Consider the following 57671-nt stretch of genomic DNA (forward strand, 5'->3'; position numbering starts at 1 on the left):
GATCCGAATTATTTTAACGAATATAACTAAAAATCTATTCCAAATCATTTATTTTTCTTACATTTTAAATGGGGCAAAAAAAACGAAACACTACTAAATGTCGAGCTCATTGCTACTTTAAAAGTATTATTTCTTCAATCCAAATCCCTTTGGCACAAATAAATACCCTTTACTGTAAATATTGAAATACAGTTTTAAAGGTTTTTTTAATCCCGGATAATTGATTTCATAAAGGTCTAAAAATCCTGCACCAGATTCGCCTCTTTTTGTTGGAAACGGGCAACAGCTTTCTACTTTTTTATAGGTAATTGTTTCGCCTTTTGGTCCGGTCAAAGCGTCTAAAAATCGTTTTGGGTTGCTGTCTTCGTCTTTTACATTTTTATAAAAAACATTAATCGGATAATCTTTGTTATAGCCGTATTTTTTGTCTTTGGCATATTCAGTGATTAAAAACCAGCCATCTTTGGTCAGCGTTGGTTCGGGCGCATTTTCATCCACATTTTTTAAGGTAGATTTCGCGCTGATGCAAGAAACCAGTGCCATTCCAGCAAATACAAGCAGTAACAATGATTTTATTTTCATGATTTTATTTCTTTTTAGTCTGAATGAAATACGAAACTACAGCTGCAATTACCATTCCAATGGATAACGTAAAAAAGACAGTTTGCATTATGTAGCTTTTCAAATTAAAATAACTCGCTGCAGCCACTTTGTCATTTGAAAGTGCAATCATATTTTCAAAAAATTCAGGTGCAATTACTTCGTGAATCGAGGCTTGCGACAACGGCATCAGCAATGCAATTATAATGGTCATGTAAAGTCCGGTGGCGGTTCCTTGTTTCCAATCCATATTTCCGTTGAAAAAACGGAATTTTTTCTCTTTTAAGGCAGCTATGTAAATTATGGAAGCAAGGACGTAAAAAAGTAGCGAAGAAAGCATGTAATAACTTATATTTTCTCCAAAAACGCCCAACACTTTCTCAAAAATAGCCCAAGCCAAATAACAAAAAGTATAACGGATTCCCCATTTAAATTCAATCGCAAATTTTTTCATTGTAGGTTTTTTTTATTCTGAAGCCAAAATTAAAGGTTTAATTTTAACTTAGAATCTATTTTGGAACGAAATTGTACGATAGAGTGGAAGTGAATTCTTATTTTTGCCGAAAATAATTTCATTATGTATAGTTTTTACGGCACTTGGCCTTGGTATATTTCAGGATTTTTGCTTGGAGCAGTTATGCTGACACTTGTTTATTTCGGAAAAACATTCGGAATGTCGTCGAATTTAAGAACGCTTTGCACGATTTCGGGCGCGGGGAAATTTTCGGATTTCTTTCGTTTCGATTGGAAATCACAGCGCTGGAATCTTGTTGTCGTATTAGGAGCGATGATTGGCGGTTTTATTGCCGTAAATTATTTGAGCGACGGTTCTGGCGTGCAGCTCAATCCACAGACGATTACGCAATTGCAAGAAATGAAAATTGATGCTCCGGTAAACGGAAACCTAATTCCTGAGAAGTTTACTTCGGCAGAAAGTATTTTTACCCCAAAGATTTTTGTATTTATGCTTTTGGGCGGATTATTGGTCGGTTTTGGAGCAAGATACGCCGGAGGCTGTACTTCGGGACACGCAATTAGTGGATTGAGTAATCTGCAATTGCCTTCTTTAATTGCCGTTATCGGATTTTTTATCGGAGGCTTGGTTGCTGCACACTTTCTTTTACCTCTAATTTTTTAAGCTATGAAATTTATAAAATATCTATTAGTCGGAATTGTTTTCGGAATCGTTTTGACAAAAGCAGAAGCCGTTTCGTGGTACAGAATTTATGAAATGTTCCAGTTCCAGTCGTTTCACATGTTTGGAATTATGATGACCGCCATGTTTGTAGGCGTTCTAGGAGTTCAAATTTATAAAAGAAAAAATATTAAAAATATTGAGGGAACACCGATTTCTATTCAAGACAAGGAAAAAGGATTTTTGAGCTATGCTATTGGAGGAATTCTTTTTGGACTTGGTTGGGGAATGATTGGAACGTGTCCCGGGCCTATTTTTATCTTGATTGGAGCTGGTTTTTACGGCATCGGAATTGTGCTGATCGGAGCTTTGATCGGTACTTTTTTATATGGAATTTTAAAAGAAAAATTGCCCTATTAAAGTTTGGCTAAAAGCTATAAAAAACAATCGCAGGAAAAACGAATTTCCTGCGAATGCCTACTAACTCAAACCTTAAAACAAAAACTTAGTTCGAATAAACCCGAACATAATCGATAATAAATTCCTGTGGAAAGATGCTGTCATCCACTTCTGGACCGCCAAAATTGCCACCAATTGCCATATTTAAGATGAAATAAAACGGCTGGTCAAAGGGCCAAACGTCTTCATTTTTATCTTTTGGATTAAAAGTATACACTAAAATAGCATCTACATAAAAATCCATTTTGTCTTTTTTCCAATCCACGCCAAAAGTGTGAAAACCTTCTTCGATATTTTCAAATTTCATTTTGCTTGAACTTGCATTGTCGCCGTGATTGGCTTGCGTGTGAAGCGTTGTGTACACCATTTGAGGATCTCTTCCAACATATTCTAAAATGTCAATTTCACCGCTTTTTGGCCAACCTACATGTTTGATATTAGCACCCAACATCCAGAAAGCAGGCCAGATTCCTTGACCAACAGGCAATTTTGCACGCGTTTCCATATAGCCATATTTGAACTCTTTTTTACCCGCGGTCGTGATTCTCGTGGAAGTGTATTTGTCACCGTCTTTTTTAGCGGTGATTACTAAATTTCCATCCACCAACTTGTGGTTTTCTTTGGTATAAATTTGGCGTTCGTTATTTCCCCATCCGCAGATATTTGGGCAACCGTCGCCTAATTCAAAGTTCCAAACGTTCTCGTTTAAACTTTTCCCGTTAAAATTTTCTTCCCAGATCAACTTTCCTTTTTTGGCTTGACCAAAAGAAAAACTCGCTGAAAGCATTAAAACGGCTATTAAAGTAGTTTTCATTTTTTATTAATTAGAATATTTAAAATCAGATTGTAATGTAGCCATAGAGCTTCCGCCAACAAACACTTGGAAATCGCCTGCTTCCACTTCCCATTTTTTATTTGCAGTATAAAATTCAATTGTTTTTTCATTAATTTCAAAAGAAACTGTTTTGGTTTCTCCCGCTTTTATTTCAGTCATTTCAAAGCCTTTCAGCTCCCGAACCGGACGAGTTACGCTGGCAACCAAATCTCTGATGTACATTTGAACGACTTCTTTTCCATCGACTTTGCTGTTGTTTTTGACGTCTACAGTTACCGTAATTGTTCCGTTTTTAGCAAATGATTTTTTGTCTAGTTTTAAATTAGAATATTCAAATTTAGAATAGCTCAATCCAAATCCAAACGGATATTGGGGCGTATTTTCAACATCGTTGTAATGCGACCAAAAAACGCTTTCCGGATTATCTGTCGAAGGCCTTCCGGTATTTTTATAGTTGTAATAAATTGGCAATTGTCCCACATTTCTAGGGAAAGTCATTGGCAGTTTTCCACTCGGATTGTAATCTCCGTACAAAACTTGCGCAATGGCATGGCCGCTTTGCGTTCCTAAATGCCAAGCTTCAACGATGGCAGGAATGTTTTTTGCCGCCCAAGGAATAGTCAACGGACGGCCGTTTTGCAACACCAAAACAATATTTTTATTGGCTTTAAAAACGGTTTCTAACAGCTCTTGTTGCACGCCCGGAAGTCCGATTTCAGCACGGCTTCTTCCTTCGCCAGATTGCAAACCGTGTTCGCCAAGTACCATAATCACGACATCAGCATTTTTTGCTGCAGCAAATGCTTTGTCGAAACCACTTTTGTCTGTCATGTTGATTTTGGTTTGTTCTACGAATTTTGGTAATCCTACAGCCACGTCAGCCCCGTTTTCGTAGGTAATTTGATTTCCCTTGTACATATTCATTCCTTCCAAAAAAGAAACCGCGGTGTTATCATCAGCACCGATCCTCCAGCTTCCAAGCGGACTTGTTTTGTCGTTGGCCAACGCTCCGATGATGGCAATTCTCTGCCCTGATTTTTTTAGCGGAAGCAAATCATTTTCATTCTTTAAAAGAACGATTGATTTTTTTGCCATATCTAAAACGCCGTCTTGAAATTCTTGTTTTCCGGTGGTTTCTTTTTCACGAGCTTCGTCGCAATATTTGTAGGGATCATCAAACAATCCCAATAAAAATTTCACTCTCAAAATGCGACTTACGGAATCATCGATTTTGTCTTCAGAAACTTTTCCTTCTTTGACTAAATCCACCAAATGGTTTAAATATCCGTAGGATTCCATATCCATATCAGAACCCGCATTTGCGGCAAGCATCGAAGCTTCTTTTAGATCTTTTGCATAGCCGTGCGGGATCATTTCTGCCACAGAACCCCAGTCAGAAACCACGAATCCGTTAAAATTCCATTCGCCTTTCAGCAAATCTCTTTGCAAATATTTGTTTCCCGTTGCCGGAATGCCTTCCAACTCATTGAAGGAATTCATAAAGGTCAAGACGCCAGCATCAACTGTCGCCTTGAAAGGAGGAAGGATGATGTTGTGCAAGGTATTTTCGCTCACATCAACGGTGTTGTAATCGCGGCCCGATTCTGAAAAACCATAACCGGCAAAATGTTTTGTACAGGCGGCAAGGTGAAATTCATCAAATTTGTCACCTTGAAAACCACGTACTCTGGCGATCGCAATTTGGCTTCCCAAGTAAGGATCTTCGCCAGCGCCTTCCATAACTCTTCCCCACCGCGCGTCACGCGTGATGTCAACCATCGGTGCGAAAGTCCAGTTTAAACCTGCGGCGGCAGCTTCGGCAGCGGCAATTTCGGCTGATTTTTTCATAGCTTCTAGATCCCAAGAAGCGGCTTCAGCCAACGGAATCGGGCTTACCGTCTTGTATCCGTGAACGACATCAAAACCAAATAGCATCGGAATTCCCAAACGGGTTTCTTCGACTGCAATTTTTTGCATTGCCCTGACTTCTTTTGCACCCCGAATATTCAGCATGGAACCTACCAGTCCTTTTTTAATATTTTCATATTTTTTTGAAGCTTCTCCTTCCGATGGAGCAGGGCCGGTTACATCATAGAATCCGTTGTATTGGTTCATCTGCCCGACTTTTTCTTCCAAAGTCATTAGTTTTAGTACCGAATCTACTCGTTGGGCAATGGGGTCTTTTTGACTTGCGGTCAAATTTGCTTTTGGAGTGCCACAACTTATGGCAAAAGCCAAAGAAAAGGTGAACAATCCATATTTTAATAGGTTGTTTTTCATTATATAAATTTGAAATTAAATAAATAAGAAGGCTTTTTGATGGCCTTCTTATCTATTAAACTTGGAAAAATTATTGGTAAACTCTTACATAGTCCACTTCCATTGAAGATTGCGAGAATCCCGGTGCGATTGTTCCTCCAAAAGTACCGCCCATCGCCACGTTCATTATCAGGAAGAAATCTAAGTTAAAAGGTGTTCCTGGATTGTTGGCCACTGTGTGGAAAGCAGGTTGGTCATCTACAGAAAATGTAATGGAAGTTGGGCTCCAAACCACTCTGTAGGTATGAAACTCGCCTCCAACATTTGAAGCAGTTGTTGTGGCAGTTGGTCCGTTTCCTCCAAAATTTCCAGGGAAATGAAGCGTTGAATGGATGGTGTTCGGCTGGTTTCCTTTGTGTTCCATCACATCAATTTCGCCACAAGCCGGCCAAGGATTTGTTTGGTAATTTTGCCCCAGCATCCAAAGTGCAGGCCAGGTACCGCCACCAACAGGTAATTTTGCCCTGAATTCTACTTTTCCGTAGGTGAATTCAAATTTGTTTTCAGAAACCAATCGGGCAGAAGTGTAGCTGGATCCCATGTAGCTTTCCGCTTTAGCGATAATTTTCAAAAATCCACCTTGAACGATTACGTTTTCTGGTCTGCTGGTGTAATATTGCGACTCGCTATTTCCCCAACCGTTATCTCCGGTTCCAATATTGTAACCCCAATTTGCTGAATTTGGAGCGCCGTCAACATCAAATTCATCAGCAAAAACCAAGTTGGTATAATCTGGTTCTGGCTCATTTCCACCACCTTGAACAGGAGGTTGTGAGCTGTAAATAAAGTACCAAGCTAAAGCAGGATCATTTCCGGGAACGGCTCTAATCACCATTCTGTCAGGAGTTATTGATAAAATATCATAAGAAGTTGCATTGATGTAATATCCCATAAAACCTCCGTCAGTGAATATCATTTCAGTGCCCGTTTTAAATTCGCTACCAACTAATGAAGATGACGGTCCAAGCGTTACAATTTTTTCACCACCAGTATTATAATTTAAGCAATGATCGCTTCCTGGAGCACCACCAAATTCCACTGCATAAGAAGCATTGAAGAATGTTTTTCCGAAGTTGTTTAAGGTATATTTTAAAACATCTCCGTCAGCCGTGAAAGTCAATTCGTTGTCATAAAGACAATTTGAATCTGCGGAAGCTTCTTTTTCAAAAGGTGTTGCGGCATAATAACCAGGCACGCGATTGGCATCAAGATCACCATTATTTGGACCTACGCCAAGATGCCCTGGAACGGCAGCTGCCCAATACCAAGTTTTAGAAGATCCGTTTGTTAATAATCCGAAAGTTACTAAATCAGAAAAATTACTGAATACGTCTTCAACAATAAAAGAAGCGCTACTTGCGACACCGCCTTTACCAATTGCGACAACCGTCACTTGATAAGAATTGATACCGTTTTTCGTGAATTTTTTTGTGAATTGACCTCCAGAAACGGTAGTGTTTGATAAATCTTCGAAAATAAATTTATAGCTCATCGCATTGTCTGCTTTTGCTTTTAAGATCACATCTCCTGTTCCGTTTCCGTTTGGATTATCAGCGTCAACGCCAACTATTTCGTAGGTTAAAGAAAGATTTGTTGGTGCGTCTAAGCTTCCGAATGACTTGTCATCGTCTTGACAGGCAGATACCAATACTATAAGCATCAGTAAAATTCCTAATTTGTTTAATATCTTTTTCATAGCGATTAATTTGAAAGTTTAACATCGTCAAAATAGTAGGTCGCTCCAGTTCCATTCGTTCCAAAGTCAAAGAAAAGCACTACGTTTTGATAGTTATTATTGTTGTTAATTCCGGTTAAATCATAAGTCAGTTCTTGCCAAGCATTTGCTACAGTTGTTGTAGCAGAAAGTTCGGTGTTGATTCCTGTATTTGAACTATTTTCTAGTTTTAATAAAACCGGAATTCCTGCTGCTGGCGACCAAACTTTAATTTTTATTTTTTGGAAAGAAGAAAAATCAATTGGTTCAGTTAATGTAATTGCTGTTCCGGCCCACACTTCTGCACCTGCATTTTTAACCACTTGTGCAACAAATGCACTCGTATTCATTCCGTTTGATTGTGGATTGGCAATTCTTGTAGCAAAAGCATTTCCGAAATCTCCAAAACCATAATTTAAAGTTGTGGATTCAAAAGTAAGAGGAAGCGTTTTTGGTTCAGCACCATCGGTTTGGCGGATGTCATCAAAATAGTATGTATCGCCGGAACCATTTGTTCCGAAATTAAAGAAGAAAATAACTTTTGAATATGAATTTGCAGTATTTACAGTTCCAAAATCATAAGTTAAGTATTGCCAAGCGTTTGCCACTGTTGTTACTTGATCTACTTCGTGGTTGATATCGCCATTATTTAGGTTCTCAATTTTCATTTTTACCGTAACACCAACTGCAGGAGACCACACTTTTACTCTGAATTTAGTTAGAGTAGAAAAGTCAATTGGACTGTCTAAAACGATGGTTGTTCCTGCCCAAACTTCAGCGCCAGCCGTTTTGATTGATTTTCCAACATTGGCACTTAAATTGATTCCAGAAATATCAGGGTTTGCAACTTTACTTGTGGCTGCATTTCCAAAATCTGAAAATTGATAGTTTAAAGTAGCATTTTCAAAAGTGATGGGCAAAGTAACCGGATTGCTGATGGTAACATTTTGAATCACTTCAGTTGTAGCAACACCTCCGCTGTAAGCGACAACTCTAACGGCATACGTTCCGATTGCAGCATAGGTGTGGTTTACAGTTTGCCCTTCATTAAATTGTACTGGAGTTTGGCTTGGATCTTCGCCATACCATACTTCAAAATACGTTTCAAAATCAGCAGTTGCAGTAACACCAATTGTAAAAGTATCTCCGGTGGCAGGAATGATCGTCACAGCCACATTTTCTGGAGCCACAAATGCAACTGTCAATGGGAGTATTGCTTCTGTTGTTTTTCCGTTGATTCCTGTTGCTATGATTTTTACGTTATATTGACCTTCGGCATACGTGTGAGTCGTTTTTTGACCCACGGCTAAAGTCACTGATTCCACAGTCGCATCGCCATAAAAGACTTCATAACTTACAATACCTTCTCCGTGTGGAGCGATGGTAACCAATCCAGAATTATTTTGAGTAATCGTAAATAATGCTGAAATATTTGCTGGAGCATCGGCATTATCAAAAAAGCCGGTATCAGAATCATCTTGTGAACAAGCCAACAATAATGAAACGAAAAAAATGCTCGCTATTAGTTTAATATTCTTCATAGTTTATATGTTTTAATATCCAGTATTTTGAGACCAGTTTCCGTTAGAAAATTGGATTTCCTCGATTGGAATAGGGAATACCTCGTTTTTGTTTGATGAAAAACCTTCAATTTCAATGGCAGCTCTTCCGGTTCTAACCAAGTCAAAGAAACGGTGGCCTTCGCCCATTAATTCTCTTCTTCTTTCTTCCCAAATGAAGGTAGTTAAAGTAGCTCCAGATCCGTTGATGTCGTGATTGGTATCTCCAAAAGCTCTTCTTCTCACAAGATTTAAGTAAGTTCTTGCTTTTGTTTCATCAATGCCGCCTCTATTAAAAGCTTCGGCAGCCATCAATAAAACATCTGCATAGCGAATTGCTCTGTAATTGTTAGGGTTTGTCAAGTTTAAATCTCCTTGAGAACCCGCTGATCTTGTTCTTGGAATGTATTTTTTATTGAAATAACCGGTGTGTTTGTAACCTTCTCCATAAGTTGCGCCCGTTTGTGCCGCCCAAGCAACGATATCTAAAATAGCTACATTTTTTCTTAAATCATCATCATCAAAGCTATCATATGCTTCTTGTGTGGGAACATTGAAACTGTAACCTGAGGAAAATAAAGGACCAGAATAATTTCTGACGCCGCTAAAACCTACAGCAACATTTCCTTCAGAACATTGCAAACATCCAAATCCAGCACCTTCAATATCAGTATATTGTACTTCAAAAATAGATTCAGGACCATTTTCTCCAGCATGCTCAAAAATAGTATTGTAATCAGTTACTAAAGAATATCCTCCAGTTACATTAATCAAGTTTTCAAAAACAGCAGCTGATTCAGCGAATTTGTCTTGAAATAAATACGCTTTTCCAAGTAATGCTTGAGCAGCACCTTTAGTTACTCTACCTTGTTGTGCAGGAATAGTACTCAAATTGTCAATTGCAAAAAGCAAATCAGCTTCGATGGAAGCATACACTTCTTCTTTTGTTGAACGTGGAATAGTACTTTCGTCACCTAATCTAAAACGAGCATCACCTTTCAAAGGAATTCCTCCAAACCATTTTACCAATTCAAAGTGGTAATACGCTCTTAAAAAACGGGCTTGTGCAATAACTTGCTCTTTTCCTTCAAAATCAGTTTTGTCTTTAAATTCTAAGATGTAGTTGCATCTGTTCACACCAGCAAACATCCAATCCCAAACATTTTTTAAATTTGAGTTCACAGGTGTGTGAATCATTTCGTCAATTTGTTGGAAACCCGGAGTGTCATTGGCACTTTCGCCACCACTTAATGTATTGTCAGAAGCAATTTCACCTAACAATACATTGACATAAGTTGATTGCAAAAGGTCATAAGCAGCTACTAAAGCCAAATCATATTCTTCTTTTGAGTTGAAATAGTTTTCAGAGTCAATAGAATAAGTTGGTTTTCTGTCCACGAATTCATCGCTGCAAGAAACTGTTAGAGAAGCTATAAGTCCAAAAGCGACAATAGCTTTGAATATATTATTTTTCATTTTCATAGAATTAAAAATTAATGTTTGCACCTAATAAGAAAGTTCTTGGTACTGGATAAAATCCATAATCAACTCCGCCGCCGATTGGCGCACCTGATGAAGCTCCTGGATCATAACCCATATATTTTGTAAAAGTGTATAAATTGTTTACACCCACATAAATTCTGGCTTTTGAAATACCTGAGTCTCCAAATAAATCTTGAGCCATATTGTATCCAATTTGTACATTTTGAATTCTGATGTACGAAGCATCTTCTACATAAAAGCTTGAGAAATTTTTATTTCCTGTGGCTCCAATTGTTGCTCTTGGAACAGAATTGCTTGTTCCTTCGCCAGTCCATCTGTCAAGAACATAATTCAATTTGTTTCCGTATTGAATATCTCTTTCATAGTTTCTTACCATATCATTTCCGATGGAAGCAAAAGTGTAAGCAGAGAAGTCAAAGTTTTTATATTTCAATGTAAGATTGAAACCCATGGTTGCCGCAGGAATCGGATCACCAATGTTAGTTCTGTCGTTTGCATCAATTTTTCCGTCACCATTTACGTCAACAAAACGAAGATCTCCCGGTTTTGCTTCAGCGCCAAGTGCCACTTGTGACGGATGTGCATCCACTTCAGCCTGGTTTTGGAAAATTCCAGCAGTTTGGTAACCAAAGAAGTAACCCATTGGTTTTCCTACTTGCATTCTTGAAGTTGGAGTGCTTAATCCAAAGTTTCCACCTTCATAAAAACCTGTTCCGTTATCAACTCTTGTCACTTTATTTTTTAAGAAAGTAACGTTATAATTGATATCAAAACTGAAATTATCAGAAATCTGATCTTTATAACCAATTGCAAATTCAACTCCATAATTTTTCACATCCCCCGCATTTAAAGTCGGCGCGCTAGCTCCAGGAGCCCCAATTCCGATAATTCCTGAAACCGGAATCGCTGGAATTAACAAATCTGTTCGTGTGTCGATAAAGTAATCTGCAACGATAGAAACCTTGTCATTGAAAAGATTTAAATCAATACCCACGTCAAATTTCTTAGCTTCTTCCCATTTAACATTGGCATTTTGAATCGCTCCACCAGCAGTTCCGTTGGTTAATTCTCCGTCAAAAACATACGTTCCTTCACCATTTAAAATTCCAAGATACCTGTTGTTTCCAATCTGGTCATTTCCTAAAGTTCCATAACTGGCTCTAATTTTAAAGAAGTTTACCAGAGGAGAATCGCCATAAAAACCTTCATCAGAAACTACCCATCCCGCAGTAAAGGAAGGGAAGTAAGCTACTGAGTTTGCAGGTCCAAATTTTGTTGAAGAGTCGCGTCTGATGATGGCAGAGAAAAGATATTTTCCTTTGTAGTCATATTGAAGTCTTCCAAAGTAAGAAAGTCTTCTTTCGTCATATACATACGATGAATTTTGTTTTGCATTTACAGCTCCGGTAGTTAGAGAAATATCTGCAAATTCCCATGAATTGTTCGGAACATCATAACCCGTTGCACCAAGTCCATTTCCCCATTCTTTATAAATAGTGGTACCAACAGTTAATCCAAAATTGTGTGCTTCACCAATTGATTTTTTGTAATCAGCATACAAGTCAAAAGAGTAGTTATTATCATTTACCGTATTTTGAGTTACGCTACTTCTTGGATTGTCATAAATTTTTCCGCCATAATCAAGTAGCTTGGCAAAAGATTTACCTTCAGAATTTGAAGTATTAAAACCCATTCTTCCGTTAAGTTTTAATCCGTCAAGGATTTCGTACTCAACACCAAAAGTTCCGTTTAATTTTTTGTAATTATAAGAATTATAAGTGTTTTCAATTTGCGCTAACGGATTGATGATTTCTGAACCATAAACCGCTTGATTCGGAACCAAGGAATAGTTTCCGTTGTCATCAAAAGCATTAATTGTAGGAGCGATGTTCAAAGCATTGAACAAAACTGAACCAAGCACATTTTCATTTAACGTTTTTCTGTCAAAATAGGTGTAAATCGCATTTGCGTTCAACTTTAATTTGTCAGTTACATCAGCATTGATACTTATTCTTGCCGTATTTCTTAAGAAACCTGATTTGTTTCCACCAACTAGACCTTCTTGATCAAGGTGCGAACCGCTGACAGAATACGTGATTTTATCAGAACCTCCAGAAATGTTGATATCGTGGTTCACAATTGGCACCGATTTTCCAAAAACTTGATCTTGCCAATCCGTTCCTTTTCCTAAACCAGTCGCATTTGGAAACGGAAGTGGATTTCCGTTGTTAGCATAACTTTCATTCACATACAATGCAAATTCAGTAGCGTTTAAAGTTGGTAATTTTCTGCTAGTTTCTTGAAAACCAGTATATACATTATAGTTAATAACCGCTTTTGAGTTTCTTTTTCCTTTTTTAGTAGTAATCAAGATGACACCATTAGCCCCAATAGTACCATAAATGGCGGCTTGTGCATCTTTTAAAATCGTAATCGATTCAATGTCATTTGGATTCAAAAGACTTAAATCTCCAATATATCCATCAATGATCGCAGTAGGTCTGTTTTCTCCATTAGTAGCAATACCTCTAATTCTAATATCCAAGCCAGCACCAGGAGCACCAGATTGTGAAGTCACATTTACACCCGAAACGGTTCCTTGTAAAGCTTGTTCCACTTTAATAGGTTTAAGGACTTCAAGGGTTTGGCTTGAAATGGTACTTACGGCTCCGGTGACTTCTTTCTTTTTTTGCGAACCATAACCGATAACAACAACTTCATCTAATGATTGCTGATCAGAATCAAGTCTAACATTAATTGGCTGATTTGAAGTAACTGAAATTTCTTTCGTAGTAAATCCAATGTAACTAATAACTAATGTAGATCCAGAAGGAACTTTTACCAATGTAAAGTTACCGTCTAAATCTGCGGTTGTTTGCTGTGTTCCATTTTTAACGGATACATTGGCTCCAGGTAACCCTAAACCTGTTTGAGCCTCGATTACTGTTCCACTAATATCATAATTCTGCGCAAAACAAAATGATGATAGTAAGAGGAAGGTAAAGAGGTAAAAGTTTGACTTCATATTTATTTGTTTTTTGTGATAGTTAAAATTAGTTTAGATATATGATACTTTAATAAATAGAACCACAACAAAAAATATACAATTCAAAAAAAAAGCCTTTTTATTATGGTTTTGATAATACAAGTCTAGTGTTAACAGTAAATTAAGACTTTCTTAATGATATACTAATGATCTCACAAAAGGTCTTAAAAATAACATTACAACGTTATTGTTGTGGTGATGTATAGGTGAAATTATGAAGTGTTGTAGTTGTTTAAATGGAAAGTATGTGCTCAACAAGGCCTTCTTCATGGGCCAATTCCATTTTTTTACGCAAACGATATCGTTTTATCTCCACACTTCGCACCGAGATATTCAACAACGGAGCAATTTCTTTTGAGGAAAGATTTAATCGAAGATAGGCACAAAGTCGAAGATCGTTGGGAGTTAATGTTGGGTGCAGTGCTTTTACTTTTTTCAAGAAATCCTTGTCGGCGTTGTTGAACGCATCTTTAAAGATATTCCATGTATCTTCTTCACTGATATTTTTGTTGATGGTGGTGATAACCGATTTGATGTTTCGGCTTCCTTCTTCAGAATCTTTCTTCAGATCATCTTTAATCCGACTCAAAAACTCATTCTTTTTAATCAAGCTCATCGTTGACGCCGCCAATTCACGATTTTTACTTTCGAAATCGTCTTCTAATTGCTGGTTTTTGATTTTCATCAATTGCTGTTCTGTTTCTAACTCTTTAATTTCAAGAAGGCGGTTGTTTTCTTCAATCAATTTCTCTTTTTGCCTGTGGTAATAATTTTTATAAGCGCGGTTGATAAAATAAGCCATAATGCAAAGTATGATCATATAAATAAAAACCGCAAGATTGGTTCTGTACCAAGGTTTTAGAATTGTAAAAGAATAAGAGGCGACATTTTCTGAAGAATCATTTCCGATTTTTCCCCTGACTTTAAAAGTATAATCGCCAGCCGGAAGATTTTTAAAATTGATGGTTGGTTTCGTACTCCATTCGCTCCAAGTTTCTTGTGAACCTTCTAAAATGTACTGAAATTCCGCATTGATGTACTTATTAAACTCCGGAACGGTATATGAAAAAGTAATATTATTCTCTGCAAATTTAAAATCAGATGGCCCTTTTATGGACGCAAACTGCAAGTTCTCATTGGTTTTATTCACCGTAATGCTTGACATTGAAATTTTATATTTATTGAATTTCAATTCGTCAATGTTTAAAGTATAATAGCCATCGGTGGTCCCGATCAAATAAATCGAATTTGAAATTTGCGTTATATTTTCATAACCAAGCATCGAATTGGTCAGTGATGAAGGAATCGGAACAATGTTGTGCTTTAACTGCGAACTCAATTTACCGAAGGAGAAATAATTGATATAATTTTTGGTAAAAAACCAAAGGCGGTTCGAATTGTCAACCATTAATTTCCCAGAAGTATAATCGTCTTTCTTGAAAACCTGGCTTAAATCTTCTTGTTTTTCAAACTGTTTTGTTTTTTTATTCAGTTTAAAAATTCCTTCTTTATAGGAATAATAAATGTTGCCATTGAACTGTGTCAAACTTGCATTTTTTCCTTTTGATGGATTTTTGTAGGTATCAAATTGAGCCGTTTTGGTCAAATTTTTATCCAATTGAAATCTAAAAACGCCTTTGTATTCATGGCTTACATAAACTTCAAGCGATTTTGTGATTTCAAAATATTTTGAAGAATAATCAAAACCATCAATTTTATTTTTGAAATTCCATTGGCCGTTTTTATTTTCTAAAATTGAAAGTCCATAATAATTTCCTTGTAAAAGCAGATCCTCTTGCCCCGGAACCGTTTCAAATTTCCAAGTTCCAGAATGGGCAAAAATATGGCGCGAATTATTTTCTGATATGATAAATGTTCCCGAATCGTGACCGCAAAAAAGCGTTCCTTTATGTGAGAAAAGCGACCAAACCTGTCCTTTTGTTCCGCTTATAAATTTAAAATCTTCGTTTGAATTGTATTTTTTGTAAAACAGACCTTGATTGGTTCCTACGTATAAATTTTCATTGTGCAAAATCGAAGTATACACGGTTCCTAAAATTCCGGTATCGTCAGAAAACGAACGAACGGGTGAATTTAAATTGATGCAGTTGATGCCGTTATCCAGTCCGATCCAAAGGTTTTTGTCAAAATCTTCAAATATGGAAAGCGCCGTATTGTTGCTCAAACCTTTGTTTTGTGTAATGTGATACAGCAGTTTTCCTTCCTTTGAAATAATAAAAATTCCGTTTGAAACACTTCCCAAAGCAAAAGCGCCGTCGTTCAGTTGCTGACTGCTGTAAATACTGCTGTTCAATAAGTCGGTATCGGCTTCGGTATTCCATTTGGAAATTATTCCGTCAGAAAAATTAAAAAAGCCGTTAAATTGTGTCTGGATTAAAAGCCCGCCATCCTTTGAAAATAGATTGACGATTTTATTTTTCAGTATCGTTTGGTTATTGGAAATCAGCTTTCCGGTTCCGTTTTCAATTTCAAAAAGACCTTCGCCATAGGTTTGGTAATAAATACCGTCGTTGGTTTTAAAAGCTCTTGAAATGGCACTTTTTGGATGAATTATTTTAAATCTTGAAGTTTTTGTATCGTATAAAAAAATCTGGTTTAGCGATTGAAAAACGACCCATTGGTCAAAATCGATGATATTCCAAATCTGTTCATCGTCTAAGATTTTATCTTTCAGGTTTTTACTTAAAGAAAAGTATTTTAAAAGTCCGTTGGATTGTCTTTTCCAATACCCAAATTCCATATAACAGCCCGTGTAAATGCGGTCTCCGATAGATTTTGCCGAACGAATAATTGTTTCATTTGGCGAAGGGTAAAGCGACCAGTTTGAACCGTTGAATTCCAGAAGGCCTTCGTTATTTGCAAAATAGACAAACTGATTGTCGTCTTGCGTAATCATCCAGTTTTGGTTTCCAGCATTATAAGTGTTGGAAGCGTATTTTAAAATAGGGGGAAGCTCTTGAGAAAATCCCAAAAACGAACAAAGCAGTAGCAAGAGAATTATTTTCTTAGGCAAAACGATACTATTGATTAAGTTGGTAAGGTGATACGAATATACGATTTGAAATCAAAACTATGCTAAGTGATCTTTGATGTAATTGTTGCAAATCACAATTTTTATACTTTTTTTCAGTTTATAGTTCAAACTAATAAAAACAATATGAAAAAGAAACTTTTTTTGATTTGTGCGTTTGCTATGGCGGGCTTATCGATGATTTCTTGTAATTCAGACGATGAAGATTTTGAGAGAAGTATCGTCGGGAAGTGGAATTACAACAAAACGATTGTCAGCACTAATGGCGGAACTCCAGTTGACAGCCCTTATAACGAGCACGAAGAAGGCTGTAATAAAGATTATGTAGAATTTGTGCAAGGTGGCGTTTTTAGAGACGTTATTTTGTTTAAAAACCAGCAAGGAGTTTGTACCGAAGATACGGCGCCAAATTCCACTTGGACAAAAGATAATTCAACATTAACGATTGGAAACGACGTTTATACGATTGTAACGCTCAACGGTTCAGAGTTGCGTTATGAAAATACAACTGATGTCAGTGGCGTTCCGGTGAAGGTGGTAAAAGTTTATACCAAAAATTAAGAAATAAAAAAGGCTGTCGTAATTGACAGCCTTTTCTTTTTAAACTATTTCAGCACTTAATCCGGCATCTAAAAGCCCAGTGCATTGTGGTTTTAATTCGTCTAAACCTCCTGTTTTAACTGTGCATTTTCCTTTGTAATGAATAATTAAGGAACATTGTTCAGCTTGTTCAGAAGTGTGGTTGCAAACGCGCACTAAAGTGTTGATAACGTGGTCAAAAGTGTTTACATCGTCATTATAAACGATGATTTCATTGTTTAAACCAACTTGTTCTTCAACTAAAACTTCTTCTAAAATTTGTTCTTTTGTACTCATAATCAAAACTTTAATCTAATTTACGTATTTTAAGGCAACCCAATTATTTCTTTGGTGTTTTTTAACGTAAGTCAATCCTTTTTCAGTGCACGATGCATTAATCACCGGAATGTCTTCTTCGTAAAAACCACTCAAAAATAAAGTGCCGTTTTCATTCAAGCAGTCCACATAGTGTTGCATATCGTTCAGTAAAATATTTCGGTTGATATTGGCAATAATTGTGTCGTATTTTTTTCCTTCCAATAAAGAAGCATCGCCTTCATAAACGGAGATGTGCTTGCAATTATTGCGCTCTGCATTTTCAATCGAATTCAAATAACACCAATTGTCAATGTCAATCGCATCCGTTGGCTGAGCGCCTTTCATTTCAGCTAAAATTGCCAAAATTGCCGTTCCACAACCCATATCTAAGGTTTTCTTTCCTTCAAAATCATTTTCCAAAATATGCTGGATCATCATGTGTGTTGTTTCATGATGACCTGTCCCAAAAGACATTTTTGGTTCAATCACGATATCATATTTAGCATCTGTTTTTTCGTGAAAAGGCGCGCGAACGTGGCAAATTCCGTCCACATCAATCGCTTCAAAATTCTTTTCCCATTCTTCATTCCAGTTCACTTGCTCGATTTCTTCAATCGTGTAGCTTATTGTAAATTCAGGAGAATTTAAGATGAAAATATCTTCTAAAACGTCTTCGGTCCAAAGCGCTTTCTGGATATATGCATTTACACCGTTTTCAGTTTCAATGAAACTTTCAAAAGGTTTTTCGCCTAATTCGGCTACTAAAATTTCAGAACCCAATTCTTTTGGTTCTACTTTAAAATGATATCCCAGATAAGTAATTGCCATAACGTTAATTTTTTGCAAAGGTAATATTCTAATAACATTGGTGCGTCAAAATTAATATTAAGTTTGCACAATGATAATTTAAGTATATTTTTGGTAAAATTATGAAACTAATTTCTCTTGAATGTTTCTAAAATGTAAAGTAAACTTTACCTTAATTGTATTAAATACAACTTTTAAAATGAAACAGCTTTTTCTTTTAGGTTTACTTTTTTGTGCAACGATTTCCAGCGCACAAGTCGTAAATGTCAGTACTAAAGACAATGATTTAAAATTGCCGACATTGCCATATTATAACTTTGGTCGAGGCGTCGGCTTGACTTCTCCTGATAGTATTTTTCAATTAAATATTCGTTTCAGGATGCAAAACCGAGTTTCTTACATCCAGAATGAGGATGAAGATGCTTCTTATGACGGACAAATTAGACGACTTCGTTTGCGCTTTGACGGGTATGTCGGGAATCCAAAATTTTTATATGCGGTGCAACTTTCTTTCGCTCCCGGAGATATAGGCGAAATTGAAGAAGGAGAAAACGTCAACATTATTCGCGATGCGGTAGTCTATTATCGCCCGAATGAAACGTGGAGTTTTAGTTTTGGACAAACCAAATTGCCTGGAAACAGACAAAGGGTAAATTCGTCTGGAGGTTTGCAATTAACGGATCGGTCTATAAATAACGCAAAATTTACAATTGACCGTGATTTTGGCTTCCAAGCGCATTACTTGAATGAATATACAAATAAATTCTCGTATAATTTTAAAGGTGCGGTTTCTACTGGGGAAGGAAGAAACTGGACAAAAAGCAATGATAACGGAGTTGCCTTAACAGGAAAAGTAGAAGTTTTGCCATTTGGCGCTTTTACAAAAGACGGCGCTTATTTTGAAGGTGATATTGTACGTGAAGAAAAGCCAAAATTGATGCTTTCGGGAGGTTTTCAGCAAAACAACCACGCCAGAAGAACACAAGGTCAATTGGGCGAAGATTTGTTTGAACAAAGAACTTTAAAAGCGGTGTTTGCCGATGCCATATTAAAATACAACGGATGGGCTTTTATGACAAGTTATTTGTCTAGAACGGCTGATGATCCCATTACTTTTAATCCAGAAGATGCCACCGACTTTAATTATGTGTACACCGGAAGCGGTTTTGACTACCAAGCGAGTTACCTTTTCCCTACAAATTACGAAATTATCGGAAGATTTTCTACTCAAAAAGTAAATAAAGATATTGAAATGTTAGCGCCAAATGTAAAGCAATACAGCATAGGCGTAACCAAATATTTGTGGGAACACGCCTTTAAATTGCAAGGCGAAGTGACTTTAGACGACCTGAATTATTTTGACGGAAGCAACAAAAAAAATTGGTACGTCAGATTTCAAGTTGAAATCGGAATATAATTTAAAAGCTCACATTTGTGGGCTTTTTTTTATTTTAAGAATTGATTAATGGTAGTGGAAGCATAGTTAATTAATGATATTTTACCCATAAATTTTAAAAAGCTAAATGTGCACTTTTTTTAGTTTTGAGCTACTTGATTAAACAAAAAAATCCCGCCAGAACGACGGGATTTTTGCTTTCAATCGACTTAAAAATTAAAGAACATGCGTGTCAATTGAAATTCACAAACTACTTCACAACAAGTTTTTTTGTGATTCCTTCAGAAGTTTTTACAAGATAGATTCCTGTAGCAAAACTTGACGTGTTGATTGTAAGGGCTTCTTTTGCCGAGTGAATTAATTTTCCTGAATAATCGAATACTTCAATGTCAGCAACTCTATTAAAATAAACGATTCCGTTTGTGGCAGGATTTGGGAACAAAACAAAAGTTTTTGGTTCAAATCCATAATCTGGCTTGGAAAGATTTTCAGTATTTACTTCGAACAATGTCAAAGTACCGCTGATTTCATTTGCCACAATAATATAATCTTTATTTGTTGGGCTTTCAGAAGCTTTGATGTGCAAAATCCCTTCTGGACCGTGATCACCCGTGTAAGCAGAAACGCTTCTGTTGTTTTTATAATCTACAAATTTTACGTCATTTGGATTGGTAACGTCATAAACCATCACGCCACCAATTCTTTCCAATCCGATGAAAGCAAACGTTTTTCCAGCAATTGTTGCCACTGTCACACCTTCAGGCTCTGGACCTTTAGCACGGCTTCTTGATTTCGCACCATTTTCTTCGTGATTTGAATTGAATAAAGGAGCAATCGATGGAGTCAAAGCGGTGTACATTTCAAAATCATCGCCACTGTCATAAACAAGCTGTTTTGTATCTGCATTAAAGATTGAAAAAGATCTTCCGCCAAGTGCATAAATTTGCTCCATATCTGCGTTAGCATCTGTATTTCCTGAAAAAGCTGTAACTCTAAAACGGCCTGCGTTGTACGATTGTTTCAACATGGAAGACTGCGGATAATTTGCAGGATTTAAAGTGTAAGAAGCATCGCCAACCGCAATTCTTTCCACAAAACCAGTGTATTCTTTTTCGTCACCTTCGTTTGCAGTCACAATATAATTTGTACCACCAACTGAATAATTTGCGATTCCGTCAGGTTGATAGAACGATTTTATGGGCCAGTTTGCAATTAAAATTTGTCCGTTATTGTCAGAAATATCAGCTCCGTTTCCAACCAAGCTCATATCTTTTGCACCCAAAGCCCAAACAGAATTGTAAGTATTATTTGTCAAGTCGATTTCTGCAATCGCATTGTTTTCTTGCAAAGCAACATACGCTTTTTCTGAATCTGCATTAATCGTAATGTATTCTGGTTCAAAATCTTGCGATAATGTGCTTGTTGATTTTAATTTACGAACACCGCTTGCCATAAGAGAAGCTTCTTGCGAATTGAATTGCGTAAATAACATGGTCGTTACGTTAGCTTGCGTCAAGTTTGTAATTCCTCCAGAAATAGTGATAACGCTCACAGAACCTTCTGGATCTACAGAATAATCCGCATTTGGCTGGCCTTCATTTGCCGTCAAAACTTTAGTTCCGTCTGGAGTGAATGTGATCATATCTGGCAAAGCGCCAACGGTAACTTGTTTTAAAAATGTTCCGTCAATTGTAAAAAATACAACTGATCCGTCAAGCGCTTCGTTCGCATTTGGCGAAGCAACAGCCACGATTCCGTTTTTTACGGCAACGCTCGTAACGCCACCATAAGGATTCATATTGATCGAATTAATTACAGAAAGAGCTGTTGGATCAGAAAAATCTATGATATCCAAATAACCAGCAACCGCGCTTGTTGTAAATAATTTTTGCGAAACAGGATCGTGAACTACAATCTCACAAGTACTTGAATTTGTGCCAGAAGGATCAAAGCTTCCAATGTAATCTAACGTAATATTTTGGTTCGGAATCGGGGCCAATCTGTCGTTATCTTTGATATAAATGGTGGCTTCAGGATTTCCAGTGATGGTAAAATTCACCGGATTTTCTAAGCGTACCACAAAATATTCAGCGTGTTGTTCTTCTAAAGTATCGTCAATAATCGGAATTTGAATGGTATGGGACAGAGGACTTCCGTCTGTAAAATTTAAAGTTTGAGAAGCTATAGTAAAATCATTCGCGTCTGCCGTACTAAATGGAGCCGATTTTACTACTAAATTTACAGACCCGCTTGTTGGACTTATTGCGTTTAAAACGAAATTTAAAGTTCCCGCATTTTCTTCAACGGTTACAAAATTAGAAGCCATAGAAATTTTTGCTTCAAAAAAGGCCGTTGTGAAAGTGGCAGATTTTAATGTAGTAATTACATTGTTATTAGTGTCTTCAACCAAATTTGGAAGAAGAGCTACATAATAATTTTGACTGTTCAATAGAGGAGAAGTGGGTAAAATCGTAAGTACATTGGAAGAAAAAGTTGCCGAAAATGGCACAACTGCACCCGTTGCATTATTCAAACGAAGTTCCACAAGTGACGGTGCATTTGAATTTGTAATCGCGCTATCATTGAGTAATCTTACATTTTCATTAAAAGTTAGGGTAGGATTTACAGCAATAGTATTATTCGTACTTGCATTTGCAGGAGAAAAAATTACGTTTGGTGCTGTGGTATCCGTGCCACCCATTGCAGTTCCTTCGACAGTGAAATTATCAAAACGATTGTTTCCGACTGTTCCGCCAGCGCCTTGTTCAAATTCTACCTTTAATTTGAAATTTGGATTATTATCCGAAGAAGCAAGGTTGCTAAAATTTAAAGTGGACAATGCTGGGTCGCCGTTATTAGGAATCACATCTGTAAAAGCAGTAAATGTAGTTCCGTCCACAGAATACGACCATTTTTGAGTTCCAGCACCTGACCCTGAACGGCGCGTTGCAAATTTCACAATTGTATTTTCATAACCAGTTGTAGGTATGGCGAAAACCAATGCACCGCCTATGGGATCATTGAAACGCAAGTGGGTTCCTGAAGCGTCATCATTTTGCGCATTTAAATTTAAAACGTTGAAATTTTGGTTAACACCGCCAGCAAAATCGATAGTACTGATTCCTCCTGGAACGGCAGAAATTGAAGCGCCTCCAAAAGTTTGCGTTGGCGTTGTGATTGTTGAAACGGATGCATTGTTATTGAAATTCCAATAATGCATTAGATTTTGTCCCCAAGAAAATTGGGTCATTAGGAAAAGCGAAAGGAGTAAAATTCCTCTTTCAAGTTGTGCGTAGTTTTTTGACATAGTTGTGGTTTGTTTAATAACCGCAAAAGTCAAACACTCGTATTATTTAAATATTACTTGCAAATAAAAGAAAGATTAAGATGAGAAGCCATGATGTTTCTTTAAAGTTATGGCATAATGTTTTGGTAATAGTTAAGAAACAAAAAAGCCCAGAAGTAATTTCTGAGCTTTTTTATATCTCAATAAAATCATTTAGATTCCAGCAACGATAGCCGAAAAATCTGTTGCTTTTAAAGCTGCACCGCCAATCAATCCACCGTCAACATCTGGCTTTCCAAAAATTTCTTTTGCATTTTCTGGCTTGACGCTTCCTCCATAAAGAATAGAAACGTTTTCAGCTACTTCTGCACCAAATTTAGTTTTGACAGTCTGACGAATAAATTCGTGCATTTCTTGTGCTTGTTCTGGCGAAGCTGTTTCTCCGGTTCCAATGGCCCAAACTGGCTCATAAGCCAAAATGATGTTTTCCCAAGCTTTTGCTTCCAAGTGGAACAAACCGTCTTTCAATTGGTTTTCAACAATATTGAAATGCTGTTCTGATTGCCTGTCTTTTAATTCTTCTCCAAAACAGAAAATAACTTCCAAATCGTGTTTCAAAGCCGTGTTTACTTTTTCTGCCAAAAGCGCATCTGTTTCGTGAAAGTAAGCTCTTCTTTCAGAATGGCCTAAAATTACGATATCAACACCGATGCTTTTCAACATATCAGCTGAAATTTCACCTGTAAAAGCTCCTGCTTCTGATTGGTGCATATTTTGTGCGGCAACGCCGATGTTTGTAAACTGCAAGTGCTCAACAGCCGAAGATAAATTTACAAATGTGGGTGCAACGATAACTCTTGCTTCCACATCGTTTGGCAATTTGTCAATCAAATCGTTTAATAAATCTTCTGTTTCTTCTGCATTTTTATGCATTTTCCAGTTTCCTGCAACAATCTTTGTTCTCATTATTTTAGTTTTTTTAATGTAGCGTTAATTTTATCAAAATCAGTTTCAATAGCTCTGTAAATCACTATTTTTCCTTTTTTGTCAATCACAATATATCTCGGAATCCAGTTTAAGTCAACTGCTTTTCCAAAAGTTCCTTTCATTCCGTCTTTAACCAAATAATGGTCACCAGAATTCAATTCATATTTTTCAATTCCAGCTTTCCATTTTTCAGCGGTTTTATCCAAAGAAATAAAAACATAATCCGCCTTCGGGTTTTTAGCAATCATATCTTCCACTTTTGGCATCGCTTTGATACAGTCACTGCACCAAGACGCCCAAAAATCAAGAACTACGGTTTTTCCTTTGTGCTTTGCTAAAATATCTTGGAAAGCAATTTCTTTTCCGTCTAAAGTCACTAACTTTTCAGCTAAAGCTTCTTGTGAAAATTCTGTTTTTTGAGCTTGAGAACAAGAAATCGTTCCCATAATAATAAGTAATGATAAAAATACTTTTTTCATTGTGTGTCTTTTTTAAGATAAGCAAATATAATATTTAGTTTTCAGAATGGTTTATTAAAATTTGAGGAGGAAGTAGTTTTTTGCGAAACCGTTTTCGTTGTTTTAACGCAAAGAATCGAAAAGTTTTTTCCCAAAGAATCGCCCAGTTTTCAATCTTCATAAAGCAATTAATCGCAATCCAAATCTTAAATCAAAAAATTTTAAATCAACTGATTCGAATCTTCGGATCTAAATACGCATACACCAAATCGACCAAAATATTAATCACCACAAATGTCGTTGCAATTACGATTACAGAACCCATAATTACGGGCAAGTCCAAATTGTTCAAAGCTTCCACGATTTCTTTTCCAAGACCGTTCCATCCAAAGATATATTCAACAAAAACGGCTCCGGCAAGCATCGAAGCAAACCAGCCAGAAATTGCAGTAACCACTGGATTCAACGAGTTTTTAACCGCGTGTTTCCTGATAATTTGGAATTCAGACAAACCTTTTGCTCGTGCCGTTCTGATGTAATCTTGGCCTAAAGTTTCCAACAAAGAATTTCGCATCAACTGAATCACAACGCCAAGCGGACGAATGCCCAAAACAATAGCCGGGAGCAAAATATTGCGCCACTGGATATACGAACCTTCACCAAAATCATCCACTTCATAAAGGCTTCCGGTCATATTCAAACCCGTGTATTCGTGAAGCAAGAATCCGAAAAACCAAGCAAAAAGAATCGCGCTGAAAAACGACGGAATGCTCATTCCAAGTGTACTTAACAGCGCAATGATTCGATCAATCCAGGTATCTTTATATAAAGCAGAAATAATTCCCAGTAAAATTCCGATGGCAATGGCAATGACAATGGCAAAAAGTGCCAGCAAAAAAGTATTCGGCAACGTATTTCCAATCACATCAGAAACTTTTTTACCACTTTTTTGAAAGCTTTCGCGTAAGTAAGGCGACTTTAAAACCACTTCATTGTTTCCGATAGAAATCAGCGAAACCGCGTTGTATTTCCCTTCAGAAAGAAAAGTATAATCTTCTGAATTTGTACTGTGAAAAGAAATAGGCGACAGGTCGTTCAGGTAATAAAAATACTGTGTTGAAATCGGCTTGTCAAAACCATATTTTTTCTTGACAATCGCCAATTGTTCTGAATTTTCATTTTGGTCAAGCATCATTCTCGCCGGGTCGCCTGGCAAAACATTAAATAAAAAGAAGATGACCGTGACCACTCCAAAAAGTGTCAGAAAAGCATATCCTATTTTATTTAAAAGGTATTTCAGCATTATTTTTTAATTTCAGAATAGTTCTTTTTCAAGATGTTTTGCAGTTCAGAACCAACAAATTGCTTTTCGTTAATTCCGTCCCATTCCTTGATTTTGTTCCCATTCCATAAATAGATGATTCCGGGTGTGTCTTTGCTGTTTCCTAAAAGCTTCCAAAACGGAATCACTTCTATTATCTTGTAGGGGAAATTTTTTCCAGCGTAAGCAAAAAAGTCAGGAATTTTCTCCGGTTCTTCGTTCATAAAAATAACTTCGACCTCTGGAAAATTTTTGTTTTTAGCTTTCATTGCTGCTAATTCTTTTGCCACATCGCGACAGTGGTCACAGCCCGGAACGAAAAGTGCCAAGATTTTTTTGCCTTTGTCAATGTTTGAAAAATATTGTGCATAACCTGATTTTTGTGGAGCAGGTTCGTCTGAAACGGGTTTTTCAATTGCTGTTGTAGCAGTTTCTGTAGTTTTATTTTCTTCAGCAACTGCTGTTTCAATTGATAAAGATGTAGAGTTTTCTTCTAAAAGAGCATTTTCTGTTGGAGCAGTTTCTATATCTTCCAAAACAACTTCGGCTACTTTGGGCTGAATGGGTGCCAACATAAAAAGAGCCAAAATCGACGCAAAAGTAATGGTAGTCAAAACCCAAAAGTTGCTTTTTTCATTCGTGATTTTCGGAACGATATTAAGGTAAATAACCAATAAAATAATGGCAACCACATTTTTGATAATCGCTTCAATTGGCGTCATTGGCAACAGGCTTCCGAAGCAACCGCAGTTACCTGAATTCCCTCCGTTTTGAATGGTGTCAATCGTCAAATGCGCTGTAAAAACAACCAGCATTAAAATTGTAGCAGGAATAATAATCCTGCGCAAATAATTACTTTGAAGCAATAAAATTCCGAGTGCCAATTCAATTCCGATTAAAATTCTAGAGAAAAAAACAGCCACATCTTCTGAAAATCCCATCGGATACAATTGTTTTACTTCGAAAGTTGAAATTGCGAAATAAGGACTTGGGTATAATTTTGCAACTGCGGAAATAAGAAATAAAACAGAAATAATGATTCTAATTGTCCACGGTAAGTATTTTTTTGCGTTTTCCATGTTTTTAAAGTTTTCTCAAAAATAGAGCTTGTGGTAATTTATAGTTGTTAATGACTTGTTATTTGGCAAAACCCATTAAAATCAAGGCAAAGACCGAATAGTTTAACATGTCTTGATAATTGGCATCGATGCCTTCAGATACCAACGTTTTTCCTTTGTTATCTTCAATTTGCTTTACGCGAAGCAATTTTTGCAGGATCAAATCGGTTAATGAACTCACACGCATTTCGCGCCAAGCTTCACCATAATCATGATTTTTAGCTTCCATCAATTCTTTGGTAAGGGCCACTTTTGCATCGTATAATTCGGTTGCTTTTTCCACATTCAAGTCAGGTTGGTCAGCAACGCCAAGCTCCAATTGCACCAAAGCCATAATCGAATAATTGATGATTCCGATGAATTCTCCCGTTTCATCTTCGTCTACTTTTCTAACGCCATTTTCTTGCAAGCTTCTGATTCTTTGTGCTTTTATGAAAATTTGGTCGGTTAGGGAAGGCAGGCGCAAAATTCGCCAAGCACTTCCGTAGTCAGTCATTTTATTGATGAATAAAGTTCGGCAGGTGCCGATAACGCTGTCATATTGGTGAGAAGTGTTATTCATTGATTTTGGTCTAATTTTTACAAATATATCCAAATGCCCCCGAACCCCCAAAAGGGAAACGGCAATATTGTAAAATAAATTCGATAAATTTGTGCGATTAACTACAATCTCCCCTTTTGGGGTTAGAGGCCAATGAACTGCAACGGAAAACTTATCGATTTGTCAACACCCAAAGTGATGGGAATTTTAAATATAACGCCTGATTCTTTTTTTGACGGAGGAAAAAATGAGGGTGACCAAGCCATTATTGACAAAGTACAAAAAATGCTTTTTGAAGGCGCCACTTTTATTGATATCGGGGCGTATTCTTCAAAACCAAACGCCGAATATGTTTCGGAAACGGAGGAAATCAAGCGAATTCTTCCGGTGATTGAAATGCTTGTCAAAGTTTTTCCGGAGATTTTAATTTCAATCGATACTTTTAGGAGTGAAGTCGCACGAGTTTCTATTGAAGCAGGCGCATCAATAATTAACGATATTGCTTCAGGGAATTTAGACGCTAAAATGATGGAAACAGTTGCAAAGTATAATATTCCCTACATTATGATGCACATGAAGGGAAATCCGCAAACGATGCAAAATTTCACTGATTATGAAGGTATTATAAAGGAAATGCTTTTTTATTTTTCAGAAAAAGTCAATGAAGCCCGAAGTTTTGGAATCAATGATTTGATTGTGGATCCCGGTTTTGGATTTGCAAAAACTTTGGAACAAAATTTTGAAGTAATGAACAAATTAGAGTTGTTTCAAATGCTGGATTTACCCTTGTTATCAGGAATTTCTAGAAAATCGATGATTTATAAGACATTAGGGAATTCTCCGCAGGACGCGTTAAACGGAACGACTTTTTTAAATACTGTTTCCTTAATGAAAGGTGCCAAGATTTTAAGGGTTCACGATGTGAAAGAAGCGGTGGAATGCGTTATGTTATTTGAGAAATTGAATAAATAATTTATTTTATATTTACCAAATGAAAAACAATTATTTTCTCGCTCTTACATTTGTAGCGTTAACTTGTTTTTCACAGCAAGAAAAATATAAAGCTGAAAAATGTGCCAAGATTTATAAGAATAATTTCACAAAGATTAATTTTGTAAAAAAGGAATCAAATGTAGGTAATGGAACCATTTTGCTGAATGAGATGCGATATGAGTGCGTTGCTTCAGCGTCTTCTACTCGAAAAGGCATGTTTGATAAATTCGGAATATGGGATAAAGAAATATATATTACAGGTACTAAACATCCAATATTAGTCTGGAGTCAAGTTGATTTATTTTCAGACGGGAGAAAAATAGACGTTTTTGCAAACGGAATTGAGGAATTTAAACATATTTATGCCTCTGTTATGGTTTTTGAAAACGGAATTGACTTACTAGCTGAGACTTGTATGGAAAAGGAAAAAATATCAGAATATTTTTCAAATTTAATAAAAAACGAATATCAAGGGAAAAGTGATTTTTATGAAATTTATTGGAAAAAAGTTGATCCTAAATATTGGGAAACTATCAAATATTTTCATCAGCAATGATACTTTTTTTTAGTTTAAGTATGGTTTTGTTACATGCTATATTTTGGCAACATTCCTTATATCTCCGTACTGAATTCCAAAATCTAATTTCGCACTGCTACAATCAAAAATCTTTACTGGTGATGATACGGTTCATTTCTTAAAATGGTAAATCCGCGATATAATTGTTCGATAAAAAACAACCGAACCATTTGGTGCGAAAACGTCATCAACGACAACGAGATTTTTCCTTGTGCTTTGGCATAAACGGTTTCTGAAAAACCATAAGGACCTCCGATTACAAAAACCAATGTTTTGACTCCGGAATTCATTTTCTTCTGCAATTCTTCAGAGAAACCGACGCTTGAAAAATTCTTTCCGTTTTCGTCTAAAAGGATCAATTGGTCTGTTGGCGTGAGTTTTGCCAGGATCAATTCGCCTTCTTTTTCTTTCTGCTGTGCTTCGGAAAGATTTTTTACATTCTTGATATCGGGAATAATTTCTAAATCAAATTTGATGTAAAACAACAATCGCTTTTGATAATCATCAATTAAGGTTTGCAGTGATTTATTGTCGGTTTTGCCAATGGCAATTAATTTAATGTTCATCTTTTTAGAGTTGCAAAGTTGCTGAGATGCAAAGTTACAAAGTTTAAATTAGTGATTTTTACTAAATTTTAAAAGGTTACTATTTTGAAAACTAAAGTATTATGAAAGTTTTGGAAGATATTTTGTAATAGGTTTTATTCTTAAGATGCTGAAATTTGTAATAAGCATACAGAAACTAGGTTTTCGAAAATTGTAAAATCAATAAATAAAATAGTTATGAAAAGGTATTTAATCACGCTTTCCGCATTTTTTGCTTTTGGCGTAATGTCTGCACAAACAGACCCGAAAACAGGAACAACGAGAAGTACCACCACAACAGGTACGACAACAAAAACACAACAAGATCAGCAACAGAAAAAGGATAAGAAGAAAAAAACAACGACAACGACGGATTCTCAAAAAAGTACAGAAATGAGAAGCACGAGAAGTAATAATTCGACCAGTAATCCGAATCAGCCGATTGAACCTGCTTCGACGACAACGGATCCGAATAGTATAAATCTGAATGGAACTGCCAATCCAGGAACGATGAATCCAAACGGCACCGTGGATCCGAATAGTACGGTTCCGAATCCCACAGGAACTACTCCAGCCGGAACGGGAATGACACCGATTGGAACGGGAACGAATGTTCCGCCAAAGAATTAGAGTTTGAGTTTGTTAGTGGTAAGAGCCCCGTCAGTTTTTGATGGGGCTTTTTTTTTGAGAAGTTTTCAAAGTTTTAAAGTTGGAGAGTTTTTTTTACCAATATGTTTTGCGATGTTTTGCGACTTCGCTGGATCCAGAAGATTACAAAAATGCCGAAAGTTTCTCAAATAGCCCCGATTGGCGGGAGTAGCCTTTTCTTCCGTTTACGGAGAAAAGCTACTGCAGAAAGCGGGAAATGCGAGAGCTGGAAAGGCCTGAAGATTCGCTTCTTAAAAATAACATTGCTGGTCGGAAAGATTTTGTTATTTTAGCTTCACTTAAAATTTCAAGATGATTTCAGAAGCACAATTTCAGGACGAACTACGATTAATTATAGAAAATGCTATCCGTGAGGATGTTGGCGACGGCGATCACAGTTCGCTGGCGTGTATTCCGGCGCATGCGGAAGGAAAAGCAAAGCTTTTGGTGAAGGAAGACGGGCTGATTGCGGGCGTGGAATTTGCCAAAATGGTGTTTCACTATGTGGATCCTGCTATGAAAATCGAGACGTTTATGGAAGATGGAACTCCAGTAAAATATGGTGATGTGGTGTTTCACGTTTCGGGAAAATCGCAGTCGATTTTAAAATCAGAGCGCGTGGTTTTGAACGCGATGCAACGAATGTCGGCGATTGCTACCAAAACGAAATTTTTTGCAGATTTGCTAGAAGGAACGAAAACAAAGATTTTAGATACTCGAAAAACGACTCCGGGTATCCGCGCTATTGAAAAGTGGGCGGTGCGAATTGGAGGAGGTGAGAACCACCGCTTTGCGCTGTATGATATGGTGATGCTGAAGGACAACCATATTGATTTTGCGGGTGGCATCACGAAAGCGATTGCTAAAACGACGGATTATCTGAAGGAAAATAATTTAGACTTAAAAATTATTGTGGAAGCCAGAAACTTGGATGAAATCAAGGAAATCTTGAAATCAGATGACATTCATAGAATTTTGATTGATAATTTCAATTTTGAAGATACTAAAACTGCTGTGGCGCTGATTGGCGACAAATGCCAAACGGAATCTTCGGGGAATATCAATGAAAAAACGATTCGGAAGTATGCTGAATGTGGCGTTGATTATATTTCTTCGGGTGCTTTGACGCACTCGGTTTACAACTTAGATCTAAGCTTAAAAGCCATTTAAAAGACCCTGAAAGTGACGAAAATTATAGAAGACAAGCTCGAGAAAATTCCGGTGATCAGGCCACTGATGCATTTTACGCAGAAGATAAAATTGCCGTGGCTAGAAGGTTTGTCGTTTTATGATTTGTTAGAACTTTATTTTATCGGGATTGCCAAGGGAGCGTTTTCGTACCGCGCGAGTGCGATTGCGTTTAGCTTTTTTATGGCGCTTTTTCCGTTTGCGCTGTTTATCTTGAACTTGATTCCTTATATTCCGATTGAGAATTTTCAAGCCGATTTTCTGCAATTTGTGGAGGAAAGCGTTCCGCCAAATACGTATGATGCGATTGCTAAAATCATTAGCGATATTTTGAATAATTCATACCAAGGATTGCTGTCTTCTGGTTTTCTGCTTTCGATATTTTTAATGGCGAATGGTGTCAATGCGATTTTGGGCGGTTTTGAAATTTCAAGACATATCACGGTTACCAGAGGTTTTTTTAGGCAGTATGCAGTTTCGATCGGCATTGCGATGCTGCTCGCCTTGTTGTTAATCATAACGGTTTCAGCTATCGTTGTTTTTGAGTATATCATTCAAACAATGAAAAGCCAAGGTATTTTTGATACCATTAATTTGGTTACTATCGGTCGTTTTGTGTTTGTTGGGATTATGATTCTGACAGCCACTTCGATACTTTTTAAATTTGGAACCAAACAAACCCGACGCAATTCATTCTTCAGCATCGGGTCGATTTTTACTACGGTTTTAATTATACTCACCTCTTTTGTTTTTGGTATTTATGTGGTTCGTTTTGCTAAATACAATGAGCTTTACGGCTCTATCGGAACACTTTTAATCTTGATGATTTACATCTGGTTGAACTGTATGATTCTGCTTTTAGGCTTTGAATTGAACGGCGCGATTAATCGATTGAAGAGGAAGAATTTGTTTAATTAAGTTGGTGAGGCGCTAAGTTTAAAATTGAATTGCTTCATTTCTCTCAATAACTTATCTTTGTAATTCAATCAATCCATCAAAAAATGTATTTTGTAGAAGTCATTCTTCCTTTGTCGCTTTCCAAAACGTTTACTTACCGGGTTTCTGAGGCGGAATACAATTACATTAAAAAAGGAATGCGCATTGCGGTTCCGTTTGGCAAGACCAAGATCTATACGGCTTTGGCGATTGGCCTGCATCAAGACGAACCGACATTATACGAAGCTAAAGAAATTCACCAAATTTTAGACGAAATGCCCATTGTGACTGAAATTCAGATCACACATTGGCAATGGATCGCGTCTTACTATATGTGTGCTATCGGCGACGTGTATCGGGGCGCGATGCCCTCGGCTTTTTTGTTGGAAACTGAAACCGTGATTTCGAAAAAGCACGACGTTTTTGTTTTGGAAACCGATTTGTCTGACGAAGAGTTTCTGGTTTACGATGCCCTGCTACAGCAGAGTTCATTGAAGATCCAGGATATCTCTTCGATATTGAATAAAAGGAACGTGTTTCCGATTATCCAAAAGATGATCGATAAAAACATCTTGGTTTTGGATGAAGAAATCATAGAGGAATACAAGCCGAAATTGGTGAAATACATTCGCTTGAGTTCTGAATATGATTCCAATGAAGGTTTGGCTTTGCTATTGGAATTGCTTAAAAATGCCAAAAAGCAAAAAGATATCGTGCTGTCATTTTTTCAGTTGAAAGCGCTTGACAAAAAACCGATTGCTGTGAAACAATTGATTGAAAAATCTGAAACTTCTTCATCGATTTTAAAGGCTTTGGTGGATAAAAATATCTTTGAAGAATACCATATTCAGGAAGACCGCGTGTCTTTTGATCAAAATATTAAGGAGAAATACTTGCAGTTGAGTGTTGCCCAGCAAAATGCTTTTGACGGAATTAAAACTTCTTTTCAAGAGAAAGAAGTGTGTCTTTTGCACGGCGTGACGTCGAGTGGCAAGACTGAAATTTACATCAAATTAATTGAAGACTATATAAAGGAAGGGAAACAGGTTTTGTATCTCTTGCCAGAAATTGCCCTGACTACACAGTTGGTTGGTCGATTGACTGCTTATTTTGGAAACCAAGTGGCGGTTTTTCATTCAAAATATTCCAATAACGAGCGTGTGGAAGTTTGGAAACAAGTTTTAGAGAATTCTCCGAAAGCAAAAATTGTGATTGGGGCGCGTTCGTCATTATTTTTGCCTTTCCAAGATTTGGGTTTGGTGATTATTGATGAAGAACACGAGCAGACTTTTAAACAACATGATCCAGCTCCGAGATATCACGCTAGGGATTCGGCTATTGTTTTGGCAAATTCACATCAGTCAAAAGTACTTTTAGGTTCAGCTACGCCAAGTTTGGAGACGTATTTTAATGCTACAAATGATAAATTTGGGTTGGTTGAAATTACCGAGCGTTTTGGAAATGTGATGATGCCTGAAATTGAACTGGTGGACTTGAAAGACAAGTATTTCCGTAAAAAGATGAAAGGGCATTTTAGCGACACGCTTTTGGAACAAATGGCGGAAGCCTTGTCTTTAGGCGAACAAATTATCTTGTTTCAAAACCGTCGTGGATATTCGCCGGTTTTGGAATGCCTCACGTGCGGTCACGTTCCGGAATGTCCGCAGTGTGACGTGAGTTTGACCTATCACAAAAATAAAAACCAACTGCGATGCCATTATTGTGGGTATTCGATGGCAAAGCCTACGAATTGCCATCAATGTTCCAGCGTAGATTTGACCACAAAAGGTTTTGGAACCGAACAAATTGAGATGGAAATCAAAGAATTGTTTCCAGAGAAAAAAGTAGGCAGAATGGATCAGGACACGACGCGCGGGAAATACGGCTACGAAAAAATAATAGACAGTTTTAAGAATCGGGAGATTGATGTTTTGGTAGGAACCCAGATGCTTGCCAAAGGGCTGGATTTTGATAATGTGTCTTTGGTCGGAATCATGAATGCCGATAATATGCTGTACCATCCTGATTTCAGGGCTTTTGAACGAAGTTTTCAGATGATGACGCAGGTTTCGGGTAGGGCAGGACGTTCGCAAAAACGTGGGAAAGTGATTATCCAGACGTATAATCCCAATCACAACACGATTCAGCAAGTTACTAATAATGACTACATTGGTATGTATAAGGAACAACTGTACGACCGACATATTTTTAAATATCCTCCTTATTATAGGTTGGTTAAAGTCACCATGAAACACCGCGATTTTGATAAATTGAAAGAAGGCGCATTGTGGCTGTACAAAGTGATGAATCAGCATTTAGATATTCCTGTTTTGGGTCCGGAAGAACCGGTAATCAGTAGAATCAGAAACGAATACATTCGAACAATTTTAATAAAAATACCAACAAACAAGCCACTTGGAAGCACAAAAAAAACTATCCAAAAGATATTGAATAGTTTTGAGGCTGTTCCGCAATACCGACCGATTAAGGTGGCGGTAAATGTTGACTTTTATTAGACAGAAGCTAAAGCTTTCACCAAGTCTTCTTTTTTATTTCTGCTCAATGGAATTTTTGTCACACCAATTTCGGCAAATTTACTGTTGAATTTATCAACTTTGTCAATATTGATGATGAATGATTTGTGGACGCGGATAAAACGTTCTTTCGATAATTCGCTTTCAAAAGATTTCATCGTGGACAATACCAAGTGGTTTTCGTCTTCAGTAACTACTTTAACGTAGTCACCATAAGCTTCGATCCATTTGATTTTTGAAGTGAAAATTTTTAATTTTTTTAAGTTGCTTTTAATGAAAATATGTTCGCTGTCTTCATCAATATTTTCTTTACGAAGCACATATAAATCCATTGCTCTTTTCACGGCAGCACTGAAACGCTGTGGCGAAATGGGTTTCTGGAGGTAATCAGTTGCGTCATAGTCAAACGCTTTTACAGCATATTCGGCTTTTGATGTAATGAAGATAATTTGAGGTTTTATTTTTAAACCGTCTAATAAATCAAAACCATTAATTACAGGCATTTCAATATCTAAAAAGATAAGGTCCACTTCTTTGTTTGTCAAACAATTTTTGGTTTCAATAGCATTTGAAAAATCACCTACCAAATTAAGGTTTTGGTGATTAGTTACCAGCTTAGTCACAGTCATCCGCTGAATGGCACTGTCATCTACAACGACACAATTCAATTTCATAATAATATAGGATTTTTAGATTGGGCACGATAAATGTAAAATAATTTTCAATACTAAAACAATTTCTCATGTGTTTTTTTGCAATTCATCGAATATAGTTGGAATTTGCTTGCATACTTAAATTAAATGATTACTTTTGCACCCAATTTTATAACAAATAAAATATACAATTATGAATCATTATGAGACTGTTTTCATCTTGAATCCCGTTTTATCTGAAGTACAGGTAAAGGAAACAGTAAGCAAATTCGAAGATTTTCTTACTTCTAGAGGAGCCGAGATGGTATCAAAAGAGGATTGGGGCCTAAAAAAAATGGCTTATGAAATCCAACACAAAAAAAGTGGTTTTTACCATTTATTTGAATTCAAAGTAGCACCAGAAGTTTTGGTTGCATTTGAAACTGAATTCAGACGTGACGAAAGAATTATGCGTTTCTTGACTGTAGCTCTTGACAAACACGCAATTTCTTGGGCAGAAAGAAGAAGAGTTAAACTAAAAGCAGCTAAAGCGTAATTATTATGGCAACCCTACAACAATCAGCTTCAGGAAAAAAAGACGGAGATATTAGATATTTAACGCCTTTGAACATAGAAACAAACAAAACTAAAAAGTATTGTCGTTTCAAAAAATCTGGAATCAAATATATCGATTATAAAGATGCAGATTTCTTATTGAAATTTGTTAATGAGCAAGGAAAAATTCTTCCTCGCCGTTTAACAGGAACTTCATTGAAATACCAAAGAAAAGTGTCAGTTGCTGTAAAAAGAGCTCGTCATTTAGCTTTAATGCCATACGTGGCGGATTTATTAAAATAATAAAAACTCAGTTGTTGGTTTCTCGTCAAACGGAACCTAACTTCTATAAATAAGGACAACAACATGGAACTTATCTTAAAAAAAGACGTTCAAAATTTAGGATTTAAAGATGATGTAGTAACTGTGAAAAACGGATACGGTCGTAACTTTTTGATCCCACAAGGTTTTGCTCATATGGCAACTCCTTCAGCTAAAAAAGTCTTGGCTGAAAACCTAAGACAAAAAGCGCACAAAGAAGCTAAAATCGTTGATGATGCTAAGAAAATTGCTGAATCATTGAAAGCTATTGAAATCAAAATTACTGCAAAAGCAGGTGGTGAGAAACTTTTTGGTTCTATCACTAATATTGATATCGCTGAAGCTTTAGAAAAAGCTGGTCAACCAATCGAAAGAAAATTCATCACTTCTGGTGTTGTTAAACGTACCGGTAAATATGCTGCTAGCGTTAGACTTCACAGAGATGTAATTGTTGAATTACCTTACGAAATCGTTGCTGAAAAATAATATTTCTCAATTGAAATATAAAATCCCGATGTAAGTCGGGATTTTTTTTTGATGTCATTGCGAGGAACGAAGCAATCTCATCACAAATAGAGTATTAATAATAAATTTAATGAGGAGCAGATTGCTTCGTTCCTCGCAATGACTATGAAATACAGAAGACTAACAAAAGAACAGTTCGAAGCGCTTCATCAAGAATTTGCTAATTTTTTGGCAACACAATCCATTGACAAAAGCGAGTGGGATAACATTAAAGCGCAACAGCCAGAAGTGGCGGAGCAAGAATTAGACGTTTTCTCTGATTTAATTTGGGAAGGTGTTTTGACGGGAGCCAATTATTTAGAGCATTTTTCTAAAAATTTTATTTTCCTTTTTCATTGCCAGGAAACTTTAGTAAAAACAATTGTTTTAAAAGCCTTGGTTCCTGAAACTGATTTTATGACAAAAGAAGGTTTGCAATGGTTGAGTGACAATATGTTTACGGAAACTGTTGAAATTAAACTAGGCCATAAAAATTATGACAAAGACAGAAACGAAGCGATTTTTGAATTAATCCAGCAAGGCGCAATTTTAAGCGACGGCCAATTATACCTTCAAATTAATGGAATAATTGAAGCTTCATAATTCGTTTTATTTCCTATAAATTGGTTATTTTAGTGCTCTGTTTACAGGAACTAAAATAGCCAATTTCTTTTTTATGGACATTCAAGAAACCATCCAATCTTTACGCGAAGAACTCAATTTACACAATCATAATTACTATGTTCTGGATGATCCAACGATTTCCGATTATGATTTTGATGTAAAGCTGAAAGAGCTTCAAGATTTAGAAACCAAACATCCAGAGTTTTTTGATGAGCATTCGCCCACCCAAAGAGTAGGCGGAACGGTTACTAAAAATTTCAATACCGTTACGCACAAAAACCGCATGTATTCGTTGGATAATTCCTATTCAAAGGAAGATGTTTTGGATTGGGAAAAGCGAATCCAGAAGATTTTAGGCGATGTTCCGTTGGAATATACGTGCGAATTAAAATACGATGGCGCGTCGATTTCAATGACCTACGAACACGGAAAATTAAAACGTGCCGTGACGCGGGGCGATGGTTTTCAAGGGGATGAAGTAACGAACAACATTAAAACGATTCGTTCGGTTCCGTTGCATTTAAAAGGAGATTTCCCGGATAATTTCGAAATTCGTGGAGAAATTGTTCTGCCTTTGGAAGGTTTTGCCAAAATGAACCAAGAATTAATAGAGATTGGTGAAACACCTTATTCCAATCCGAGAAATACGGCTTCAGGAAGTTTAAAATTGCAAGACAGTGCTGAAGTTGCCAAACGTCCATTGGATTGTCTTTTATATACTCTTATTGGAAACGATGTCAAGTTTACGACCCATTTTGAAAGTCTTGAAAAAGCAAGAAATTTTGGTTTCAAAGTTCCAAAAGAAGCAAAATTGGTCAAAAGCATCGACGAAGTTTTTGAATTTATAGAATATTGGAACATCCACCGCCACGATTTGCCGTATGAAACCGATGGTGTTGTGGTGAAAGTGAACAATTTGCACTTGCAAGAAGAATTGGGTTACACAGCAAAAGCACCACGTTGGGCAATTGCTTACAAGTTTAAAGCCGAACAGGTTTCTACTAAATTAAATTTGATTTCCTATCAAGTGGGACGAACGGGTGCGATTACGCCAGTGGCCAATTTAGCGCCGGTTCAGTTGGCGGGAACCATTGTAAAAAGGGCTTCTTTGCACAATGCCGACCAAATTGAAAAACTTGATATTCGGGTTGGCGATAAAGTTTTTGTAGAAAAAGGAGGCGAGATTATTCCGAAAATTATTGGTGTCGATTTTACAACACGTTCGTTGGATTTGCTTCCAACGGTTTACATTACCAATTGCCCAGAATGCCAAACTGAATTGATTCGAAAAGAAGGCGAAGCACAACATTATTGTCCAAATTTTTATGGTTGTCCACCGCAAATTATCGGTAGAATCCAGCATTATATTTCCAGAAAAGCAATGGATATTGAAGGTCTTGGAGGCGAAACGGTTGCTTTGCTTTTCAATAATAATTTGGTTCAAAATTATGCTGATTTATACGATTTAACGGTTGAGCAAGTTATTCCGTTGGAGCGAATGGCTCAAAAATCAGCTGAAAATTTGGTTAACGGAATCGAAAAATCAAAAGAAGTTCCGTTTGAACGTGTTTTGTTTGCGCTTGGAATTCGATATGTTGGCGAAACCGTAGCCAAAAAATTAGCCAAACATTATCAAAATATTGATAATTTAAGCAATGCCAGTTTGATGGATTTGATTTTGGTCGATGAAATCGGAGAAAGAATTGCTCAAAGTGTTGTAGAATTTTTTGAGAATTCAGAAAACCAAATAATCATCCAAAGATTAAAAGATTATGGCGTACAGTTGGAAACCAAAACGGTTTTCAATCCGGATGCAACAGATAAATTAATTGGCAAAACCTTTGTGGTTTCCGGTGTATTTGTAAAATTTAATCGTGATGATTTGAAAAAAGCCATCGAGGACAACGGCGGAAAAGTGGGAAGTTCTATTTCTGCTAAAACCGATTTTGTAATTGCAGGCGATAATATGGGACCGGCAAAATTAGAAAAAGCAACCAAATTAAACGTTTCGATAATTTCTGAAGACGATTTTATTGCTATGTTGGGTTAGGTTATTTAACAGATTTTCGCAGAAGTTAAAAGAGAAAAGATATAAAAAAAGCGCTTGGATTTTGTGAATCTTAGCGCTTTTTCTTTGCGTATCTCTGTGAAAGAAATCTAAACTACAATCGTTCTTCCGTGATTTGATTTGTTTTTATCCTTGTCAAAATAGAAATCAATTCGGCCTAAATTAATTCCGTAGCAGCCCACTTGGTTGACTAAAGTATCAATTCCGTCAAGGTTTTTAACAATGGTTGGTTTGTCTAGGAACGTATGCGTATGTCCTCCAATAATCAAATCGATATCTTTTGTTTTTGCCGCTAAATTTAAGTCAGAAATTTTATTTGGTTCGTTTTTATAAGAATATCCAATGTGTGAAAGGCAAATTATCAGGTCGCATTTTTCTTGCGTTTTGAGGATTCTTGTCATTTCTTGGGCTGTCTCAACTGGGTCATTATAGATTGTTTCTTTGTAATTTTTTTTGTCAACCAGTCCTTCTAATTCAACGCCAAGCCCAAAAACTCCAATCTTTATTCCTGCTTTTTTGAAGGTTTTGTAGGGTTTTACGATTCTGTCCAGCATTGTGTTTTTAAAGTCATAATTGGCGCTTACGAAGTCAAATTCTGCGTGAGGCAATTGCGCCGCAAATCCTTCCAGGCCATTGTCAAAATCGTGGTTTCCCATAGTGGCCAAATCATAATTTAGCATGCTCATTAATTTGAATTCCAATTCGCCACCGTAATAGTTAAAATACGGCGTTCCTTGAAAAATATCGCCTGCGTCCAAAAGCAGGACATTTGGGTTTTCCTTGCGAATGCTTTCAATTAAAGTCGCTCTTCGGGCAACGCCGCCCATATTCGCATTTCGCGGATGGTCGGCTGGAAATGGATCGATGTGGCTGTGGACGTCATTGGTATGTAAAACGGTGATGCATTTTGTTTCTAAAGTGTCAAAACTGCTCAATGACAAGCCGCCGACAGTCAATAATGCGGAACCTGCCACGCTTCCCTGTATAAAATCTCTTCTTTTCATGTTGCTTTTTTCTTTGGATTTAAATTACTCTACAATAATTCTTTGAATTTGGGGAACCGGAATTGTATCCACTTCCTTGAAATAATCAATCCACACATTTCTTAATTTATAATCCAAATCATAAACGGCAGTTCCTTTTTTAAAGAAATACATGCTGTCGCCTCCGTTGTACAGATAATCGTTTGTTGCCCCATAATAGGTTTTGTTCAAGTCCAAAGGTTTTCCTTGAATCGAAATGCTTTTGTACGATTTTTCATCTTTGTTCAAAATGATTTGTATTCCAGAAAGCGGATGCGGTTTTCTTTCCTTAATAATATAATCAGCCATTTCCAAGATTTGCTCGCCTTTCAACGCCACTACGACCAAATTATTTTCAAAAGGCATCAGTTCAAAAGCGGTTCTAGTGGTTACATTTCCTTGTGGAATAATTGATCTAATGCCACCGTGATTTAAAAGGCAGATATCCACCGATTTTTTTTCTCTTAAATTAAAAATTTTATCGGCAGAAGCCAAAGTGATGTCGGCTTGCAGGCTTCCGATTGAAGTTTGCCATTTTCCTTTGCTTTTTTCAAGCGTTTCAGGAGCGTAAGCCAAAATCTCATTCATGTCTTTATCGATATTTTCGCGATAAGGCCTTACAAATGCTTCAATTTCAGTATTTTCTCCATTTAAATTGGTAACAGCAATTTGTTTTCCTTCAATTTTTGATACATATTCCTTTTGATTTGAACAACCAAAAGCGAAGAGCATTGTTAAGATTACAACAAAATGTTTTAATATAACGTTGTAGTTTTTTAGATTTACCATCTGAATTACGGCTTATTTGATTAAATTTGTAGTCCCAAGCAAAAGTACTATGTTTCTGAATTTTTTCAAGAGTTTTTCTGCCAAAAGAATATTAAAAAAAAGTGCTCTCCATGTTAAGGGAATCCCCTCAACGCATCCGGTAGGAACGGTTGGTTTGCTTATTGATAAAACTTATTTTGAAAATAAAGTAAATTTAATTGAAGAGCTCTTGGCCAACGGAATCAAACGGGAGAACATTCAAATATTGCTTTATAAAGATCGATTCAAGAAAAAAGAAACCATCAATTATCCGAGTTTCAGCCACAAAGATTTGAGTTTCAAAGGAATTTTAGAAAACAAAAATGTTTCTAACTTTATCAATCAAGAATTTGACATGCTTATCAGTTATTATGACACTGAAAAAGCACCTTTGATGATTACGACTTTTAAATCGAAAGCCAATTTTAAGGTTGGATTTTCAACTATCGACAAAAGATTAAACCACTTTATGATCAGTACCAATGCTGAAAATTATAAAGTTTTTATATCCGAATTATTCAAATATCTAAAAATACTAAACAAAATATAATTATGCAGTCACTTATAGGAACAGGAGTTGCACTTGTTACACCATTCAAAAAAGATTTTTCTGTGGATGTAGAAGCTTTGAAAAGAATTGTCAATTATCAAATCGATAACGGAATCAATTATCTGGTTGTTTTAGGAACGACTGGAGAACCTGCAACGTTGAAAAAAGAGGAGAAAGAATTGGTGATACAAACAATTATCGAAGCCAATAACGGAAGACTGCCGTTGGTTTTAGGTGTTGGAGGAAACAATACGGCTGAAGTTGTAGAAGAATTGAAAACAAGAGATTTTGCATCATTTTCTGCTATTCTTTCGGTTTCTCCTTATTATAACAAGCCAACTCAAGAAGGAATTTACCAGCATTTTAAAGCGATTGCAGAAGCTTCACCGCTTCCGGTAATTTTATATAACGTTCCTGGAAGAACAGGAAGCAACGTGCTGCCATCAACGGTAATCCGTTTGGCTAATGATTTTAAAAACGTAGTTGCGATTAAAGAAGCGGCAGGCGATATGGTTCAGGCAATGAAAATAATTCAACACAAGCCAAAAGATTTCTTGGTAATTTCTGGAGACGATATGGTAACGCTTCCAATGGTTTTGGCGGGCGGGGCAGGAGTGATTTCGGTAATTGCAGAAGGTTTTCCAGAGCAATTTTCTGAAATGGTGCGCCTTGGTTTAGAAAGAAAAGTGGACCAAGCTTATGAAATTCACTATCAAATTGCAGATGCAATCGATATGATTTTTGAGCAGGGAAACCCGGCTGGTGTTAAAGAAATCTTTAAAACTTTGGGATTGTCGGAAAATACAGTACGTTTGCCTTTGGTAAATGTTAACGAAGATTTATCCAAAAGAGTAAAAGATTTCGTTGCAAAAACCGTAAATTAGTTTTTTAAAAATACAGATTATGTTATCACAAACTATACAAGACGCATTAAACAAACAAATTAAGGTAGAAGGAGATTCATCTCAAATTTACCTTGCCATGGCATCTTGGGCTGAAGTTCAAGGTTTTGAAGGGATTTCAACTTTTATGTTTGCACAGTCAGAAGAAGAAAGATTGCACATGCTGAAATTGGTAAAATACGTGAACCAAAGAGGCGGACAAGCCAAAATTTTTGGGACAGTTGAGCCGGTTCTAGACTTAACAAGTTACAAAGTTTTGTTTAAGCAATTATTAGAACATGAAATCAAAGTTTCAGAAAGCATCAATGATTTAGTTGGAATTTCTTTAGACGAAAGAGATTATGCAACGCACAATTTCTTGCAATGGTATGTGGCTGAGCAAATTGAAGAAGAAGCAAACGCCCGATATATCTTAGATAAAATCAATCTTATCGGTGACGATAAAGGAGGTTTGTACTTGTTTGACAACGAAATGAAAAATTTTTCCAGTCCAGTTACAGCCCCAAAATAAATACGAAAATTACTCGTTTAAAAAGGTGTCATTTTATGGCATCTTTTTTTTGCTTTTGAGGGAATTAGCCTCTGAAAAAAAATGTTTTTTTAATCATAATTAATAACTAAATTTGCGGTTGATTTTTCATTGGCCTTTTGGCGTTGAAGTCAGCTAATACAAACTTGAAAATGAATAAAATATTTTATATACTTTTAATTGCAGTTACTTTAGGATCTTGCAGTTCTTACCAAAAAGCTTTAAAATCAGAAGATGTTTCTGTAAAATATGATGTCGCTTCAAAAATGTATGAGGCTGAGAAATATACAAAAGCCATTCGTCTTTTTGAGCAAATTGCACCAACTTATAGAGGTAAGCCTGCAGCTGAGAAAATGTTTTACATGTTTGCACAATCGTATTATAAAACAAAACAGTACTATTCAGCAGGTTACCAATTTGAGAGTTTTGCTTCAAGTTATCCAAAAAGTGAAAAAGTAGAAGAAGCTGCTTATTTAGGAGCTGAAAGTTATTCAAATTTATCACCAAGATATTCTTTGGATCAAGTAGATACTAACAAGGCGATTGACAAATTGCAAAATTTCATTAACAATTATCCAGATTCACCTTATCTTTCTCAAGCTAACGAAAGAGTAAAGGTTTTAAGAGAAAAATTGGAGAAAAAAGCATTTGAAATCGCAAAGCAATACAACACGATTGGTGGTTACACTAGAGATTATTCTGCAGCAATTAAAGCTTTAGATAATTTTATTGCTGATTATCCAGGAACACCTTTTAAAGAAGATGCCTTATATTATAGATTTGATTCAGCCTATATCTTAGCATTAAATAGTGTTGAAAACAGAAAAAAAGAAAGATTAGATTTTGCTAAAGGTGCTTACGCATCTTTGATAAAATTCAATGAATCGACAAAATATAAAAGTGATGTTGACAAGAAATTGGAAGCCATCGAAAAAGAATTACAACAATTTTCTAATTAAATAAAAGTCATGGATTTAAAAAAGACGACCGCTCCAGTAAACACAATTACTTATAATAAGAGTGTGATTGAAGAACCGACAGGTAATGTGTATGAAGCGATAACAATTATGGCTAAAAGAGCAAATCAAATTAACTCTGAAATTAAGAAAGAATTGACAGAGAAATTAGAAGAATTTGCTACCTATAACGACAGCTTAGAAGAAATCTTTGAAAACAAAGAACAAATCGAAGTGTCTAAATTTTATGAAAAATTGCCAAAACCGCACGCTTTAGCGGTACAAGAGTGGCTTGAAGATAAAATTTATCACAGAGATACAACAAAATAAATCCTTATGTCTGTTTTAAACGGTAAAAAAATAGTGCTGGGAGTTTCCGGTGGAATTGCCGCATATAAAACAGCATCTTTAGTAAGGCTATTCATAAAAGCAGGTGCCAATGTCCAAGTGATAATGACACCTGCTTCTAAGGATTTTGTAACGCCACTTACGCTTTCCACGCTTTCAAAAAATCCGGTGCATTCTACTTTTTATAATGAAGAAGATGAAAATGCACAATGGAACAACCACGTTGAATTAGGCCTTTGGGCAGATTTGATGCTGATTGCTCCGGCAACAGCAAACACCATGTCCAAAATGGCAAACGGCGCTGTGGATAATCTTTTGATTGCGACTTATTTATCTGCAAAATGTCCGGTTTATTTTGCGCCTGCAATGGACTTGGACATGTACATACACCCTTCAACCACTTCCAGTTTTGAACTGCTTCAAAAATTTGGAAACATCATGATTCCTGCTGAATCTGGTGAATTGGCCAGCGGCCTTTCTGGTGAAGGAAGAATGGCGGAACCCGAAAATATCATCGCTTTTCTAGAAGCGGATCTGGAAAGCAAACTTCCCCTAAAAGGAAAAAAAATCTTAATTACTGCCGGTCCCACCTACGAAGCAATCGATCCGGTGCGTTTTATAGGAAATCATTCTTCCGGAAAAATGGGGTTTGATATTGCAAGAAGGGCATCAGAATTAGGTGCTGAAGTGATCTTGGTTTCAGGGCCGACACATTTAAAATCAGCAAATTCTGCTATAAAATGGATTTCCGTAGTTTCTGCCCAAGATATGTATGAAGCTTGCCATCAGTATTTTGAAAATGTAGATGTTGCAATTTCAGCAGCGGCGGTTGCAGATTACCGACCAAAATTTGTAGCAGCGCAAAAAATTAAAAAAGCAGCAGTCGATCTGAATATCGAGCTTGAAAAAACGCAAGATATTTTAGCTTCCTTAGGAAAAATAAAGAAAAATCAGTTTTTAATCGGGTTTGCATTAGAAACAGAGAATGAAATTGAAAATGCAAAGCTGAAAATCCAGAAAAAAAACCTAGATTTGATAGTTCTCAATTCGCTTCAAGACGAAGGTGCTGGTTTTGGAAAAGCCACCAATAAAATTACTTTCATTAGCAAAGATTTCGCTATTGAACCGATGGAGTTAAAATCGAAAGAAGCAGTTGCGGCAGATATTTTAAACAAAGTAATACAACATTTTTATGCGTAAGATATTATTTCTATTTCTTTTGGTAAATGGCGCGATTCAAGCACAAGAATTGAATTGCAAAGTTTCTATAAATTATGACCGTATCACCAATGCAAATCCTCAGATTTTTAAAACTTTAGAGCGTTCATTGACTGATTTTATTAATAAAACGAGATGGACAAATCAAACTTTTAAAGACAATGAAAAGATTGAATGCAGTATGTTGATTAATGTTTCAGGATATTCTTCTGATCAATTTACAGCGTCGATCCAAGTGCAATCTTCACGACCGATTTTCAATTCATCTTACACATCGCCTGTTTTTAATTACAACGATAAAGACTTTTCTTTTAGGTATTTAGAATTTGAAACCTTAGTTTTTAGTCCAAATAGTTATGACTCTAACTTAATTTCTGTAGTTGCATTTTACAGTTATATGATGATGGGTTTGGATGCAGATACTTTTGGTTTAAAAGGTGGCGATCAATATTATGAATTGGCACAAAACGTAGCTATTTTAGCACAACAAGGTGGTTCAAAAGGTTGGAATCAGTCTGATGGAAATCTCTCTAGATATTTTTTAATCAATGACATACGTTCTAATACTTTCAGTCCATATCGTGAAGCGATGTACGAATACCATTCAGGTTTAGATATGATGGCTGACAATCAAAAAGCAGCCAAAGAGAAAATTAAAAGATCGGTAAAAACGCTTTCTGCCATTTATGATTCGCGACCAAATGCCTTTTTGACTCGAATATTTTTTGATGCTAAAGCAGACGAACTAGTTTCGATTTTTTCAGGTGGACCAAGTATTGCCGTGGCTGATATGGTAGAAAATTTGAATAAAATTTCTCCTTTGAATTCCAGTAAATGGGGTAATATTAAGTTCTAGTTTTTTAGAAGCCATTTCCAGCTTTTTGTTTCAATCTTTTTCGCAAACGTCTTTTTTTGCAAGAAGAAAAAAGAGCTTCCGCTGGTCGCTTTTTTTCTCCAGCAAAAAATAGCCCTTCGCTGAAAAAGGATTTTCACTGCAATCTGGGCTAGGGCGTCCCTAATTAATTCATCTCCAATCTTAAAAATTTAAGGCATTGCTAACTTCACTATCCATAAAAAACTTCGCATTAATTGAAAAATTAAATATTGATTTTTTAGAAAATTTTTCCATCATCACGGGTGAAACCGGAGCCGGAAAATCTATTGTTTTGGGAGCCTTGGGTCTGGTTTTAGGAAAACGTGCCGACTTGAGTTCGCTTAAAAACAAAGAAGAAAAATGTGTCATCGAAGCCCATTTTGAAATTTCAAGGTACAATCTCCAGTCTTTTTTTGAAGCCAATGATTTAGACTTTGAAAACCAAACCATCATCCGAAGAGAAATTCTTCCTTCTGGGAAATCGCGTGCATTTGTGAATGACAGTCCGGTGAATTTGCAAGAACTGCAGTCGCTTGGCGAATTTTTGATTGACATTCACTCGCAACACCAAACACAAGAATTATCAGAAGAAAATTTTCAGTTTGCAATCATCGATTCTATTGGGAATAATCAAGATACGATTTCAGAATATGCATCGCTTCTTAAAAAATATAAAAGCTTAAAAAGCAATCTTTCAGGTTTGAAAGGAAAATTGCAGGAAGCGTCAAAAGAGCAAGATTACAATTCCTTTTTGTTAGAAGAATTGCTTTCGGCCAAATTAAAATCAGGCGAACAAGAAGAGCTGGAAGTTGTTTTTGAGCAATTGAACAACGTAGAGTTTATCAAAGAGAGCATCGATAAATCCTTGGCCATTTCGGAAGCAGAACAATTTGGAGTGTTGCAAAATTTGAAAGAAATCAAATTTGCACTGCAAAAAATCGCTACGTTTTCCCCAGAATACAATTCATTTTTGGAAAGAATAAACAGTGTTGCCATTGAATTTGACGACATTGTTTCGGAATTGAATCAAGTAGGCGAAAGCTTGACGAATGATCCAGAACAATTAGAATTGACGAACCAGAAGCTACAAAATATTTACAATCTTCAGAAAAAGCACCAAGTTGCCACCATTCATGAATTGTTAGAAATACAAGATGTTTTAGATAACAAAGTCATTTCTGTGGACAGTTTGCAAGTTGAAATTGAAAAAGCAGAAATAGAAATTGTGGAAAGTGAAAAACAATTGGATTCGCTTTCTGAAGTCATCCGAAAAAATAGAAAAAAGGCAATTCCGGTCTTGACGGAAAAACTAATTTCGATTTTAGATTTGTTGGGAATGCCAAATGTTCGTTTTAAAATTGATGTCACGCTTTCAGAAGCGTATCATAATAACGGAAAAGACGATTTAGAATTTTTATTTGCAGCCAACAAAGGTTCTGATTTTGGACTTTTGAAAAAAACGGCTTCGGGTGGAGAATTGTCAAGAATTATGCTGGCTGTAAAATCTATTTTAGCACAATATCAAAAGCTTCCGACCATTGTTTTTGATGAAATCGATACCGGAGTTTCGGGTGAAATTGCGCATAAAATGGGTGATATCATGAAAAATATGAGCAAAACGATGCAGGTTTTTGCTATCACACATCTGCCTCAAATTGCGGCAAAAGGAAATGCACACTTTAAAGTTTCGAAATCCACAGTTGGCGAACAGACTTTATCAGAATTAAAATTGCTTTCAAAAGAAGACAGAATTGTGGAAATTGCCCAAATGCTTTCTGGAAAAGACATTTCTGATTCCGCCTTAAATCACGCAAAAGCCTTGCTGAACTAATATTTTGAATTATATTTGTTTGCAAAATACATTAAAAATAAAGAATACAAAAAACAACGATTAAAGAAAAGTTTTATGATCATAGAACCAAGAATGAGAGGATTTATTTGTTTGACTGCACACCCTGAAGGTGCTGCGCAAAACGTTAAAAACCAAATTGAATACGTTAAATCGAAAGGGAAAATCGAAGGCGCTAAAAAAGTTTTGGTAATCGGCGCTTCAACCGGATTTGGGTTGGCTTCTAGAATCACAAGTGCATTTGGTTCAGATGCATCGACAATCGGCGTATTCTTTGAAAAACCGCCTGCTGAAGGAAAGACGGCTTCGCCAGGATGGTACAATTCTGCTGCTTTTGAAACAGAAGCCCACAAAGCGGCTCTGTATGCAAAAAGTATCAACGGCGATGCTTTTTCAAACGAAGTGAAAAAAGAAACTTTAGATTTGATCAAAGCAGATTTGGGTCAAGTTGATTTGATAATATACAGTTTGGCTTCGCCAGTGCGTACCAACCCAAATACAGGAGTTTTGCACCGTTCGGTTTTGAAACCAATCGGTGGTGCGTATAGCAATAAAACAGTTGATTTTCATACGGGTAAAGTTTCAGAAATTTCAATTGAACCAAGCAAAGAAGACGATATTGAAAATACTGTTGCTGTAATGGGTGGTGAAGATTGGGCCATGTGGATTGATGCTTTAAAAGCGGAAAATCTTTTGGCTCCTGGAGCTACAACGGTGGCGTATTCTTATATTGGGCCTGCTGTGACAGAACCCGTTTATAGAAAAGGAACCATTGGTCGTGCGAAAGATCACTTGGAAGCGACTGCTTTTTCAATTACCGACAGCTTAAAAGATATTGGCGGAAAAGCCTATGTTTCGGTAAATAAAGCATTGGTTACTCAAGCGAGTTCTGCAATTCCGGTTATTCCGTTGTATATTTCTATTTTGTATAAAATTATGAAAGAAGAAGGTGTTCACGAAGGAACAATTGAGCAAATCCAGAGATTGTACCAAGACCGATTGTTCACCGGAAAAGAAGTTCCGACGGATGAAAAAGGAAGAATAAGAATTGACGATTGGGAAATGCGTGAGGATATTCAAGAAAAAGTAGCGGCGCTTTGGGAAAAAGCAACTACTGAAAACCTTTCAGAAATTGGTGATCTTGAAGGTTATAGAAAAGATTTCTACAATTTATTCGGATTTGATATTCAAGGTGTTGATTACAAGGCAGAAGCTGATGAAATGATTCAAGTGGACAGTTTAAAATAAGCTATTTTTCGAAATAAATAAAAAGCGGATTGTTGTAAAACAATCCGCTTTTTTATTGGTAATTGTTTTATTTTTTAATCTTTTTTAGAATTATCTCTGAAAAATCGATTTGAAAATGTTTGTGTTAAATAATATAAGTTTTTTTTTATATACTAATCAATATATTATATTAGCATTAATTAAATTTATAAAATATTTAGAATGAAAAAAATTACTTTATTACTATTATTATTTATTTCAGGCCTAAGTTATGGCCAAACATGTACACAAAACTTTTATGATTATGGTTACGATGATGAAGGGTTGTCACTTACTGTTACATCAACAGATTTAGATTGCTACAGTGGCGCAGTGAACACTATCACAATTAGTAATGCTTATTTAGATGACGGATGGTCTGATGATTGTGGAGATTATTATGACTTTACACTTAATTTAGATGGAGTTGTTTCTACTGTTTGTGGTTCAGATTTGATAGGTTTAGTTATAACTAACTTTCAAACACTAACAATTACTGCAAATGATACTGATGATTTTTCTGATTATATCGGAATTGATCTTTATATTACAGTTGGCTATGCGGCTACAGCTGTGCCAAATTGTAATGCAGAATTGACTGGTCCACAAGATGATACGTTAGATTCAGTCGCAGGATTGCTTTCTTGGGAAGAAGCGACTGGAGCGGTTTCTGGATATAAAATTTCTCTTGGAACTACGCCAGGTGGAACAGATATTTTGAACTTATTTGATGTAGGTGATGTAACTGAATATGATGTTCCAGGAAGTTTAACAATAGCAACAACTTATTATGTTACAATTGTTCCTTACAATTCGATCGGAAATGCTTCTGGTTGTACAGAGTATAGTTTTGTTACCGGAAGCCCTTTAGCAAATGATGATTGTTCAGGAGCTACCGCTTTAACAGTTGATGCTAACTTTTGTGATGGAGTTTTGACAAACGGTTCAAACGGAATGGCAACAGATTCAGGAGTTGAAGAAGCCGATTGTTTTAATTCAGGATTAAGCGATGTTTGGTTTTCATTTTTGGTTCCAGCAGGAACTGCATCAGTTGATATTTCTACAGACTATACCGGAGGAACTTTAGTTGATACTGAAATTGCATTATATTCTGGAACATGTGGAGCTTTAGTGGAATTAGATTGTGACCAAGATAGCGGAACAACAATTTTAAGTAATGGATTTTCATACAACTCAATTATTGAAGATGCTTCAGTAACGGCAGGGCAAACTTATTTTGTAAGAGTCTCTGGATATAGTTCAGGTTCAAGAGGGACTTTTTGTTTAGAAGTATCAACAAACCAAAGTTTATCTACAGGAGATTTTAATTTGTCTAGCTTTAAAGCATATCCAAATCCAGTGAAAGATTTCTTGAATTTATCTTACACTCAAGATATTTCTGATGTTGCAATTTTCAATTTACTAGGACAACAAGTTCTTGCCAGGAAAGTGAACGCAACTGAAAGTAAAATTGATATGTCAAACTTGTCTCAAGGTACTTACTTAGTGAAATTAACTTTTAACGGACAAGTAAAGACAATAAAAGTTGTAAAGGAATGAATCAATATTATTGTTTATTAGATAAAAAAGCCTGCATTTTAGTAGGCTTTTTTTTCATATCGTCAATTTATTGGTTTTATGTTTCTTAAATAGTTAATTTATTATAAATTAGCCCGCATTAACTTTAACTATTTATTTTTATGAAAAAAATTACTTTATTATTAATGTTATTTGTCGGAATGCTGTCCTATGGGCAGATTTGGTCAATAGCATCATGTTCATCAGAACTTGGGTCTAGTAACTACGGCCCCATGTATAGCACAGCGACAGCTAATGCAACTAGCAGAACAGCTGTTATTTATCCTTCAGCACAATTGACTTCAATTGCAGAACAAGTTTTGACTTCAATTTATTTTAAAAGATTGACGGCAGCAGAGATGTTAGGAACTCCAAATCTTAAGATTTACCTGAAGGAAACAGCAAGTGATAACTGGGGTACAGCTTCAATAGATTGGTCAACTTCAATTACGGGAGCAACTCTTGTTTATGACTCAAATCCTGTGACGGCATTAGGAACAAGCGCAGGATGGAAAAGTTTTGAATTTTCTACAAATTTTTCTTATTCTGGAACGCAAAATTTAGCTGTGTTTTTTGAATATTCAAATGCTACAGCAAGTAATTCAATTACTTATGCTTATGAGTACACAGCTCCATGTATTATTACTACTGATTCTAATACTACAAAGTATGCAAATAATAATACGGGAATTTTAGCAACAACATTAGCATCAAAAGACTATAGAAGACCATTGATTGGTTTTGATTATGAAGTTTCGTGTTATGCTCCAACTAATCTAGCTGTTACTGCCATTGGTGAAACTACAGCTGAGATATCTTGGACTGCTTCGTCTTCAAATCCATCATTGGGATATGATTACTATTTAAGCACATCTCCAACAGAACCAACTCCATCTACAACTGCTACAGGAAATGTACCAACAGGAACAACAAAAAATTTAACCGGACTAAGTAACTCTACTGCTTATTATGTGTGGGTTAGAAGTAATTGTGGAACTGGTGATGTAAGTGTTTGGAAAGGATCTTCTTTTGTAACTTCATGCGTGGCTATTTCAAGTTTTCCTTGGACAGAAAATTTTGACACCATGACAACAATTGGAGCTAATGTTTTACCAAATTTATGCTGGAAAAGCTTAGCTGGAGGTTCATCAAACACTATTCAATTTACTACCTCAAATGCAGCTTCTCAAACGTATAACGACCCAAGATCTGCACCAAATTATATAACGGTTTATTATCCAACAACAAACGCAGCATATTTATATACTCCAGGAATGGAATTAACCGCTGGTCAATCTTATGATTTTTCATTTTATTACATTGGAGATAATAGAGCAGGTTGGGACGGTCAGGTTGTTTATAACACAAATCAGTCTGCAACAGGAGCAACAGTTTTGGGAGATTCTTATGTAATAAGTGCAACAACAACTTCACAAACAAATTATGTTAGAGTTACAAGAACATTTGTGCCTACCACAACGGGTACTTATTATTTTGGAGTAAAAGCTATGGCAGTAACTAGTGCACCTTTTTACTTAGGATTTGATGATTTTAAAGTAGATCTTTCGCCATCTTGCATAAATCCAACAGCTTTAACAGCAACAAATATTACTGCAACAAGCGCAACTATATCTTGGACAGCACCAACAACAGTTCCGTCGTTGGGTTATGAATATTATATTTCGGCAACAAACACTCCTCCAACAGCTGCAACAGCTGGTACGCCAGTAACTTCTGGAACTTCAGTAAATATTACAAACCTTCCATCTAATGAAACTCGTTATGTTTGGGTTAGAAGCCTTTGTAGTGCAACTGATATTAGCTCTTGGAGTGATTCAGTTTCATTTACAACTGCGTGTGGTGCATTTGGAAGCTTTACAGAAGGTTTTGAAAACACAGTAACAAGTACAATTATGCCTTCTTGCTGGAGTAGAAATATTGTCTCAACTACAACAGATCCATATATATATGTGAGTACTAGCGATGTTAATACAGGAAACAGAGCATTGCGTTTTGGAAATTCTGGTAGTGCAACTGCAACTTTATATGGAATTACACCTGCTTTAACTGATTTGCCTTTGCAAAATCATAGATTGAAATTTTATGCAAGAGGTACTGTTTCAACTGTTTTTCAAGTTGGAACTATGACAAATCCGGCCGATGCAAGTACTTTTGTATTAAAACAAGTAGTGACTCTAACGACTTCTCACCAGCAAACTGTTATTAATTTTGATACACCAACAACTGGTTCCTATATTGCATTCAGAGCAGCATTTTCTTCAACTTATAGTACAGTAACTATTGATGATGTAGTTTGGGAGCCAATTCCTGCTTGTCCTGAACCAACTGCAATTGTTGTATCTGATATAACAACAACTTCAGCTACAGCTTCTTGGACGGCACCATCATCAACACCTTCTCAAGGATACGAATATTATTTGTCTACATCAAATACTCCGCCAACTGTTGCAACTACAGCTACAGGTCTAGCAACTGCAGCAACTGTTTCATTAACGGGTTTACCTCACAGTACAGTTCATTATATTTGGGTGAGATCAAATTGTGGATCTGAAACAAGTCCTTGGTCAAATATGGGAACTTTCGCTACAGCTTGTGGAGTAAATGCTGCTCCTTCTGCTGTACAAAATTTTGCTACTTATGTACCTCAATGTTGGTCTGAAACTACAGGTGCATTGGGTACTACATTATCAACTACAACAAGTATTTGGACTACGACAACTTCTTTTGCAAACGTTGCTGCTGGAACAAATAAAGGAGCGAAAGTTAATTTATATGGAGGAACTACAGCTAATCCAGATAACGATTGGTTAATCTCAAATTCAATAGATTTAGGTTCATCACCAAGTCAATTTAGAGTTAAATTTAAAATGGCAGTTACAAACTATAATGGTTCTGTATCACAAACTACTTTGGGAACACATACTGTGAGAGTAATTGTTTCAACTGACAATGGCGCTACTTGGACTGCTGCAAATGTTATTAAAACATATACTGGTGCAGGAACTTATAGCAATACAGGACAAGATGAGTCCATCGAATTGACAGGTTATTCTGGAGTGGTTAAAATTGGATTTTTAGCTACAACTAGTAGTACTACACTAGATATCGACTTCCATATTGATGATTTTTCTGTTGAAGCAAGTCTTTCAGCACCTTCATTTAATACAGCAAACTTTAAAGCATACCCAAATCCAGTGAAAGATTTCTTAAATTTATCTTACACTCAAGATATTTCTGATGTTGCAGTTTTCAATTTACTAGGACAACAAGTTCTTGCCAGAAAAGTAAACGCAACTGAAAGTCAAATTGATATGTCAAGCTTGTCTCAAGGTACTTACTTAGTGAAAGTAACTGTTGGAGACCAAGTAAAAACAGTAAAAGTGATGAAGCAATAAGCTAAATTCTAAATTATTTTTAAAAGCCACCTAACCGGTGGCTTTTTTTTATACATTCGTAGTTGTAATATCCCCAAATAATTACCCTACTATGAAAAAAAAATACTTTGATTCCATCTGTCAAAGAAAAATAAAACTGCATCAAATTTTCATTTCAGCTTCTTTTCTTTTAATTTCAAGTTTTTCTTATTCTCAAACGACCATAATTAATCCGGCATTGGAGGGAGGTTTTGAAAACGGAAATACGATTTCTTCAAATGGTTGGACAGCCATAAATCCTTCTATAGATTCTTGGAATATTGGAAATATTGTTTCTCCAAGTTCAGGAAATAATGCGGCTTACATTTCTTCGGATAATGGTTCAATATGGAATTATTCTCAAATAAATACGGTATCACATTTAGCTAAAGAAATTACTGTACCAGCAGATCAGCCAAAAATGGAGCTAACTTTTAAATGGAAAGCAGGAGGTGAAGGTCTTGATTTAAATGATTGGGACAACTTAAAAGTATTTTTCGTACCAAGTTCTTATAACCTTGTGGCTGGCGTTCAAATTCCGCCTTCATATCAAATCGGAACGTTGTATAAATTAAGTTTTTCTGATTGGAACACGGCATTAATTTCTTTTGCAACCGTTCCCGGAACTTATAAATTGGTATTCAGTTGGAAGTCAGATATCGTAGATGCTGTAAATCCTCCCGCGGCAATTGACGAAGTTTCGCTAATAGCAAATCCACCATCAAATTTTATTTCTGTGGCCACAGGAAACTGGAATAACGCAACTACCTGGAATACAAATTCAGTTCCTACACTTGCAGATAATGTTTTAATTGCTACCAATCACACGGTAACTTTAGATGCAAACAATCTTGCAGTAAATGATTTGGCAATTGATGGAACGCTGAATTATGCAACAATAGCTACTAATTTTGATGTAAAAGGAAATCTGACAGTAAATTCTGGGGGGAATTTGAATGCTTTTTTTAATGCCGTAGGCAAAAGCATTACCGTTTCCAGAAATTTAATAAACAATGGAAATATTGATTTGTCAAAAGGAACTCTTGGAACAAATATTTTGACTTTAAACGGAATTATTCCTCAAACCGTAAGCGGTTCTGGAACATTCACAAATAATTTGATCCGAAACCTAACTTTTAATAACACTTCTTCAGGTGGAATTACTTGGAATTATGACAACTTAAGAATTGCAGGAAATTTGAATTTTATCAAAGGAAATGTGGCTCTTGAAAACAATACGTTAACGTTGGGAACTGGTGTTACTGCTGGAATTGGTTTAAATGCGGTAGGTGCTTTACTTCATACTTCAGGTGGATTTGTTTCAGGTACATTTTCTAGATGGTGGGCAAACACGGCGGCAGGAACTACTTTGGTTTCAGGTGCTCTTCCAATAGCAACAGCAGGAAGGTATCCTTTTGTAAACAATCAAGGAAATAATCATTCGGCTTATATTCAGAGGATTTTACCAACAGTAGGAGGTCAGATTGCGTGTAAATATACAACTGCAAATTCAGTTTCTGCCGTTTCAATTGCCGATGGAAGCTACACCGTAGATTCAAAATATGATGGAAATTGGATTTTTTCAACGCCAACAAATGTTCCTGTTTCTGAAAGTTACAACATCGCTTTATTCGGCCAGAATACTTTTCAGGCTTCAAACGGAAATTCTAGAATTATAAAAACGGCTTCAGTTTTAGAAGGAATTCACTCAAACGGGACAAATTTGCCGTCTTCACAAAGAACCGGACTTACTTTAGAGCAGTTAACTTAAAATCCAATAACCATTGGAATTGCAACGGCTGACAAGCCAAATGCAACAATTGCAAGTGGAAATTGGAATGATGTGTCAATCTGGAGCAAAGGAAATATACCAAATTGTGATGAAGCTGTAAATGTAAATTCAGGTCATATAATTACTTTAAATTCGGCATCAAATGTCTCGAGATCTTTGACAGTTTCCTCTGGTGGAACTTTAAATGTTACTTCGGGAAACTTGACAATTGGATGTACAGATAATAATGCAACTTTAAATCTTCTTGGAAATTTAAATGTTACTGGAGGAAATTTAAATGTAAATGGAAACATTGCAGCAGCTTATGGTTCTGTTTTTTCGCAAAGCGGAGGAAATATAAATGTTGATGGAAACTCAGGAAATATAGCTACAAGTGTTGCGGATGGAACAAGAATAATAGATGTAATTCCTGAAAATGCTTCAAGTTTAAATTGGACTGGTGGAACATTGACTATCGTTGATCCACACGCTGCAACCGCTGCAAATGACGTTTTAAGATTGAGCGGACAATTCGATGGTTATGTGAATGTTACGTCTGGACATACGATTAAATTTGGAGATGGTTTTTCTAATCAATCAGGAGGAAATGCGACCAATGGTTTTCGTGTAAATACTTGGGCAATCACTTCTGGACTGCCTTTAGGTAATGTAATAGTTGAAGGTCCTGCAGGAACAAATCGTCACTTAACAGGAACCTATCAAATTCCTGTATATGGAAATTTAACCATAAATAATGGCGGAGAAAGCAGAGTTTCTACTCTTTATCTAAACGGAAATGCAGTAATAAATTCAGGAGGAACATTAACGTCTTCAACAGGATTTTTCTTTGTAAACGGAAGATTTATTGATGCTTCGACTGTTGGATTTACACCATCGATAAACGCGCAGCAGTTTACAAATAATGGTGTTGTGAGAAATTCAGCAACCGTTTCAACAGCAAATTTGAATAATCTGGTAATTAATAATGCATCGGCTTTGGGCGTGACTTTAAATTCTCCAGTTTCATTAAGCGGAACGATGACTTTAACCAATGGTTTATTGAATACTTCGGCGACTAATATTTTAAAAATAAATCAAGGTGGAAGTGTAGCAGGCGGATCAAATACTACTTTTGTAAATGGTCCAATGACAAGAGTTTTTACTTCTGAAAGAACGGCTTCGGGTACTTATTCAAGCGCTACGCAGTTTCCGGTTGGAAAAAACGGAAGCTTTTTGCCTTTATACATTGATCCTTCAACTGCTACAGAAAGTGTTGAATTTAAAGCAGAGGCTTTTACTTCAAATCAAGGAACTCATCCCCAAAACATAACGTCTTTGTCAAATAATCGTTGGGAAACAGCAATAATCTT

The 57671-nt window shown here is 36.3% G+C and carries 49 protein-coding genes (1 of these 49 only partly in view); 28 read left to right on the plus strand and 21 right to left on the minus strand.

All coding sequences use genetic code 11. The features are described 5' to 3' along the window. Positions 1-126: 126 nt before the first annotated feature. Together EG849_RS10905 and EG849_RS10910 are read right to left on the minus strand one after the other, a co-directional pair. Positions 127-582, minus strand: coding sequence for a 2-dehydro-3-deoxyphosphooctonate aldolase (locus tag EG849_RS10905; RefSeq protein WP_125013116.1), 456 nt, complete (start codon positions 580-582; stop codon positions 127-129). 4 nt (positions 583-586) lie between these two features. Beyond that, positions 587-1054, minus strand: coding sequence for a DUF4199 domain-containing protein (locus EG849_RS10910; RefSeq protein ID WP_125013117.1), 468 nt, complete (start codon positions 1052-1054; stop codon positions 587-589). 123 nt (positions 1055-1177) lie between these two features. On the opposite strand from EG849_RS10910, the gene EG849_RS10915 reads away from it, so the two are divergent. After that, positions 1178-1738 (plus strand): YeeE/YedE family protein, encoded by a 561-nt coding sequence (locus EG849_RS10915; protein ID WP_125013118.1) that lies wholly within the window; start codon positions 1178-1180, stop codon positions 1736-1738. A gap of 3 nt (positions 1739-1741) precedes the next feature. Continuing rightward, a complete protein-coding gene (locus EG849_RS10920) occupies positions 1742-2155 on the plus strand; it encodes a DUF6691 family protein (RefSeq protein ID WP_125013119.1) in 414 nt (137 codons plus the stop codon). A gap of 85 nt (positions 2156-2240) precedes the next feature. Here EG849_RS10920 and EG849_RS10925 read toward each other — a convergent pair whose 3' ends face one another. From EG849_RS10925 to EG849_RS10955, 7 genes are all read right to left on the minus strand, one after another. Beyond that, the gene (locus EG849_RS10925; protein ID WP_125013120.1) at positions 2241-3008 is read right to left on the minus strand and encodes a glycoside hydrolase family 16 protein; all 768 of its coding nucleotides are present in this window, start codon (positions 3006-3008) and stop codon (positions 2241-2243) included. A gap of 6 nt (positions 3009-3014) precedes the next feature. Next, complete coding sequence (bglX, locus tag EG849_RS10930) at positions 3015-5309, minus strand: beta-glucosidase BglX (RefSeq protein WP_125013121.1); 2295 nt, start codon at positions 5307-5309, stop codon at positions 3015-3017. A gap of 70 nt (positions 5310-5379) precedes the next feature. After that, a complete protein-coding gene (locus EG849_RS10935; protein ID WP_125013122.1) occupies positions 5380-7044 on the minus strand; it encodes a glycoside hydrolase family 16 protein in 1665 nt (554 codons plus the stop codon). A 5-nt stretch (positions 7045-7049) separates the two neighbouring features. Beyond that, positions 7050-8603, minus strand: coding sequence for a phage tail protein (locus EG849_RS10940; RefSeq protein WP_125013123.1), 1554 nt, complete (start codon positions 8601-8603; stop codon positions 7050-7052). 12 nt (positions 8604-8615) lie between these two features. Beyond that, positions 8616-10103: a RagB/SusD family nutrient uptake outer membrane protein gene (locus EG849_RS10945; RefSeq protein ID WP_199732275.1), complete on the minus strand. Its 1488-nt coding sequence runs from the start codon at positions 10101-10103 to the stop codon at positions 8616-8618. Between the two features lie 4 nt (positions 10104-10107). After that, complete coding sequence (locus EG849_RS10950; RefSeq protein WP_125013125.1) at positions 10108-13149, minus strand: SusC/RagA family TonB-linked outer membrane protein; 3042 nt, start codon at positions 13147-13149, stop codon at positions 10108-10110. Positions 13150-13402: 253 nt separating this feature from the next. Continuing rightward, positions 13403-16204, minus strand: a complete 2802-nt coding sequence (locus EG849_RS10955) for a helix-turn-helix and ligand-binding sensor domain-containing protein (RefSeq protein WP_317125202.1) — start codon at positions 16202-16204, stop codon at positions 13403-13405. Positions 16205-16348: 144 nt separating this feature from the next. Between EG849_RS10955 and EG849_RS10960 the strand changes: the two genes are divergently transcribed. Next, positions 16349-16783, plus strand: a complete 435-nt coding sequence (locus tag EG849_RS10960; RefSeq protein WP_125013126.1) for a lipocalin family protein — start codon at positions 16349-16351, stop codon at positions 16781-16783. Between the two features lie 39 nt (positions 16784-16822). Here the strand turns inward: EG849_RS10960 and EG849_RS10965 are convergent, their stop codons facing one another. Both EG849_RS10965 and prmA read right to left on the minus strand, forming a co-directional pair. Next, positions 16823-17098 (minus strand): ATP-dependent Clp protease adaptor ClpS, encoded by a 276-nt coding sequence (locus EG849_RS10965; RefSeq protein ID WP_125013127.1) that lies wholly within the window; start codon positions 17096-17098, stop codon positions 16823-16825. A 15-nt stretch (positions 17099-17113) separates the two neighbouring features. Next, positions 17114-17947, minus strand: coding sequence for a 50S ribosomal protein L11 methyltransferase (gene prmA, locus EG849_RS10970; protein WP_125013128.1), 834 nt, complete (start codon positions 17945-17947; stop codon positions 17114-17116). 178 nt (positions 17948-18125) lie between these two features. Here prmA and EG849_RS10975 point away from each other — a divergent pair, with 178 nt between their 5' ends. After that, the gene (locus tag EG849_RS10975) at positions 18126-19343 is read left to right on the plus strand and encodes a porin (RefSeq protein WP_125013129.1); all 1218 of its coding nucleotides are present in this window, start codon (positions 18126-18128) and stop codon (positions 19341-19343) included. A 229-nt stretch (positions 19344-19572) separates the two neighbouring features. On the opposite strand, the gene EG849_RS10980 is transcribed toward EG849_RS10975, so the two are convergent. From EG849_RS10980 to EG849_RS11005, 6 genes are all read right to left on the minus strand, one after another. Next, positions 19573-22629: a choice-of-anchor I family protein gene (locus EG849_RS10980; RefSeq protein WP_125013130.1), complete on the minus strand. Its 3057-nt coding sequence runs from the start codon at positions 22627-22629 to the stop codon at positions 19573-19575. Between the two features lie 192 nt (positions 22630-22821). After that, complete coding sequence (tpiA, locus tag EG849_RS10985) at positions 22822-23574, minus strand: triose-phosphate isomerase (protein ID WP_125013131.1); 753 nt, start codon at positions 23572-23574, stop codon at positions 22822-22824. Further along, entirely contained in the window at positions 23574-24074 is a 501-nt protein-coding gene (locus EG849_RS10990; RefSeq protein ID WP_125013132.1) for a TlpA family protein disulfide reductase, read from the minus strand. Before EG849_RS10990 ends, tpiA begins: the two co-directional genes overlap by 1 nt. Before the next feature lie 205 nt (positions 24075-24279). Then, positions 24280-25356, minus strand: coding sequence for an ABC transporter permease (locus EG849_RS10995; RefSeq protein ID WP_125013133.1), 1077 nt, complete (start codon positions 25354-25356; stop codon positions 24280-24282). Continuing rightward, positions 25356-26453 (minus strand): DoxX family protein, encoded by a 1098-nt coding sequence (locus EG849_RS11000; protein WP_125013134.1) that lies wholly within the window; start codon positions 26451-26453, stop codon positions 25356-25358. The genes EG849_RS10995 and EG849_RS11000 overlap by 1 nt, the downstream gene beginning before the upstream one ends. Before the next feature lie 58 nt (positions 26454-26511). Further along, positions 26512-27054: a DUF1599 domain-containing protein gene (locus EG849_RS11005; RefSeq protein ID WP_125013135.1), complete on the minus strand. Its 543-nt coding sequence runs from the start codon at positions 27052-27054 to the stop codon at positions 26512-26514. 132 nt (positions 27055-27186) lie between these two features. Here EG849_RS11005 and folP point away from each other — a divergent pair, with 132 nt between their 5' ends. Both folP and EG849_RS11015 read left to right on the plus strand, forming a co-directional pair. Beyond that, complete coding sequence (folP, locus tag EG849_RS11010; RefSeq protein WP_125013136.1) at positions 27187-28005, plus strand: dihydropteroate synthase; 819 nt, start codon at positions 27187-27189, stop codon at positions 28003-28005. A gap of 19 nt (positions 28006-28024) precedes the next feature. Then, positions 28025-28582, plus strand: a complete 558-nt coding sequence (locus EG849_RS11015) for a hypothetical protein (RefSeq protein WP_125013137.1) — start codon at positions 28025-28027, stop codon at positions 28580-28582. Positions 28583-28695: 113 nt separating this feature from the next. Here the strand turns inward: EG849_RS11015 and rlmH are convergent, their stop codons facing one another. Next, a complete protein-coding gene (gene rlmH / locus EG849_RS11020; RefSeq protein WP_125013138.1) occupies positions 28696-29169 on the minus strand; it encodes a 23S rRNA (pseudouridine(1915)-N(3))-methyltransferase RlmH in 474 nt (157 codons plus the stop codon). A 216-nt stretch (positions 29170-29385) separates the two neighbouring features. Here rlmH and EG849_RS11025 point away from each other — a divergent pair, with 216 nt between their 5' ends. The 4 genes from EG849_RS11025 to priA all read left to right on the plus strand — a co-directional run bounded on the left by EG849_RS11025 (position 29386) and on the right by priA (position 34475). After that, positions 29386-29817, plus strand: a complete 432-nt coding sequence (locus EG849_RS11025) for a hypothetical protein (RefSeq protein ID WP_125013139.1) — start codon at positions 29386-29388, stop codon at positions 29815-29817. 330 nt (positions 29818-30147) lie between these two features. After that, positions 30148-31005, plus strand: coding sequence for a carboxylating nicotinate-nucleotide diphosphorylase (gene nadC / locus EG849_RS11030; RefSeq protein ID WP_125013140.1), 858 nt, complete (start codon positions 30148-30150; stop codon positions 31003-31005). Between the two features lie 12 nt (positions 31006-31017). Further along, complete coding sequence (locus tag EG849_RS11035) at positions 31018-31941, plus strand: YihY/virulence factor BrkB family protein (protein ID WP_125013141.1); 924 nt, start codon at positions 31018-31020, stop codon at positions 31939-31941. A gap of 83 nt (positions 31942-32024) precedes the next feature. Continuing rightward, positions 32025-34475, plus strand: a complete 2451-nt coding sequence (gene priA / locus EG849_RS11040; RefSeq protein ID WP_125013142.1) for a replication restart helicase PriA — start codon at positions 32025-32027, stop codon at positions 34473-34475. Here priA and EG849_RS11045 read toward each other — a convergent pair. Beyond that, a complete protein-coding gene (locus tag EG849_RS11045) occupies positions 34472-35167 on the minus strand; it encodes a LytR/AlgR family response regulator transcription factor (protein ID WP_125013143.1) in 696 nt (231 codons plus the stop codon). The genes priA and EG849_RS11045 overlap by 4 nt on opposite strands. Positions 35168-35339: 172 nt before the next feature. On the opposite strand from EG849_RS11045, the gene rpsF reads away from it, so the two are divergent. The 5 genes from rpsF to ligA all read left to right on the plus strand — a co-directional run bounded on the left by rpsF (position 35340) and on the right by ligA (position 39179). After that, complete coding sequence (rpsF, locus tag EG849_RS11050) at positions 35340-35681, plus strand: 30S ribosomal protein S6 (protein WP_125013144.1); 342 nt, start codon at positions 35340-35342, stop codon at positions 35679-35681. Positions 35682-35686: 5 nt separating this feature from the next. After that, positions 35687-35983, plus strand: coding sequence for a 30S ribosomal protein S18 (gene rpsR / locus EG849_RS11055; protein WP_007138295.1), 297 nt, complete (start codon positions 35687-35689; stop codon positions 35981-35983). 63 nt (positions 35984-36046) lie between these two features. After that, complete coding sequence (gene rplI, locus EG849_RS11060) at positions 36047-36487, plus strand: 50S ribosomal protein L9 (RefSeq protein WP_125013145.1); 441 nt, start codon at positions 36047-36049, stop codon at positions 36485-36487. A gap of 144 nt (positions 36488-36631) precedes the next feature. Further along, positions 36632-37108 carry a DUF6495 family protein gene (locus EG849_RS11065; RefSeq protein ID WP_125013146.1) on the plus strand — a complete coding sequence of 159 codons (477 nt, stop codon included), beginning with the start codon at positions 36632-36634 and terminating at the stop codon, positions 37106-37108. 73 nt (positions 37109-37181) lie between these two features. Beyond that, complete coding sequence (gene ligA / locus EG849_RS11070; RefSeq protein WP_125013147.1) at positions 37182-39179, plus strand: NAD-dependent DNA ligase LigA; 1998 nt, start codon at positions 37182-37184, stop codon at positions 39177-39179. 107 nt (positions 39180-39286) lie between these two features. Here the strand turns inward: ligA and EG849_RS11075 are convergent, their stop codons facing one another. Together EG849_RS11075 and EG849_RS11080 are read right to left on the minus strand one after the other, a co-directional pair. Next, positions 39287-40201 (minus strand): bifunctional metallophosphatase/5'-nucleotidase, encoded by a 915-nt coding sequence (locus tag EG849_RS11075; protein ID WP_125013148.1) that lies wholly within the window; start codon positions 40199-40201, stop codon positions 39287-39289. Positions 40202-40225: 24 nt separating this feature from the next. Beyond that, on the minus strand, positions 40226-40951 hold the full coding sequence (locus EG849_RS11080; protein WP_317125203.1) for a 5'-nucleotidase: 726 nt from the start codon (positions 40949-40951) through the stop codon (positions 40226-40228). 106 nt (positions 40952-41057) lie between these two features. Between EG849_RS11080 and EG849_RS11085 the strand changes: the two genes are divergently transcribed. From EG849_RS11085 to EG849_RS11145, 13 genes are all read left to right on the plus strand, one after another. Next, positions 41058-41576 (plus strand): DUF6913 domain-containing protein, encoded by a 519-nt coding sequence (locus EG849_RS11085; protein ID WP_125013150.1) that lies wholly within the window; start codon positions 41058-41060, stop codon positions 41574-41576. A 2-nt stretch (positions 41577-41578) separates the two neighbouring features. Then, positions 41579-42460 (plus strand): 4-hydroxy-tetrahydrodipicolinate synthase, encoded by an 882-nt coding sequence (gene dapA / locus EG849_RS11090; protein ID WP_125013151.1) that lies wholly within the window; start codon positions 41579-41581, stop codon positions 42458-42460. A 19-nt stretch (positions 42461-42479) separates the two neighbouring features. Beyond that, the gene (locus EG849_RS11095; protein ID WP_125013152.1) at positions 42480-42989 is read left to right on the plus strand and encodes a ferritin; all 510 of its coding nucleotides are present in this window, start codon (positions 42480-42482) and stop codon (positions 42987-42989) included. Positions 42990-43159: 170 nt separating this feature from the next. Further along, complete coding sequence (locus EG849_RS11100; protein WP_125013153.1) at positions 43160-43966, plus strand: outer membrane protein assembly factor BamD; 807 nt, start codon at positions 43160-43162, stop codon at positions 43964-43966. A 9-nt stretch (positions 43967-43975) separates the two neighbouring features. Continuing rightward, positions 43976-44293 carry a DNA-directed RNA polymerase subunit omega gene (locus EG849_RS11105; protein ID WP_125013154.1) on the plus strand — a complete coding sequence of 106 codons (318 nt, stop codon included), beginning with the start codon at positions 43976-43978 and terminating at the stop codon, positions 44291-44293. A 6-nt stretch (positions 44294-44299) separates the two neighbouring features. Beyond that, the gene (gene coaBC, locus EG849_RS11110) at positions 44300-45511 is read left to right on the plus strand and encodes a bifunctional phosphopantothenoylcysteine decarboxylase/phosphopantothenate--cysteine ligase CoaBC (RefSeq protein WP_125013155.1); all 1212 of its coding nucleotides are present in this window, start codon (positions 44300-44302) and stop codon (positions 45509-45511) included. Beyond that, entirely contained in the window at positions 45504-46385 is an 882-nt protein-coding gene (gene porD / locus EG849_RS11115) for a type IX secretion system protein PorD (protein WP_125013156.1), read from the plus strand. The genes coaBC and porD overlap by 8 nt, the downstream gene beginning before the upstream one ends. 196 nt (positions 46386-46581) lie before the next feature. Then, entirely contained in the window at positions 46582-48234 is a 1653-nt protein-coding gene (gene recN / locus EG849_RS11120; protein ID WP_125013157.1) for a DNA repair protein RecN, read from the plus strand. A gap of 75 nt (positions 48235-48309) precedes the next feature. After that, positions 48310-49500, plus strand: coding sequence for an enoyl-ACP reductase FabV (gene fabV / locus EG849_RS11125; protein ID WP_125013158.1), 1191 nt, complete (start codon positions 48310-48312; stop codon positions 49498-49500). A gap of 201 nt (positions 49501-49701) precedes the next feature. After that, positions 49702-51078 carry a T9SS type A sorting domain-containing protein gene (locus EG849_RS11130; RefSeq protein WP_125013159.1) on the plus strand — a complete coding sequence of 459 codons (1377 nt, stop codon included), beginning with the start codon at positions 49702-49704 and terminating at the stop codon, positions 51076-51078. A 251-nt stretch (positions 51079-51329) separates the two neighbouring features. Then, the gene (locus EG849_RS11135) at positions 51330-54512 is read left to right on the plus strand and encodes a fibronectin type III domain-containing protein (protein WP_158611943.1); all 3183 of its coding nucleotides are present in this window, start codon (positions 51330-51332) and stop codon (positions 54510-54512) included. Between the two features lie 91 nt (positions 54513-54603). Next, the gene (locus tag EG849_RS11140) at positions 54604-56301 is read left to right on the plus strand and encodes a G8 domain-containing protein (RefSeq protein WP_125013161.1); all 1698 of its coding nucleotides are present in this window, start codon (positions 54604-54606) and stop codon (positions 56299-56301) included. Positions 56302-56373: 72 nt separating this feature from the next. Continuing rightward, positions 56374-57671: the 5' portion of a T9SS type A sorting domain-containing protein gene (locus EG849_RS11145; RefSeq protein ID WP_125013162.1), read on the plus strand. The gene runs 460 nt beyond the window's last position; 1298 of the gene's 1758 nt are visible here — the first part of the coding sequence; its start codon is at positions 56374-56376; its stop codon lies off the right edge, out of view.

This window comes from Flavobacterium macacae (assembly GCF_003865365.1).
Classification (GTDB): Bacteria; Bacteroidota; Bacteroidia; order Flavobacteriales; family Flavobacteriaceae; genus Flavobacterium; species Flavobacterium macacae.

Coding starts and splice junctions, on each gene's coding strand:
- EG849_RS10940 (WP_125013123.1), bottom strand. CDS start 8,603: ATGAAGAATATTAAACTAATAGCGAGCATTTTTTTCGTTTCATTATTG.
- EG849_RS11140 (WP_125013161.1), top strand. CDS start 54,604: ATGAAAAAAAAATACTTTGATTCCATCTGTCAAAGAAAAATAAAACTG.
- EG849_RS11005 (WP_125013135.1), bottom strand. CDS start 27,054: ATGAATAACACTTCTCACCAATATGACAGCGTTATCGGCACCTGCCGA.
- EG849_RS10905 (WP_125013116.1), bottom strand. CDS start 582: ATGAAAATAAAATCATTGTTACTGCTTGTATTTGCTGGAATGGCACTG.
- EG849_RS10995 (WP_125013133.1), bottom strand. CDS start 25,356: ATGCTGAAATACCTTTTAAATAAAATAGGATATGCTTTTCTGACACTT.
- dapA (WP_125013151.1), top strand. CDS start 41,579: ATGCAGTCACTTATAGGAACAGGAGTTGCACTTGTTACACCATTCAAA.
- EG849_RS11095 (WP_125013152.1), top strand. CDS start 42,480: ATGTTATCACAAACTATACAAGACGCATTAAACAAACAAATTAAGGTA.
- rplI (WP_125013145.1), top strand. CDS start 36,047: ATGGAACTTATCTTAAAAAAAGACGTTCAAAATTTAGGATTTAAAGAT.
- EG849_RS10935 (WP_125013122.1), bottom strand. CDS start 7,044: ATGAAAAAGATATTAAACAAATTAGGAATTTTACTGATGCTTATAGTA.
- fabV (WP_125013158.1), top strand. CDS start 48,310: ATGATCATAGAACCAAGAATGAGAGGATTTATTTGTTTGACTGCACAC.
- EG849_RS10960 (WP_125013126.1), top strand. CDS start 16,349: ATGAAAAAGAAACTTTTTTTGATTTGTGCGTTTGCTATGGCGGGCTTA.
- EG849_RS11015 (WP_125013137.1), top strand. CDS start 28,025: ATGAAAAACAATTATTTTCTCGCTCTTACATTTGTAGCGTTAACTTGT.
- rlmH (WP_125013138.1), bottom strand. CDS start 29,169: ATGAACATTAAATTAATTGCCATTGGCAAAACCGACAATAAATCACTG.
- bglX (WP_125013121.1), bottom strand. CDS start 5,309: ATGAAAAACAACCTATTAAAATATGGATTGTTCACCTTTTCTTTGGCT.
- EG849_RS10965 (WP_125013127.1), bottom strand. CDS start 17,098: ATGAGTACAAAAGAACAAATTTTAGAAGAAGTTTTAGTTGAAGAACAA.
- tpiA (WP_125013131.1), bottom strand. CDS start 23,574: ATGAGAACAAAGATTGTTGCAGGAAACTGGAAAATGCATAAAAATGCA.
- EG849_RS11065 (WP_125013146.1), top strand. CDS start 36,632: ATGAAATACAGAAGACTAACAAAAGAACAGTTCGAAGCGCTTCATCAA.
- EG849_RS11025 (WP_125013139.1), top strand. CDS start 29,386: ATGAAAAGGTATTTAATCACGCTTTCCGCATTTTTTGCTTTTGGCGTA.
- EG849_RS11085 (WP_125013150.1), top strand. CDS start 41,058: ATGTTTCTGAATTTTTTCAAGAGTTTTTCTGCCAAAAGAATATTAAAA.
- EG849_RS11000 (WP_125013134.1), bottom strand. CDS start 26,453: ATGGAAAACGCAAAAAAATACTTACCGTGGACAATTAGAATCATTATT.
- priA (WP_125013142.1), top strand. CDS start 32,025: ATGTATTTTGTAGAAGTCATTCTTCCTTTGTCGCTTTCCAAAACGTTT.
- porD (WP_125013156.1), top strand. CDS start 45,504: ATGCGTAAGATATTATTTCTATTTCTTTTGGTAAATGGCGCGATTCAA.
- EG849_RS10915 (WP_125013118.1), top strand. CDS start 1,178: ATGTATAGTTTTTACGGCACTTGGCCTTGGTATATTTCAGGATTTTTG.
- folP (WP_125013136.1), top strand. CDS start 27,187: ATGAACTGCAACGGAAAACTTATCGATTTGTCAACACCCAAAGTGATG.
- EG849_RS11080 (WP_317125203.1), bottom strand. CDS start 40,951: ATGCTCTTCGCTTTTGGTTGTTCAAATCAAAAGGAATATGTATCAAAA.
- EG849_RS11130 (WP_125013159.1), top strand. CDS start 49,702: ATGAAAAAAATTACTTTATTACTATTATTATTTATTTCAGGCCTAAGT.
- EG849_RS11075 (WP_125013148.1), bottom strand. CDS start 40,201: ATGAAAAGAAGAGATTTTATACAGGGAAGCGTGGCAGGTTCCGCATTA.
- rpsF (WP_125013144.1), top strand. CDS start 35,340: ATGAATCATTATGAGACTGTTTTCATCTTGAATCCCGTTTTATCTGAA.
- EG849_RS11045 (WP_125013143.1), bottom strand. CDS start 35,167: ATGAAATTGAATTGTGTCGTTGTAGATGACAGTGCCATTCAGCGGATG.
- EG849_RS10925 (WP_125013120.1), bottom strand. CDS start 3,008: ATGAAAACTACTTTAATAGCCGTTTTAATGCTTTCAGCGAGTTTTTCT.
- prmA (WP_125013128.1), bottom strand. CDS start 17,947: ATGGCAATTACTTATCTGGGATATCATTTTAAAGTAGAACCAAAAGAA.
- EG849_RS10975 (WP_125013129.1), top strand. CDS start 18,126: ATGAAACAGCTTTTTCTTTTAGGTTTACTTTTTTGTGCAACGATTTCC.
- coaBC (WP_125013155.1), top strand. CDS start 44,300: ATGTCTGTTTTAAACGGTAAAAAAATAGTGCTGGGAGTTTCCGGTGGA.
- EG849_RS11105 (WP_125013154.1), top strand. CDS start 43,976: ATGGATTTAAAAAAGACGACCGCTCCAGTAAACACAATTACTTATAAT.
- EG849_RS10920 (WP_125013119.1), top strand. CDS start 1,742: ATGAAATTTATAAAATATCTATTAGTCGGAATTGTTTTCGGAATCGTT.
- EG849_RS10945 (WP_199732275.1), bottom strand. CDS start 10,103: ATGAAAATGAAAAATAATATATTCAAAGCTATTGTCGCTTTTGGACTT.
- rpsR (WP_007138295.1), top strand. CDS start 35,687: ATGGCAACCCTACAACAATCAGCTTCAGGAAAAAAAGACGGAGATATT.
- nadC (WP_125013140.1), top strand. CDS start 30,148: ATGATTTCAGAAGCACAATTTCAGGACGAACTACGATTAATTATAGAA.
- EG849_RS11100 (WP_125013153.1), top strand. CDS start 43,160: ATGAATAAAATATTTTATATACTTTTAATTGCAGTTACTTTAGGATCT.
- EG849_RS10980 (WP_125013130.1), bottom strand. CDS start 22,629: ATGTCAAAAAACTACGCACAACTTGAAAGAGGAATTTTACTCCTTTCG.
- EG849_RS10950 (WP_125013125.1), bottom strand. CDS start 13,149: ATGAAGTCAAACTTTTACCTCTTTACCTTCCTCTTACTATCATCATTT.
- EG849_RS11135 (WP_158611943.1), top strand. CDS start 51,330: ATGTATAGCACAGCGACAGCTAATGCAACTAGCAGAACAGCTGTTATT.
- EG849_RS10910 (WP_125013117.1), bottom strand. CDS start 1,054: ATGAAAAAATTTGCGATTGAATTTAAATGGGGAATCCGTTATACTTTT.
- ligA (WP_125013147.1), top strand. CDS start 37,182: ATGGACATTCAAGAAACCATCCAATCTTTACGCGAAGAACTCAATTTA.
- EG849_RS10990 (WP_125013132.1), bottom strand. CDS start 24,074: ATGAAAAAAGTATTTTTATCATTACTTATTATTATGGGAACGATTTCT.